This window comes from Micromonospora sp. NPDC050980 (genome assembly GCF_040653835.1).
Classification (GTDB): Bacteria; Actinomycetota; Actinomycetes; order Mycobacteriales; family Micromonosporaceae; genus Micromonospora.
Genome location: NZ_JBFAGS010000002.1, coordinates 566295 through 607968 on the forward strand (window position 1 = coordinate 566295; position 41674 = coordinate 607968).

Annotated in this window: 25 protein-coding genes and 3 pseudogenes (1 of these 28 running past the window's edge); 18 read left to right on the forward strand and 10 right to left on the reverse strand. The window is 72.2% G+C overall.

The features are described from left to right. Positions 1-1901, forward strand: the 3' portion of a protein-coding gene (locus AB0H28_RS06310; protein ID WP_358035061.1) for a carbohydrate-binding module family 20 domain-containing protein. It extends 277 nt beyond the left edge of the window; the window shows 1901 of its 2178 coding nt (coding positions 278-2178); its start codon lies off the left edge, out of view; it ends in the stop codon at positions 1899-1901. A gap of 56 nt (positions 1902-1957) precedes the next feature. Here AB0H28_RS06310 and AB0H28_RS06315 read toward each other — a convergent pair. The 6 genes and pseudogenes from AB0H28_RS06315 to AB0H28_RS06340 all read right to left on the reverse strand — a co-directional run. Further along, a pseudogene (locus AB0H28_RS06315) lies at positions 1958-3181 on the reverse strand (MFS transporter); the annotation flags it as partial. 77 nt (positions 3182-3258) lie between these two features. Beyond that, the gene (locus AB0H28_RS06320; protein WP_358035064.1) at positions 3259-3738 is read right to left on the reverse strand and encodes a hypothetical protein; all 480 of its coding nucleotides are present in this window, start codon (positions 3736-3738) and stop codon (positions 3259-3261) included. A gap of 22 nt (positions 3739-3760) precedes the next feature. Next, the gene (locus AB0H28_RS06325; protein ID WP_358035066.1) at positions 3761-4555 is read right to left on the reverse strand and encodes a hypothetical protein; all 795 of its coding nucleotides are present in this window, start codon (positions 4553-4555) and stop codon (positions 3761-3763) included. Positions 4556-4806: 251 nt separating this feature from the next. Continuing rightward, positions 4807-6111 carry an enolase C-terminal domain-like protein gene (locus AB0H28_RS06330; RefSeq protein ID WP_358035069.1) on the reverse strand — a complete coding sequence of 435 codons (1305 nt, stop codon included), beginning with the start codon at positions 6109-6111 and terminating at the stop codon, positions 4807-4809. Positions 6112-6295: 184 nt separating this feature from the next. Continuing rightward, on the reverse strand, positions 6296-6595 hold the full coding sequence (locus tag AB0H28_RS06335; protein WP_358035072.1) for an STAS domain-containing protein: 300 nt from the start codon (positions 6593-6595) through the stop codon (positions 6296-6298). Then, complete coding sequence (locus AB0H28_RS06340) at positions 6592-10749, reverse strand: SpoIIE family protein phosphatase (protein ID WP_358035075.1); 4158 nt, start codon at positions 10747-10749, stop codon at positions 6592-6594. The genes AB0H28_RS06335 and AB0H28_RS06340 overlap by 4 nt, the downstream gene beginning before the upstream one ends. A 364-nt stretch (positions 10750-11113) precedes the next feature. Between AB0H28_RS06340 and rph the strand changes: the two genes are divergently transcribed. Beyond that, positions 11114-13711, forward strand: a complete 2598-nt coding sequence (gene rph / locus AB0H28_RS06345) for a rifamycin-inactivating phosphotransferase (RefSeq protein WP_358035077.1) — start codon at positions 11114-11116, stop codon at positions 13709-13711. 49 nt (positions 13712-13760) lie between these two features. Here the strand turns inward: rph and AB0H28_RS06350 are convergent. After that, a pseudogene (locus AB0H28_RS06350) lies at positions 13761-13934 on the reverse strand (arabinofuranosidase catalytic domain-containing protein); the annotation flags it as partial. A gap of 99 nt (positions 13935-14033) precedes the next feature. On the opposite strand from AB0H28_RS06350, the gene AB0H28_RS06355 reads away from it, so the two are divergent. From AB0H28_RS06355 to mmsB, 7 genes are all read left to right on the forward strand, one after another. Beyond that, positions 14034-14417, forward strand: coding sequence for a MerR family transcriptional regulator (locus AB0H28_RS06355; RefSeq protein WP_358035079.1), 384 nt, complete (start codon positions 14034-14036; stop codon positions 14415-14417). A 28-nt stretch (positions 14418-14445) separates the two neighbouring features. Continuing rightward, a complete protein-coding gene (locus AB0H28_RS06360; protein WP_358035081.1) occupies positions 14446-15540 on the forward strand; it encodes a 12-oxophytodienoate reductase in 1095 nt (364 codons plus the stop codon). Between the two features lie 128 nt (positions 15541-15668). Next, positions 15669-17045 (forward strand): endo-1,4-beta-xylanase, encoded by a 1377-nt coding sequence (locus AB0H28_RS06365; protein ID WP_358035084.1) that lies wholly within the window; start codon positions 15669-15671, stop codon positions 17043-17045. A gap of 78 nt (positions 17046-17123) precedes the next feature. Beyond that, the gene (locus AB0H28_RS06370) at positions 17124-18467 is read left to right on the forward strand and encodes a PHB depolymerase family esterase (RefSeq protein ID WP_358035086.1); all 1344 of its coding nucleotides are present in this window, start codon (positions 17124-17126) and stop codon (positions 18465-18467) included. Positions 18468-18665: 198 nt separating this feature from the next. Then, positions 18666-19805: a multiple monosaccharide ABC transporter substrate-binding protein gene (gene chvE, locus AB0H28_RS06375; protein WP_358035089.1), complete on the forward strand. Its 1140-nt coding sequence runs from the start codon at positions 18666-18668 to the stop codon at positions 19803-19805. Positions 19806-19886: 81 nt separating this feature from the next. Continuing rightward, positions 19887-21425, forward strand: coding sequence for a multiple monosaccharide ABC transporter ATP-binding protein (gene mmsA, locus AB0H28_RS06380; RefSeq protein ID WP_358035092.1), 1539 nt, complete (start codon positions 19887-19889; stop codon positions 21423-21425). Continuing rightward, positions 21422-22672: a multiple monosaccharide ABC transporter permease gene (gene mmsB, locus AB0H28_RS06385; protein WP_358035094.1), complete on the forward strand. Its 1251-nt coding sequence runs from the start codon at positions 21422-21424 to the stop codon at positions 22670-22672. Before mmsA ends, mmsB begins: the two co-directional genes overlap by 4 nt. Before the next feature lie 60 nt (positions 22673-22732). On the opposite strand, the gene AB0H28_RS06390 is transcribed toward mmsB, so the two are convergent. After that, positions 22733-24388, reverse strand: coding sequence for a ricin-type beta-trefoil lectin domain protein (locus tag AB0H28_RS06390; protein ID WP_358035096.1), 1656 nt, complete (start codon positions 24386-24388; stop codon positions 22733-22735). Positions 24389-25029: 641 nt separating this feature from the next. Here AB0H28_RS06390 and araB point away from each other — a divergent pair. The 9 genes from araB (at position 25030) to AB0H28_RS06435 (ending at position 37258) form a co-directional block, all read left to right on the forward strand. After that, positions 25030-26709, forward strand: a complete 1680-nt coding sequence (araB, locus tag AB0H28_RS06395) for a ribulokinase (RefSeq protein ID WP_358035099.1) — start codon at positions 25030-25032, stop codon at positions 26707-26709. Continuing rightward, positions 26706-27374: an L-ribulose-5-phosphate 4-epimerase gene (locus tag AB0H28_RS06400; RefSeq protein ID WP_358035101.1), complete on the forward strand. Its 669-nt coding sequence runs from the start codon at positions 26706-26708 to the stop codon at positions 27372-27374. Before araB ends, AB0H28_RS06400 begins: the two co-directional genes overlap by 4 nt. 89 nt (positions 27375-27463) lie before the next feature. Continuing rightward, positions 27464-28456 (forward strand): ABC transporter substrate-binding protein, encoded by a 993-nt coding sequence (locus tag AB0H28_RS06405; protein WP_358035104.1) that lies wholly within the window; start codon positions 27464-27466, stop codon positions 28454-28456. A gap of 72 nt (positions 28457-28528) precedes the next feature. After that, positions 28529-30070: a sugar ABC transporter ATP-binding protein gene (locus AB0H28_RS06410; protein WP_358035106.1), complete on the forward strand. Its 1542-nt coding sequence runs from the start codon at positions 28529-28531 to the stop codon at positions 30068-30070. Continuing rightward, positions 30067-31137 (forward strand): ABC transporter permease, encoded by a 1071-nt coding sequence (locus AB0H28_RS06415; protein ID WP_358035109.1) that lies wholly within the window; start codon positions 30067-30069, stop codon positions 31135-31137. Before AB0H28_RS06410 ends, AB0H28_RS06415 begins: the two co-directional genes overlap by 4 nt. Next, positions 31134-32126, forward strand: coding sequence for a galactofuranose ABC transporter, permease protein YjfF (gene yjfF / locus AB0H28_RS06420; RefSeq protein WP_358035112.1), 993 nt, complete (start codon positions 31134-31136; stop codon positions 32124-32126). Before AB0H28_RS06415 ends, yjfF begins: the two co-directional genes overlap by 4 nt. A gap of 26 nt (positions 32127-32152) precedes the next feature. Next, positions 32153-33655: an L-arabinose isomerase gene (gene araA, locus AB0H28_RS06425; protein WP_358035114.1), complete on the forward strand. Its 1503-nt coding sequence runs from the start codon at positions 32153-32155 to the stop codon at positions 33653-33655. Between the two features lie 238 nt (positions 33656-33893). After that, on the forward strand, positions 33894-35960 hold the full coding sequence (locus AB0H28_RS06430) for an RICIN domain-containing protein (protein ID WP_358035116.1): 2067 nt from the start codon (positions 33894-33896) through the stop codon (positions 35958-35960). 308 nt (positions 35961-36268) lie between these two features. Beyond that, positions 36269-37258 (forward strand): LacI family DNA-binding transcriptional regulator, encoded by a 990-nt coding sequence (locus AB0H28_RS06435; RefSeq protein WP_358035119.1) that lies wholly within the window; start codon positions 36269-36271, stop codon positions 37256-37258. Positions 37259-37883: 625 nt separating this feature from the next. On the opposite strand, the gene AB0H28_RS06440 is transcribed toward AB0H28_RS06435, so the two are convergent. Next, positions 37884-40640: a beta-L-arabinofuranosidase domain-containing protein gene (locus AB0H28_RS06440; RefSeq protein ID WP_358035122.1), complete on the reverse strand. Its 2757-nt coding sequence runs from the start codon at positions 40638-40640 to the stop codon at positions 37884-37886. 70 nt (positions 40641-40710) lie between these two features. After that, positions 40711-41553: pseudogene (locus AB0H28_RS06445) on the reverse strand (arabinofuranosidase catalytic domain-containing protein); the annotation flags it as partial. Positions 41554-41674: the final 121 nt, after the last annotated feature.

Genomic DNA, 41674 nt, shown 5'->3' on the forward strand with positions numbered 1-41674 from the left:
CCGACGGCGTGCACCCCTGGTTCGAGGTGTACCAGCCGGTGTCGTACAAGCTAGACAGCCGGTTCGGTTCCCGGCAGCAGTTCGCCGCCATGGTCACCGCGTGCCACGCCGCCGGCGTGCGGGTCTACGTCGACGCGGTGGTCAACCACATGACCGGCACCAACAACCCGGCCGGCACCCGCGGGTACGCCGGCACCGAGTTCTCCGGCTACAGCTACCCGGCGGTGCCCTACGGCAGCGGGGACTTCCACCGACCGGGTGACAACTGCCCGACCGGCGGCGGCATCTCCGACTGGAACAACGAGGCCCAGGTGACCAGCTGTGAGCTGCTGTCCCTGGCCGACCTCTACACCGAGAAGGAGTCCGTCCGCACCAAGATCGCCGGCTACCTGAACGACCTGATCGGCCTCGGGGTCGACGGCTTCCGGGTGGACGCGGTCAAGCACGTGCGCAAGGACGACTTCGCGGCGATCCTCGGCAAGCTGAACGACACCGTCGCCGAGGGCCGGCGTCCGTACGTCGCCCAGGAGATCTTCGACGGCTCCAGCAACCCGGCGTTGCAGGCCCGGGCGTACGTCGGCAACGGAGACGTGCTCGACTTCGGGTACGCCAAGGGCATCCGCTCGGCGTTCCTCGGCTCCATCTCCACGCTGTCCAACGTGCCGAACTGGAACCTCGACGCGCCGAGCGCCAACGTCTTCGCCATGGTCACCAACCACGACCTGGAGCGCGACGGGGTGGTGCTGTCCTACCAGAACGGCAGCGACTACGTGCTCGCCAACTACTTCGCGCTGGCCTACCCGCACGGCAAGCCGTCGGTCTACGACAGCTTCACCTGGTCGAACCGCAACCAGTCGCCGCCGAGCGACGGCACCGGGCGGGTCACCGACACGGTCTGCGGCGCCGCCTGGAACTGCCTGACCCGCAGCGCCGGCATCAAGGGCATGGTCGGCTGGGCCAACACCGCCCGGCCGGTGAAGACGGTATCGGACTTCACCACCGTGAACAGCAACGTGATCGGCTTCCACCGCGGCGACCGGGCCTGGATCGGCATCAACGACTCCGGCTCCGCCGCCACCGCCACCTTCGTCACCGGCCTGGCGGACGGCCAATACTGCGACGTCATCTCCGGCAACGCCACCGCCGGTGGCTGCACCGGCGGCACGATCACCGTCTCCGGTGGCCGGGCCACCGTGACCATCCCGGCCGACAACGCCGTCGCGATCCACGTCAACGCCCGGCCCGGCACCGGTCCGACGCCGACCGCGTCGCCGACCGCCGGCCCGACCGGCAACCCCACCGACCGGGTCGCCACCACCTTCACCGTGAACGCCACCCCGACCGCCGGCCAGGACGTCTACGTCGTCGGCAACGTCCCCGAGCTGGGCTCGTGGACGCCGGCCAACGGCGTCAAGCTCGCCGCGCAGGGCGGCGGCGCCTACCGCGCCACCGTCGACCTGCCCCGGTCGACAACGGTGGAGTACAAGCTCGTCAAGCTGACCGGGGCCGGGGCGGTCACCTGGGAGTCCGGCGCGAACCGGAGCCTCACCACGCCGGCCGCCGGGACGTACGCGGTGACCGGGACGTTCCGCGGCGACACCGTCTCGACGGCGGTGGCCGCCTCGTTCGCGGTCACCGCGACCACGCTCTACGGCCAGAACGTGTTCGTGGTCGGCAACATCGCGGCGCTGGGCGGGTGGAACCCGGCCGACGGGGTCGCGCTCTCCCCGGCCGCCTACCCGGTGTGGCGGGCCACCGTCGACCTGCCGCCGAGCACAGCGGTCGAGTACAAGTACGTGAAGAAGAACCCGGACGGCTCGGTGACCTGGGAGTCCGGCGCGAACCGGAGCTTCACCACGCCGGCCGGCGGCACCCGCGCCGTCACCGACACCTGGCGCTGACCGATCCTCGCGCGGCCCGTTCCGAAGCGGGGACGGGCCGCCGGGCCGGCGTGCAGGGGTGGGCGCGACGCAGCCGGGCCGGCGTCCGACCCGGGCCGAGGGCGCCGGCCGGTCGTGGCGACCGCGGCCAGCGCGGCGGCCAGGCACGCCGCGGCGGCGGCGACGAGCGGTGGCCGGCCGCCCGCCTGCACGGCCACCGAGCCGAGCGGGATGGCCAGCGTTATCGGCCCGAACATCGCGGTGTTCGCGGTGCCGGACACCCGTCCGAGCAGCGCCGGCGGCGTGTGCGTCTGCACCGCGGTGAGGGCGGCGACGAGCGTCCACGGCAGTCCCACGCCGATCACCGCCGAGGCGGCCACCGTGGCCGGCCACCAGGGCAGGCAGCGGCCCAGGCAGCCGGTGGCGAACAGCAGCGCCCCGGCGACGCCGACGGCGGTCGCGCCCCGGCGGCCGACCAGCCGGCCGACGACCAGCCCGGCGAACACCGAGCCGGCGCCCTGCGCGCTGGCCAGCACGCCGAGGAACGTCGACGGCAGGGCCAGTTCCTCGACCACGACGGCGTAGAGCGCGGCGGTGGTGAAGCCGGACATCGCGATCGACACCGCCGCGAGCGTGACCGGCACGCGTACCGCGCGCCGACGCAGGAGCACCGCGAGCCCGGCCCGCAGGCCGGACGGGCGCGCCGCGGCCGGTCCGGCCTCCGCCGGCCGGTCGGCCGGCGTCGCGTCGGTGGTCCGCAGCCGCAGCGCGCCGTATCCGGCGGCGACGAGCACCGGCACGACGGCGCTGAGCACGACCACCGGATGCCCGCCCCGCCACGCGTAGAGACCCGCCCCGGCCAGCGGCGCCACCAGCTTCATGCCCTCCTGCGCGCTGGAGCGCCAGCCGTTGACGTCGGCGAGCCGCGCCGGGGGCAGCGCCGCCGGCAGCAGCGCCGTCTCACCGGCGTCGATCAGCACGTAGCCGACGCCGTAGGCGAGCGAGGCCGCGAGAATCAGCCACGCCTGGTCCGGCCCGCGCACCGCGAGCAGGGTGAGCAGGACGGCGGCCAGCGCCAGGTTGACGCCGACCACCAGGGGCCGCCGCGGCACCCGGTCCAGCAGCCCGCCCAGCCAGGGGCCGGCCAGCACCGGGGCGTAGACGCACAGCCCGGCGAGCGCGGCCAGCCCGGTGGAACCGGTGAGGTCGAGCACCCAGATGCCGGCGACCAGCCCCATGGCGCTGCCGCCCAGCCCGGACAGCAGCGAGATGGCCACGAACAGCACGGTGTTGCGGCGCATGAGCCCTCCGAAGGTGAGCGGGGAAGACTCACATCCTCGATCTCTGAGCCGGATCGGCGCAATGCTGACGGATTGTGTCAATGCCTTGTTGACAGCGCGACCGCGATCCGCCGCGCGGCCTCCCGGGCCGGCGCCGGCAGTCGCGGTCCGACCTCGGCCAGGTCGCCGACGAGGTACGCGGCCAGCGCGAACAGCGCCCCCGGCGCGGCGTCGAGGGCCGACGCGGACGTGCTGCGCACCAGCGCCGCCCGGCGGAACCGGCTGTCCCACGCCCGGTCCGTGCCGATCCAGCGATCGAGGTCGGCGACGGCCGCCCGCAGCGCCACGACCTCCGCCGCGCAGGCCCGGTCGAGGCGCCCCAACCGCGCGCGGCGGGCCGCCACCAGTCGTTGCCGGCGTTGCTCGGCGGCCTGCCGGCTGCCCAGCCCCAGGGTGTCGGCGATCTGCGCCCAACTCGCGCCGTCCTGCCGGGCCCGGTCGATCAGCTCCAGCTCCCGGTCGTCCAGGCGGGCCCGGGCGGCGCCGATCTCGGACAGGCACGCCGGTTCCGAGGTCACCTGTCAACGCTACATTGACAGATCAGCGCGGAGGCGTGACGTACAGGCCGGTCTTGCATCCGGTCTCGCCCGGCTCCAGCCATTCCCGGTCGTACCCGGGCGTCTCGATCCGCCCGGCCGGCGTGCGCACCAGCAGCAGGCAGTCCCGTTCCGCCGGCACACCGACGGCGGCGACCAGCGCGCCCTCGTGGGTCACCGTGTCGACGGTGATCCACTCCTGCGGAAACGCCGCCCGCACCGCGCCCGCCAGCGTCTGCGGCGTGGCCGTACGCAGCACCGCGGTGAGCCGCTGGCGACCGTCGTCCGGCAGCTTCGGCACCGGGGAGGCCGTGGGCGGCGGGGGAGCGGCCCCGGACGGGCAGTCGATCTCCCGATAGTCGGTGTACCGGTAGAGCCTCAGCTCATAGCGGTAGCAGCGCGCGGCTGTGCCGGCGGTGTGGCCACTGTCGCCGAACCCGGCCGCCGACCGTTTCGGCACGGAGACGACGAACCGGACGTCGATCGTCGCGCGCTCGTCGCCGAAGACGCGGCCCGACCAGGCCAGCGCCTCCCGCCGTACGGTCGTGTCGTCCTGCGCCGCGGGCGTGTCGGCGTCCCGCAGAACCTCGTCGGCGGCGATCGACGCGGCGTCCCGGGGCCGGGCGCGATGTCCGAGCGCCTCGTTGAGGCGCTTCGCCTCCACCGTTGCCGCCTGCGCCGCCAGCACCTCGCCGCGATGCTCGCCGCAACCGGTCAGCGCCGCGGCCACCAGCACCGCCGCGCCGCCGACGGCCCACCCCCGGCCCCGGCCGGACCGCGACACCCGTCGCTGCGTCATCCGTAGCCCCCGTCCACTCGCGACACGGTAGCGTCGCACGGCCACCGGTAGGGGCCGGTGTGCGGCGGCATCGGGAGGGCTCCCCGCCGGGGCGTCCCCCGTCGCCGGGGCATCGCCGCCTCCCGGGCGAGCCGAACGCCGCCGCCGGTGGGCCGGGACGCCGTCGAGGGCGTGGTCGCCGGTCCCGACGTGACGCGGCCGGCGGGCTCAGCGCGCCGGCCGGCCGCCGTCGACCGGGAGCGCGTCCACGATCATGCCCGGCCCGCGCCGACCGTCGTCCAGCGCGTGCCGTCCGGGAACCGGTAGGCGGCCCGTGAGGCGGCGACGATCTCCGCGCTCATCCCCGGGGCGCTCGGCGCGCGGTAGCGGCCGTCGCGGACGACCACCGGGTCGACGAAGTGCTCGTGCAGGTGGTCGACGTACTCGATGGCCCGGTCCTCGGTGCTGCCGCTGAGCGCGACGAAGTCGAACATGGCCAGGTGCTGCACCAGCTCGCACAGCCCCACCCCGCCGCCGTGTGGGCAGACCGGCACCCCGAACTTCGCCGCGAGCAGCAGGATCGCCAGGTTCTCGTTGACGCCGGCGACCCGGCACGCGTCGATCTGCACCACGTCCACCGCGTCGGCCTGCAACAACTGCTTGAACATGACCGCGTTGTGCACGTGCTCGCCGGTGGCGACCTTCACCGGCGCCAGCGCCGCGCGTACCGCGGCGTGCCCCAGCACGTCGTCCGGGGAGGTCGGCTCCTCGATCCAGTAGGGGTCGAAGGGCGCCAGCGCCCGCATCCACCGGATCGCCTCGGGCACGCCCCACACCTGGTTGGCGTCGACCGCGATGCGCACGTCCGGCCCGACCGCCTGCCGGGCGACGCTTAGCCGGCGGACGTCCTCGCCCAGGTCCACGCCGACCTTGAGCGTGATCAGGCGGAAACCCACGTCGACCGCCTCGGTGCAGAGCCGGGCCAACGTGTCGTCGTCGTAGCCCAGCCAGCCCGGCGCGGTGGTGTAGGCCGGGTAGCCCTGCGACAGCAGGCGGCGCTCCCGGCCGGCACGCCCGCCCCGGGCGTCGCGGAGCAGCCCCACCGCCTCGTCCTCGGTGAGGACGTCACGCAGGTAGCGGAAGTCGACCTGGGCCACGAGTTGCTCCGGGGAGAGGCCGGCGAGCAGCCGCCACAGCGGCTGCCCGGCCCGGCGCGCGGCGAGGTCCCACACCGCGTTGACCAGCCCGCCGGCGGCCATGTGCACCACACCCCGCTCCGGGCCCTGCCAACGGAGCTGGCTGTCGCCGACGAGCCGGCGGGCGAGCGCGCCGGGGTCGTCGACCAGCCGGTCGACCGGCTCGCCGAGCACCATGGGCGCCAGCGAGCGCAGCGCCGCGACCTGGAGTTCGGCGTCCCGCCCGACGGCGAACACCAGACCGTGCCCCTCGGCGCCGGCCGACGTGCGCAGGACCACGTACGCGGCGGCGTAGGCGGGGAACGGGTCCACCGGGTCCGACCCGTCGCGGTGCGGGAACCGTACGTCGAGGGCTTCTACGGACGTGATGCGTTCGCTCACCGGGTCTCCTCGGGATCGGACGATCTCAGGTCTGTGCCGTGCCGCCGGTGACGTGGGAGACCACCAGGGCCCCCAGGAGGCCGGTGGGCGCGCCGACGCCGCCCCCGCCTGGACGTCAGACGTTAGGTCGCTCGATCGTGCGACGTCTATGTTTTCCCGTGCGGTCCTGCGCGGGGAGGCCCGCTCAGCCGCTGCGCACCGTGGTCAGCTCGGCCAGCCCGGAGATGGTGAGCAGCGGTTCCAGCAGCGGGCTGGCGACCAGCGCGATGCGTTCGGCGTGCGGGAACAGCACGGCCAGACCGGCGCTGTCCAGATATTCCACCTTGGTCAGGTCCACCACGAGCGGCTCGCCGTCGGGGCGTACCGCCTCGTCCAGCGCGGCGCCGAAGGTGGCCGCGTTGCTCATGTCGATCTCGCCGACCACGGTCAGCACCCGGCTGCCGTCGGGGTCGCCGCTGGTGGTGAGCGTCAGGGCCGTGCTCATCGGATGATCCTTGCCTGCATGTCGACGGTGGTGCCGGTGGCGCCCGGCGTCACGGTGATGCTGTCCATGAGAGCACGCATCAACGCCAGCCCTCGACCCCGGCTCGGGTCCGCCGGGCGGTTCTGGTCCCGCCAGCGCCCGCTGTCGGTGACGCTCACCCGCAGCGCGTCGGCGGTGGCGGCGGCGCGCAGCCGGATCCGGCCGCCGGGCGTGTCCCGATGGCCGTGCTCGATGGCGTTGGCGCACGCCTCACCGGCGGCCACCAGGACGTTGTAGGAGTAGGCCGGGGCCAGGCCGCACCGGTCCAGCCAGCCGCGCAACGCGGTGCGGACCTCGGCCAGGCGCGACGACTCGGCGGGAAAGTCCAGCTCCAGCGGCCCCGGGTGGCGGTAGAGGAGCAGGGCCACGTCGTCGTCGTAGCCGCCGTCGGGCGTGAGCCGGTCCATCACGTCGCTGGCCAGGGCGTCGACCGGGACGGACCGGCCCTCCTGGAGCGTTGCGGTGGCCCGGCCGATGCCGGCGGTCAGCGGCTGACGGCGGCGCTCGACGAGGCCGTCGGTGTAGAGCATGAGCGTGGCTCGGGCCGGCACGGTGGCCTCGGCCTCCGGGCGCGGCCGGCCGGCGTGGACCGCGAGCGGCCGGGAGCGGCCCTGGTCGAGGAGCGTGGGCGTGCCGTCGGGGTGCACCACGATGGCCGGCGGGTGCCCGGCGCTGGCGTAACGCAACCGGCCGGTGGCCGGGTCGAGCACGCCGCAGAAGACGGTGGCGCACGGCGCGCCCGGAAGCAGCGCCGCGAACCGGTCCAGGGCCATCAGCGTCTGCGCCGGGCTGGCGTCCTGGAGCAGCAGCGCCCGGCAGGCGCTGCGCAGTTGTCCCATCACGGTGGCGGCCCGCAGGCCGTGGCCGACACAGTCGCCGACCACGATGCCGATCCGTCCGTCGGGCAACCCCACGGTGTCGTACCAGTCGCCGCCGACCTTCAGCGGAAGCGTTGCGGGGGCGTAGCGCACGGCGAAACCGGCGGGCAGCCGGGCCGGGCCGAGGATGGCCCGTTGCAGGGCCAGGGCGGTCTCGCGCTGCTGGTCGATCTGGTGCACCCGGTGCAGCCCCTGACCGACGTGCCCGGCGAGCAACGCCAGCAGGGTCTGGTCCTGCTCCGTGAAGGGCCGCTTCTCGCCCAGGTCGATCCAGAGGGCCATGGTGCCGTGCGGGTGCTCCACCGTGATGCCGGCGCCGTGCGACCGGGTCGCCACCGGCGTCAGCGGCGGCGTGTCCCGCAGCGCGACCAGCGCCTGACGGCGCTCGTCGGGCAGCGAGTCCCAGCGCAGCAGGGGATCGGTCCCGGTGACGTCGGGGGTGGGGGAGTCACCGAAGACGGCGGTGAGCACGCCGGTGGCCCGCCACAGCCGGCGCATCTCGTCCAGCACCCCGTGCAGCGCGTCGGTGAGGTCGTCGGCCCGGGACAGGCGCACGCTGAGCCCGGCCAAGGCGCTCTCGCGCTGCACCGCGTAATGCTCGGCGGTCACGTCGCGGAACGTGCCGACGAGCATCCGACGGCCCGTGTCCGGGTCGTCGACCTGGTTGAACGCCGCCGCGATCCAGAGCCGGTGCCCGTTGCGGTGGGTCACCGGCACGGTGAAGGCACCCCGGGCCTGGCCGAGCAGCACGGAGAACGCGGCCGACACCTGCCGGCGCGCGTCGGGTTCGGCCTCCGGGTCCGGCCACCACGGCTGCTGCGTCGACCGGTAGGGAAGACCCTCGGGCCCGTAGCCGAGGATGTCGGTGAACGCCGCGTTGATCTCGACGACCGCGCCGTCGGAGTCGCAGACGAAGAACGCCTCCTGCAACGAGTCGATGAGCGCGGTGCGCCAGCGGGCATGGTGGTTGCGCAGCCGGGCCAGCTCCACGTTCGCCCGCACCCGGGCCAGCAGCTCGGCGGCCGGGAACGGCTTGACCAGGTAGTCGTCGGCGCCGGCCTCCAGCCCCTCGATCGAGGCGTCCTGCCCGGCCCGGGCGGACAACAGCAGCACCGGCGTGCCGGCGGTACGCGGGTCCGCGCGCAGCGCCGCCACCAGTTGCAGCCCGTCGAGCCGCGGCATCATCACGTCGCTGACCACCAGGTCGGGCGGGAGCGCGCGGGCGGCCTCCAGCGCCGCCTGCCCGTCCGCGACGGTCTGCACCCGGTGCCCGGCGGAGCGCAGCAGGCGGGCCAGGTATTCGCGCATGTCCGCGTTGTCGTCGGCCACCAGCACCCGGGCCGCGACCTGCCCCGGCCGGGTCGGCGCCGGGACGTCGACCGGCGCGGGGTCGTCCGGGACCGGCTCGGCGTCCGGATCGGTCGGCAGCCAGCGCAGCGCCTCCTGCACGAACGGCTCGGCGGAGACCGGGGCGCGGTCCGACCCGGCCGGGGCGAGGGCGTCGGCCGGCAGGTGGGCGGCGCCGAACGGCAGCCGAACCGTGAACTCGGTGCCCCGACCGGGCGTGCTGGCCGCGCCGATGGTGCCGCCGTGCAGCCCGACCAGCTCCTTGACCAGCGCCAGGCCGATCCCGCTGCCCTCGTCGGAGCGGGCCCGGGCGTTCTCGATCCGGTGGAACCGCTCGAACAGCCGGGGCATCTCGTCCTCGGTGACGCCGATGCCGGTGTCGACCACCCGCAGCACGGCCTGCCCGCCCTCGGCGCGCAGCGTCACCGAGACGGTGCCGTCGAAGGTGAACTTCAACGCGTTGCTGAGCAGGTTGAGCACCACCTTCTCCCACATGGCCGGGTCGACGTGCACCGGTCGCGGCAGGGGCCGGCAGTCGACCTCGAAGGCCAGGCCGGCGCGTTCGATCGCGGAGCGGAAGACGCTGGCCAGGTCGGCGGTGACCGCGGCCAGGTCCACCGGCTGGTAGCGGGCCTGCATCCGGCCGGCCTCGATGCGGGAGAAGTCGAGCAGGCTGTTGACCAGCTTGCCCAGACGCAGCCCGTTGCGGCGGATGACCTCGAGCTCCTCGCGGATCTGCTCGTCGGCGTCCCGCAGCCGGCCGCGTAGCTCGTCCACCGGCCCCACGATCAGCGTCAGCGGGGTGCGGAACTCGTGACTGATGTTGGAGAAGAACGCGGTCTTTGCCCGGTCCAACTCGGCCAGCTCCTCGGCCCGCCGCTGCTGGGCCTGGTAGCTGCGGGCGCTGGCGATCCCGGTCGCCACGTGCCCGGCGGTGAGCTCCACGAACCCCCGATAGCCGTCGTCGAACTCGCGGTAGCGGTTGAGCCCGGCGACCAGGAAACCGTACGGCACGCCGCCCTGCTGGCGCAGCGGCACCACCAGCGCCTGCGTCGGCGGGTCCGGCCAGCCACCCGCCGGCAGGCCGGCGACGTCGTCGCCGTCGAGCGGCACCAGGAGCGACTCGCCCTCGGCCAGTGCCCGCACCGGCCAGCGGGCGCCGGCGTCGTCGGGCGACAGCGTCGCCGGGGCCGCCGGGTGGCCGGCGGCGACGCCTGTCGCCTCCGCCAGTCGCGCCACACCGTCGTCGCCGAACAGGTACGTCAGCGTGAACGGCAGGTCCCAGGGGTTGCGGCCGAGCTGGCGGCCGGCGAACGCGAGCGTCTCCTGCTCGGTGCGGATCACGCTCGGGTCCGAGCCGAGGTCGCGCAGCGTGGCCATCCGTCGTTCGCCGATGACCCGATCGGTCTCCTCGCTGACCACGCAGAGCATCCCGACCAGCGCGCCGTCGTCGTCGCGCAGGGGGCTGTAGGAGAACGTGTGGTAAGTCTCCTCCCGGTAGTCGGAGCGCTCCAGGAACAGCAGCAGCCCCTCGTCCCAGGTCGCCTCGCCGGTGCGCAGCACGGTGCCGATGCGGGGGCCGATGTCGTCCCAGATCTCCGTCCACACCTCGTGCGCCGGCCGGCCGAGCGCCCACGGGTACTTGCGACCCAGGGTGTCGCGCCGATAGGCGGCGTTGCAGAAGAAGGTCAACTCCGGGCCCCAGGCCAACCACATCGGGAAGCGGGAGGAGAGCAGGATGCGCACCGCGGTCCGCAGGCTCTGCGGCCAGCCGTCGGGCGGGCCGAGCGGATGGGCGGACCAGTCGATCCGGGCCAGATCCGGGCCGATCTCACCGTCGACGGCGAACACGTCGGCACGTGTCCACGGGTCGGTGCCAGCGCCGGTCATCGCCCGAGTCTCCCTCACCGCTACGGGTCCCGCTCATCCAGGTCGGCGGCGCCACCCTCGGGACGGCAGGGGCGGACACGAGCGGCTCTCCGCTGCCCGAACCGGCCCTCCCCGCGTGGCTCCGGGTTGGTCTTGCCCCCGATGCGTCCCGGCCATGCCTCGGGCCGGGGTAGGGAGCGCCACAATCTTCGCCGGGCGGCGGCCACGGGGCGCGCCGGTTGCCGGCCGTGGCAACAGAAATGGCGGGGAGAAATTCCCGCCACTTCTAACGTATATCGCACCCGGGGCCTTGCGGCAAGACCCGGGCGGTGCCGCAGAATCGTCGGCCGGATGGGGTTCGAGCTGGGAAAACGGGGAGCACGCGATGGCCGGACGGTACGTGGTGGGGTTCGCCGAGGCCGACGAGCGGCAGGTCGCGGTCGTCGGCGGCAAGGGCGCCCACCTGGGGGCGCTGTCGCGCACCGACGGGATACGCGTGCCGGCCGGCTTCTGCGTGACCACCGATGCCTTCCGGCAGGCCGTCGCCGGCGTGCCCAGGCTCGACGGGCTACTCGACCGGCTCGCCGGCCTGCGGCCCGACGACCGGGGGGCGATCCGGGCGGTCAGCGCGGAGATCCGGGAGGCCGTCGAGCGGACGGGCGTGCCCGGCGACGTCGCGGCGGCGATCACCCGCGCGCTGGCCGGCCTGGGCGACCACGGCGCCTACGCCGTGCGCTCCAGCGCCACCGCCGAGGACCTGCCGACGGCCTCGTTCGCCGGCCAGCAGGACACCTACCTCAACGTGGTGGGCCCGGACGCGATCCTCGGCCACCTCCGCCGGTGCTGGGCGTCGCTGTTCACCGAGCGCGCGGTGACCTACCGCATCCGCAACGGCGTCGACCATCGTGCCGTGCGGATGGCCGTGGTGGTGCAGCGGATGGTGTTCCCGGACGCGGCCGGGATCCTGTTCACCGCCGACCCGGTCACCGGCAACCGGCGGGTCGCCTCGGTGGACGCCGGCTTCGGGCTCGGTGAGGCGCTGGTCGCCGGCCTGGTGAACCCCGATGTGTTCACGGTGCGCGACGACGAGGTCGTCACCCGGGCCATCGCGGACAAGCGGGCGGCGGTGCTCGCCGTGCCGGGCGGTGGGACGCGGGTGGTGCAAATCGATCCGGCCCGCCGGGAGCGGCCGACGCTGACGGACGCGCAGGTGCTGCGGCTGGTCCGGCTCGGCCGGCGGATCGAGGCCCGGTTCGGGCACCCGCAGGACGTCGAGTGGGCGCTTGTCGACGGCAACTTCCAGGTCCTCCAGAGCCGGCCGATCACCACGCTGTTCCCGGTCCCGGTGGTCGACGACGGGGCGAAGCACGTCTATCTCTCCGTCGGTCACCAGCAGATGATGACCGACGCGATGAAGCCGCTCGGGTTGTCGATGTGGCGGCGGACCGCGATGGCGCCGATGCACGCCGCCGGCGGCCGGCTCTTCGTCGACGCCACTCGGCACCTGGCCACGGCAGCCGGTCGCGCCGCCTTCCTGGACCTGATGGCGAGGTCCGACCCGCTGACCCGGGACGCGCTGCAGACCGTGCTGGACCGCGGTGACGTCGTGCCCGCGCCGCCGGACCCGGGCCCCGCCGGTCCACCGACCGGACTGCCGCCGGCGTCGATCGCGACGGACCCGGCCGTGGTCACGGCGCTCGTCGAGCGCAGCCGGGCCAGCATCGCCGCGCTGCGACGCGGCATCCGCGGCCGGTCCGGGCCGGCGCTGTTCGACTTCCTGACGGAGGCGTTCGAGGAGCACAAGCGGGTCCTCGCCGACCCGGTGGGCATCCAGGCGGTCATGGCGGGGATGGAGGCCACCTGGTGGCTCAACGACAGGCTGGGCGAGTGGTTGGGCGAGCCGAACGCCGCCGACACGCTCACCCTGTCCGCCCCCGGCAACGTCACCTCGGAGATGGGGCTGGCGCTGCTCGACGTCGCCGACGTGATCCGTGGGCATCCGGAGGTGGTGGCGTTCCTGCGCGACGCCGGGGACGGCGACGTCCTCGACGAGCTGCCGAAGCTTCCCGGCGGGAGCGAGGCGCGCGCGGCCGTCGAGGGCTACCTCGACCGGTACGGCATGCGGTGCGTCGGCGAGATCGACATCACCAGGCCACGGTGGAGCGAGCGGCCGGCCACCCTGGTGCCGCTGATCCTCGACCACGTCCGCACCTTCGCCCCGGGCGAGGCCCGGCGGCGGTTCGAGCAGGGTCGGCAGGCGGCGCAGCGCAAGGCCGAGGAGGTGCTGGCCCGCCTGCGGGCGCTGCCGGACGGGGACCGCAGGGCCGACGAGACCCGGCGCATGATCGACCGGGTGCGGACCTTCATCGGCTACCGCGAGTACCCGAAGTACGACATCGTCAGCCGCTACTTCGTCTACAAGCAGGCGTTGACGGCGGAGGTCGACGAGCTCGTCCGTGACGGCGTGCTCGCCGACCGGGAGGACGCCGACTTCCTGACGTTCGACGAGCTGCGTGAGGCGGTGCGTACCCGCCGGGTGGACGGGCGGCTCGTCCGCGAACGCCGGGACGCGTTCCGGTGGCACCGGACGTTGACGCCACCGCGCGTGCTCACCTCCGACGGCGAGGCGCTCGCCGGGGCGTACCGGCGCGACGACGTGCCGAGCGGCGCCCTGGTCGGGCTGCCGGTCTCGAACGGGACCGTCGAGGGGCGGGCCCGGGTCGTGCGGGACCTGGCCCGGGCCGACCTGGAACCGGGCGACATCCTCGTCACCGCGCACACGGATCCGAGCTGGACGCCGCTGTTCGTGGCCGCCGCCGCCCTGGTGACGGAGGTGGGCGGCCAGATGACCCACGGCGCGGTGATCGCCCGGGAGTACGGCCTGCCGGCCGTGGTGAACGTGCCCGGGGCCACCCGGCTGATCCGGGACGGGCAGCGGATCCGGGTCCACGGCTCGGGCGGGTACGTCGAGCTGCTGCGCTGACGGTGCGCAGGCGCCCTGGCCGACCCGTGTCGCCTCCGCGTGCGGCACGACCGACCGTGATCGCCTCACGGTTCGCCACGGCGGGTTGGGCCGCGCCCCCGATGCCGCCGGCTCCCTGGTAGCCGAGGTTGTTGCCCCGGGTGGTCTGGTCGTAGATCCAGGTGATGACGCAGGTGGTGTCGGCGCAGAAGGAGTCCTGCGTGGCGGCGTTCGCGGCGCCACCGAACCGGACCCCGCCGGCCCGGCCCGCCTGGCATGCTGGACGACGGACGACGGACGACGGACGACGGACGACGGACGACGGATCCGGCCGGGAGGGGCGATGCGGATCGGCGAGTTGTCGGCGCGGACCGGGGTGAGCGCCCGGTCGATCCGCTACTACGAGCAGCAGGGCCTGCTCGCGGCCGTGCGCACGGCCAGCGGCCAGCGGGTGTTCACCGAGTCGGCGGTCGAGCGGGTGCGGCTCATCCAGCGCCTGTTCTCCGCCGGCCTGAGCAGCCGGCGGATGGTCGAGCTGCTGCCCTGCGTGACCAACCCCGAGATCCGCACCCGGTGGCTCACCGACCGGCTGCGCGAGGAGCGGCGGCGGATGACGGCCGAGATGGCGCAGCTCGCCCACGCCGTCGCGGTGCTCGACGCGGTCGTCGACGACATGACCGTCGCCGACGATGCCCCACGGTCGCGGCCGGAACGGGCTTGCCCCTGACACCGGTGTCAGCTCCTACCGTCGAGGCATGACCCGCACCCTTGCCGCCGGATCGCCGGTGGCGCCGCTGATCGAACCCGTCACCGTCGCCGGGATGCCGTTGCGTACCCGCTTCGTCATGGCGCCGATGACCCGCAACCGCGCGCCCGGCGGCGTGCCGACGCCGGAGGTCGCCGACTACTACCGGCGGCGTGCCGAGCAGGGCGTCGGGCTGGTCGTCACCGAGGGCGTCCTGGTGGACCACCCTAGCGCCGGGCACGAGGACACCGTGCCACGGCTGACGCCGGGGCCGGCCGAGGCGGGCTGGCGGCGGGTGGTCGAGGCGGTGCATGGTGCGGGCGGCCGGATCGCCGTGCAGCTGTGGCACCTGGGCAGCCGGCGCGAGCCGGTCGACGGCCGTCCGGCGTGGACGCCGTCCGGGGTGGCGGAGCCGGGGCGGTCGGCCGGGCACGCGATGACGCTGGCCGAGACCGACGAGCTGTTGGCGTCGTACGCCGCCGCGGCACGGGTGGCGGGTCGGGTCGGGTTCGACGCGGTGGAGATCCACGCCGCGCACGGGTACCTGCTGGACGAGTTCCTCTGGCCGCACACGAACCGCCGCCACGACGCGTTCGGCGGCTCCCCGGCGCGGCGGGCGGCGTTCCCGGCCGAGGTGGTCCGGGTGGTCCGCGCGAACCTGCCGGTGGGCCGCCCGGTGGTCGTCCGTTTCTCGCAGTTCAAGGAGCGCGCGTTCGACGCGCGCATCGCGAACACCCCGGCCGAGCTGGCCGTGATCCTCACCGCGTTCGCCGAGGCCGGTGCGGAGGTGCTGCACGCGTCGCAGCGCCGCTTCTGGCAGCCGGCGTTCGCCGGTTCGCCGCTCAACCTGGCCGGCTGGGCCAAACACCTCACCGGGCTGCCGTCGATCACCGTGGGTTCGGTCGGCCTGACCCGCGAGTTCCTGCGCCCGGGCGGGCCGGAGTCGGTGGCCGGGCTGACCCGCCGGCTGGCCGACGGGGAGTTCGACCTGGTCGCGTTGGGCCGCGCCCTGCTCGGCAATCCGGCCTGGGTGACGCACGCGGCGAACGGCCGGGTGGCGGAGCTGGTGGACTACCGCAAGGCGCACGAAGACCTGTACCGCTAGCCGGCGCCGAACTTGACGTGCGGGCATGTTATCGCTCACAGTCGATGTCAGGGCATCCGCAGCACCGGCTCTCCGGGCGAGCCGCGCTGGTCGCATCACCACCGCTGCAACCCGGAAGAGGATTCCGCATGAAACGCACGAGAGCCTTGCTGTCCACCGGCCTGTTGGCCGGGGCGCTCGCCGCCGGCATGGCGGTGGCATTGGCGCCCACCGCCAGCGCCGGCACCACCCTGCGCGCCTCCGCGGCCGAGAAGGGCCGCTACTTCGGCGCCGCCGTCGCCACCAACAAGCTGTCCGACAACACGTACGTGACGGTGCTGAACCGCGAGTTCAACTCGGTGGTGGCCGAGAACGAGATGAAGTGGGACGCCACCGAGCCCCAGCAGGGGCGGTTCAACTACTCCGGCGGCGACCGGCTGGTCAGCCACGCCCGGGCCAACGGGATGAGCGTGCGCGGTCACGCCCTGCTCTGGCACCAGCAGCAGCCGGGGTGGGCGCAGGGCCTGTCCGGCAGCGCGCTGCGCAACGCGGCGATCAACCACGTCACCCAGGTGGCGACCCACTTCCGCGGCCAGATCTACGCCTGGGACGTGGTGAACGAGGCGTTCGCCGACGGTGGCAGCGGCGGGCGCCGCGACTCCAACCTCCAGCGCACCGGCAACGACTGGATCGAGGCGGCCTTCCGGGCCGCGCGGGCCGCCGACCCGGGCGCGAAGCTCTGCTACAACGACTACAACACCGACGGGATCAACGCGAAGTCGACGGGCGTCTACAACATGGTGCGGGACTTCAAGTCCCGCGGCGTGCCGATCGACTGCGTCGGCTTCCAGTCGCACCTGGGCACCACGATCCCGGGTGACTACCAGGCGAACCTCCAGCGCTTCGCCGATCTCGGCGTGGAGGTGCAGATCACCGAGCTGGACGTGATGACCGGCGGCAACCAGGCCAACATCTTCGGCACGGTCACCCGGTCCTGCCTGGCGGTGTCGCGCTGCGCCGGCATCACGGTGTGGGGCGTGCGGGACTGCGACTCGTGGCGCGGCTCGGACAACGCGCTGCTCTTCGACTGCGGTGGCAACAAGAAGCCCGCCTACACCTCGGTGCTCAACGCGCTGAACGCCGGCGGGACCAGCACCCCGCCGCCGAGCCCGACGACTCCGCCGCCGACTCCGACGACGCCGCCGCCGAGCCCGACGACGCCGCCGCCCGGGCCGGGTGGTTGTTCGGCGTCGGTGTCGGTGAACTCGTGGCCCGGTGGTTTCGTGGTCAACGTGAAGGTGACCGCGGGCTCCGGCGGCGCCCAGGGTTGGACGGTCGGCCTGACGCTGCCCGGTGGGGCGAGTGTCACCAACACCTGGAGCGCGACGGCCAGCGGCAGCACCGGCACGGTGCGGTTCGCCAACGTGGACTACAACGGCCGGCTCTCCGCCGGTCAGAGCGCCGAGTTCGGGTTCCAGGGCACCGGCAGCGCGTCCGGCCTGACGCCCACCTGCTCCGCCAGCTAGGTTCCGCGCCGGTCCGGCCCGCGTGGTCGTGGGCCGGACCGGCGGCCTCCGTTCGTACCCCTCGTGGAGGAACCGTCGATGAGAGCGAAAGTCGCGCTGCTCGCGGCCGTGCTGGCGACGGCGGTGACGACGGCGACCGCCGTCGTCACCGCCGCCGGCCCGGCGTCCGCCGCCGCGCTCACCCAGGTGACCAACTTCGGCGCCAACCCGAGCAACCTGCAGATGCACCTGTACGTGCCGGACCGGTTGCCGTCCCGGCCGGCCCTGCTGCTGGCCCTGCATTACTGCACCGGCAGCGGCCCGGCGATGCACACCGGCTCCGGGTTCAGCGCCCAGGCCGACCGCTACGGCTTCATCGTGATCTACCCGTCGGTGACCCGCAGCAGCAAGTGCTGGGACGTCTCGTCGCCGCAGGCGCTGCGGCGCGGCGGGGGCAGTGACCCGGTCGGCCTCAAGTCGATGATCGACTATGTGACGGGCCGCTATCCGGTCGACCCGGATCGCATCGGGGTCGCCGGCTTCTCGTCCGGGGCCATGATGACGAACGTGATGGCCGGGGTCTACCCGGACGTGTTCCACGCCGGGGTCAGTTCGTCGGGCGTGCCGTTCGGCTGCTTCGCCACCACCAACGGCTCGGAGTGGAACAGCGACTGCTCCGGCGGGCGGATCACCAGGACCCCGCAGCAGTGGGGTGACCTGGTCCGCAACGCCTACCCGGGCTACACCGGCCGGCGTCCCCGGATGCAGATCTGGCACGGCACCACCGACACCACGCTGAGCTACGTCAACTTCGGCGAGCAGATCAAGCAGTGGACGAACGTGCTGGGCGTCTCGCAGACCCCGAGCATGACCGACTACCCGCAGGCCAGCGCCACCCGCACCCGCTACGGCGGCACCGGTGGCATGCCGCCGGTGGAGGCGATCAGCTTCCAGGGCTACGGTCACTCGATCCCGTTCGACGCCGCCCAGGCGGTGCGGTTCCTCGGCTTCGACGGCACCGGCGCGACCACGCCGCCGCCGAGTCCGACGACTCCGCCGCCGACTCCGACGACTCCGCCGCCGAGCCCGACGACTCCGCCGCCGACTCCGACGACGCCGCCGCCGAGCCCGACGACGCCGCCGCCCGGGCCGGGTGGTTGTTCGGCGTCGGTGTCGGTGAACTCGTGGCCCGGTGGTTTCGTGGTCAACGTGAAGGTGACCGCGGGCTCCGGCGGCGCCCAGGGTTGGACGGTCGGCCTGACGCTGCCCGGTGGGGCGAGTGTCACCAACACCTGGAGCGCGACGGCCAGCGGCAGCACCGGCACGGTGCGGTTCGCCAACGTGGACTACAACGGCCGGCTCTCCGCCGGTCAGAGCGCCGAGTTCGGGTTCCAGGGCACCGGCAGCGCGTCCGGCCTGACGCCCACCTGCGCGGCCTCCTGAGCCGGGTCACCGACGGGTGGCGCGACGGTCCGCCGTCGCGCCGCCCCGAGTCCTTCCGTCCCCTTCGACCGACGCTCCTGTTACGAGACCGAGACATGCGCGTTTCGCCCGATCGGTTGACGGTGCAACTTGTGAGCGTTAACACTCCCGAGAGGATTACCGGTGCGATTCCAACGGACGTAGGGGAGAGGAAGGCTCGTGCGCAGACGATTTCTGGCCGCGCTCGGCGGCGTCGCGATCGCCGTCAGCCTGGCCGCGTGCAGCGGTGAGGGTGCGGGAGGCGGTGGCGACACCGGCTCGGCCAAGCCCGGCGACCTGACGATCGGCGTCTCGATGCCGACCCAGACCTCGGAGCGATGGATCGCCGACGGCAACTCGGTGAAGGAGAAGCTGCAGGCCAAGGGCTACCAGGTCGACCTGCAGTACGCCGGGGACGAGATCCCCACCCAGTCCCAGCAGATCGACCAGATGATCACCCAGGGCGCGGACGTGCTGGTGATCGCCCCGATCGACGGCACCGCGCTCAGCGGCCAGCTGCAGGCCGCCGCGGCGGCGAAGATCCCGGTCATCTCCTACGACCGGCTCATCCGCAACAGCCCGAACGTCGACTTCTACGTCAGCTTCGACAACTACAAGGTGGGCGTGGCGCAGGCCAACGCGCTGCTGGTCGGCCTCGGGTTGCAGAACAAGGACGGCTCGAAGGGCAGCGCCACCGGTCCGTTCAACGTGGAGTTGTTCGCCGGCTCACTTGACGACAACAACGCCCACTTCTTCTTCAGCGGCGCGATGGACACGCTCAAGCCGTACTTCGACGCCGGCACGCTGAAGGTGAAGTCGGGCCAGACGAAGATCGAGCAGGTGGCCATCCTGCGCTGGCAGCAGGAGACCGCGCAGAAGCGGATGGAGGATCTGCTGACCTCCAGCTACCACGACGGCAGCACGGTCGACGGCGTGTTGTCGCCGTTCGACGGCCTGTCCCGGGGCATCATCACCGCCGTGCAGAACGCCGGCTACCGCGGCGGGGCCAAGAAGATGCCGGTGATCACCGGCCAGGACGCCGAGGTCGCCTCGGTCAAGCTGATCAACGACGGCGTGCAGAGCTCGACCGTCTTCAAGGACACCCGCCTGCTGGCCGAGCAGGCCGTGGTCGCCGCCGAGGCGTTCCTGCGCGAGGAGCAGCCGAAGGCGAACGACACCAAGGCGTACGACAACGGCGTCAAGGTCGTGCCCGCGTTCCTGCTGCCCGTGCAGACCGTCTACAAGGACGACATCAAGTCGGTGCTGATCGACTCCGGCTACCTGACCGCCGAGGAGGTCGCGGCCGGACGGGCCGGCTGAGCGCGCGGCGGACCCGGGGGCGTACCGCGCCGCCGGGTCCGCCGGCGTCCGGAGGCGACGGCCACGAGCAGGACGGTTTCCATGAGCGATCACATCCTCGAAATGCGGAACATCACCAAGACCTTTCCCGGAGTGGCCGCGCTCCAGGACGTCTCGCTAGTCGTGCGGCGAGGCGAGATCCACGCGATCTGCGGCGAGAACGGCGCGGGCAAGTCGACCCTGATGAAGGTGCTCTCCGGGGTCTACCCGACCGGCAGCTACGACGGGCAGATCGTGCTCGACGGCGGGCCGGTCGGGTTCCGGGGCATCCGCGACAGCGAGTCCCGGGGCGTCGTCATCATCCACCAGGAGTTGGCGCTGGTGCCGTACCTGTCGATCGCGGAGAACATCTTCCTCGGCAACGAGCGCCGCGGGCGCAGCGGGCTGATCGACTGGCACCGGACCAACGCGGAGGCCGCGGCGCTGCTGCGCTCGGTCGGGCTGGACGAGAACCCGCTGACCCCGGTCATCCAGCTCGGCGTGGGCAAGCAGCAGTTGGTGGAGATCGCCAAGGCGCTGTCCAAGAAGGTGCGGCTGCTGATCCTGGACGAGCCGACCGCGGCGCTGAACGAGGTCGACTCGGCGCACCTGCTGGACCTGCTGCGCCGGCTGCGGGACCAGGGCATCACCTGCATCATGATCTCCCACAAGCTCGGTGAGATCACCGCGGTCGCGGACTCGACCACGGTGATCCGGGACGGCCGGACGGTCGAGACGCTCGACATGAGCGACGGCACGGCGACCCAGGAGCGGATCATCCGGGGCATGGTCGGCCGCGACCTCGCCGCGTTCTACCCGACCCGCGCGTCGACGCCCGGCGCCGAGGTGCTGCGGATCGAGGACTGGACCGTGCGCCACCCGACCCAGGACCGGCTGGTGGTCGACCGGGCCTCGCTGCGGGTGCGCGCCGGCGAGGTCGTCGGCATCGCCGGGCTGATGGGCGCCGGCCGCACCGAGCTGGCGATGAGCGTGTTCGGGCGGGCCTACGGGCGCGACGTCTCCGGCCGGGTCTTCGTCAACGGGCGCCAGGTGCGGACCCGGACCGTGGCCGAGGCGATCGCCAACGGCATCGCGTACGCCACGGAGGACCGCAAGCACTACGGTCTCAACCTGATCGACGACGTGCGGGGCAACATCTCGGCCGCCGCGCTCGGCAAGCTCGCTCGGCACGGCTGGATCGACGGCAACGAGGAGATCAAGGTCGCCGAGCGGGGCCGGCGCGACATGAACATCAAGGCGCCGACGGTCATGTCGGTGGTGGGCAAGCTCTCCGGCGGCAACCAGCAGAAGGTCGTGCTGGCGAAGTGGCTGTTCACCGATCCGGATGTGCTGATCCTCGACGAGCCGACGCGGGGCATCGACGTCGGGGCCAAGTTCGAGATCTACACGATCGTCAACCGCCTGGTGGCGGACGGCAAGGCCGTCGTCATCATCTCGTCCGAGCTGCCCGAGCTGCTCGGCATGTGCGACCGCATCTACACCCTGGCCGCCGGCCGGATCACCGGGGAGCTGCCGGTGGGCGAGGCCACCCAGGAGAACCTGATGGAACTCATGACCAAGGACAGGGATCTCGTCCGATGACCAGCACGAAACCCGCCACCGCACCGAAGGCCGCCGCCCCCGACACCGGCGCGGGCGCCGCCCGGCACACCGGCACCAGCGACCCGCGGACGCTGATCCTCGGCAACCTGCGGCAGAGCGGCATCTACATCGCCCTGGTGGTGATCGTGGCGCTGTTCGCGGTCCTCACCGACGGCGTGTCGCTCAGCCCGGGCAACATCACCAACATCGTGCTCCAGTACTCCTACATCCTGGTGCTCGCGATCGGCATGGTCATCGTGATCATCGGCGGGCACATCGACCTGTCCGTGGGGTCGGTGGTGGCGCTGACCGGCGCGGTCTCCGCGGTGCTCGTCATCCGGGAAGGGATGCCCTGGTGGGTAGGTATCCTGGCCGCGCTCGCCGTGGGCGTCGCGGTGGGCGCCTGGCACGGGCTCTGGGTCGCCTACGCCGGGATACCGGCGTTCATCGTCACCCTGGCCGGGATGCTGCTGTTCCGTGGCCTGACCCTGCGGGTGCTGGACAACATCTCGCTGTCGCCGTTCCCGGCCGAGTACCAGCGGGTCGCGGCCGGTTTCCTCAACGGGCTCCTCGGTGGGCAGGGCTTCGACGCCTTCACGGTGTTCATCGGCGTCTTCGCGGTCCTCGGGTACGCCGCGAGCGTCTACCGGACCCGGCTGGCCCGGGTCCGCCACGAGCAGCCGGTGGAGTCGTTCCCACTGTTCGTGCTGCGGGTGGTGGTGGTCGGCGCCGTCGTCATGTGGTTCGCCTGGCAGCTCGCCCACGCACGCGGCCTGCCGATCGTCCTGATCGTGCTGGCCGTGCTGGTGCTCGTCTACGGCCTGCTCACCCGCCGTACCGTCTTCGGCCGTCAGGTCTACGCGATCGGCGGCAACCTGCCGGCGGCGACGCTGTCCGGCGTCCGGGTGAAGACCGTCAACTTCTGGGTCTTCGTCAACATGGGCTTCCTCTCCGCGGTGGCCGGGGTGATCTACTCCTCCCGGTCCAACGGCGCCCAGCCGGCGGCGGGCAACATGTTCGAGCTGGACGCCATCGCGGCGGCCTTCATCGGCGGCGCGGCGGTCACCGGCGGTGTCGGCACCGTCGTCGGCGCGATGGTGGGCGGCCTGATCATGGCGGTGATGAGCAACGGCATGCAGCTCATGGGCATCGATCAGTCCATCCAGTCGGTGGTGAAGGGGCTGGTGCTCCTCGCCGCGGTGGCGTTCGACATCTGGAACAAGCGTCGGGCAGCGGGCAGCCGGTGAGGGCCGGCCGGACGGCGGGTGCGCCGTCCGGCCGGCCGCACGCTCAGCGGTCGCCGACGGTCACACCCGGCTCCACCGCTGGTTGCTGTTGCCGTGGCAGGTCCAGAGGATCACCCGGGTGCCGTTGGCGGTGGCGGCGCCGTCGACGTCCAAACACAGCGACGGGAAGCGGCCGTTGCTCACCGTGCCGTTGCCGTTGAACGTCCACTGCTGGTTGGTGCCGCCGTTGCAGTCCCAGATCTGCACCCGGGTGCCGGCGGTCGCGTTGGTCGGCACGTCCAGGCACTTGCCCAGCACCCGCAGCGTCTGGCCGTCGACGCTGAACTGCTGGTTGGGGTTGCCGTGACAGTCCCAGATCAACGTGCCGGTGCCGTTGGCCGTGCCGCCGTTGCCGACGTCGAGGCAGCGCCCGGCCGACTCGCTGCGCAGCCGGAACGTGGTCGGGGTGGGCGGCGGGGTGGTGGTGCCGCCCCCGCTGACCCGGTAGACCACCGTGCCGTGCCCGGGCACGCTGGCGGAGATCGTCCCGGTGCTGGTCGAGGTGGCGTCGGTCCACGCCTCGCGCAGCGTGAACGAGGTGCCGCTCTTGCCCACCGCCGCCGCGGTGGTGGAGATCGTCGTGGTGGCGCTGCCCTGGTTGAACAGGGCGACCGCCACGTCGCCGTTGGCCAACGGCTTTGCCAGCACCCGGCGGGTGCCGTCGAAGGACACCTGAGCCGCCTGCCGGGCGAGCGGATCCTGGCTGATGCCGATGAGGTTGGCGTTCTTCAGGATCGTCTGCGTGGCCGCGTTCATGTTGCGCAGGTCGTTGCCGGCGATGAGCGGCGAAGCCAGGACCGCCCACAGCGCGAAGTGGCTGCGCATCTCGGTGTCGGTCATGCCGCCGCGGCCGACCTCCAACATGTCCATGTCGTTGAACGCGCCGGGCTTCGCTCGACCGGCCAGCGGCACGGTGACGTCGACGATGTTCTGGATGCCCATCGGGTAGCCGTTGGTCTGCCCGCTGTTCCAGGTGTTGGTGATGTCCTCGGTGGTGCGCCACATGTTCGCCACGTCGCCCCAGTCGCGCTGCGGGCCGGTCTTGGAGTGGACGCTGTTCGAGTTGATGCTGTAGACGATCGGTCGACCGGTGGCGGCGAGCGCGTCGCGCATGATGTTGAAGACGCGCACCTGCTCGTCGATCGAACCGCTGGGCGAGCACCAGTCGTACTTCAGGTAGTCCACGCCCCAGGCCGCGAACTGGCGGGCGTCCTGCGCCTCGTGGCCCTGCGCCCCGGTCGCGCCGGGGTAGCTGTTGAAGTACTGGGCACACGTCTCGGTCAGCGGACCCTGGTAGATGCCGAACTTCAGCCCCCGGGCGTGGATGTAGTCACCGAGCGCCTTCATGCCCGACGGGAAGCGGCTCGGGTCGCCCTGCAGGTTTCCCGCGGAGTCGCGGTTCGGGTTCATCCAGCAGTCGTCGACGACGACGTACTGGTAGCCGGCGTCCCGCATGCCGGAGCTGACCATCGCGTCGGTCATCTGCCGGATGAGCGTCTCGTTGATGTTGCAGCCGAACGTGTTCCAACTGTTCCAGCCCATCGGCGGCGTGCGGGCCGCGCCGTTGTCGAGTGCCCGCGCCGGCTGCGGGGCGGCGGCCCCGCCGATGACGGTGGCGGTCAGCGCGACCGCCGCGGCACCCATGGCGGCCAGCAGCCGTCGTGTTCTTCTACGCACAGGTCCTCCTCGGTTGACGGGCGCCGAGGCGCCCGGCGGGAGCGGTCGTTCGCGGCGGCCCGGACCACGCCGACCGGTGGATCGCCGGGAAGGTCGTGGCGTCGAGGGAACCGGTGGGTCGGCCGCTCTCAGGTGGTGGGTCGGCGATGGCCGGGGACGCCGCCGGCCGTCGCCTCGCTGCCGCGCCGGATGCGTCCGCCCGGGGACTGCACAGCCGACACAACGATGCCGCGGATGTTATCGCTGACATCAGAAGGTGTAAATAGTTTGTCACCTCGCTCGGAGGCCCGCACGGTGCCCGCGAGGCGACCTCGCCGAGCGAGAACAAGCCGTTGAGAGGCCATCTGGCGGCCTCGCGCCGGCCAGCCCGGGCTTCCGTCAGGGCTGTCCGGGGCGGGACGGAGGCGGATCTCGATACCACATCGATTGTTGTCGTTAACATGGCGTCGTCGGAGCTGATCGGGCCGGCCGGTGTCCGCCGCGCGAGGACCTTCGGCGGCGGGCGGTCGGGCCGGTCCCGGCGTCGACGCCGACGGTGGCCGCGCCGGCCCGGCTCTCGTTACGCAGCCGTTGCGAACAGGTGTCTTGACGGATGTATATGTGAGCGCTAACACTAACTCGGTGACACGGGAGAGGTGCAAATGAGCGAGGTGGACGGGCCCGACCGCTACGTGGTCGGGGTCGATTTCGGCACGTTGTCCGGGCGCGCGCTCGTGGTGCGGGTCCGCGACGGCGCCGAGGTCGGCACCGCGGTGCACGAGTACCGGCACGGGGTGATCGAGGCGGCGCTGCCCGACGGCGGTCCGTCGCTGCCCCCGGACTGGGCGTTGCAGGACCCCGACGACTACCGCGACGTGCTGCGCGAGGCGGTGCCCGCCGCGCTCGCCGCGGCCGGGGTGGACCCGGCCCGGGTGATCGGGATCGGCACCGACTTCACCGCCTGCACCGTGCTGCCCACGCTCGCCGACGGCACCCCGCTGTGCGAGATCCCGGACCTGCGTCACCGGCCGCACGCCTGGGTCAAGCTGTGGAAGCACCACGCCGCCCAGCCCCAGGCCGACCGGATCAACGCACTGGCGCACGAGCGCGGCGAACCGTGGATCGGCCGCTACGGCGGCAAGATATCCGCCGAGTGGCAGTTCGCCAAGGGGCTGCAGATGCTCACCGAGGACCCCGAGGTCTACCGGCGGGCCGAGCGCTTCGTCGAGGCCGCCGACTGGATCGTCTGGGAGCTGTGCGGCGCCGAGACGCGCAACGCCTGCACCGCGGGCTACAAGGGCATCCGGCAGGACGGCCGCTATCCGTCGGCCGACTACCTGGCCGCGCTCGACCCCGGCTTCACCGACTTCGTGACCAAGCTGGACGGCCCGCTGCTGCCGCTGGGCGCCCGGGCCGGCACGCTCAGCGCCCGCGCCGCGGCCTGGACCGGGTTGCCCGAGGGCATCGCGGTCGCGGTCGGCAACGTCGACGCGCACGTCACCGCGGCCTCCGCCCAGGCGCTGCGCCCGGGTCGGCTGGTGGCGATCATGGGCACCTCCACCTGCCACGTGCTCAACGGCACCCACCCCGCCGAGGTGCCCGGCATGTGCGGCGTGGTCGACGGCGGCATCAGTCCCGGCGCCTGGGGTTACGAGGCCGGGCAGAGCGGCGTCGGGGACATCTTCGGCTGGTTCGTCCGGCACGCCGCGCCGGCCGGCGTCGACTCGCACGAGCGGCTCACCGAGCTGGCCGCCGCCCAGCCGGTCGGCGCGCACGGCCTGGTGGCGCTGGACTGGTGGAACGGCAACCGGTCCCTGCTGGTCAACCACGACCTCAGCGGACTCGTGGTCGGGCTGACGCTGGCCACCCGGCCGGCGGACGTCTACCGCGCGCTGCTGGAGGCCACCGCGTACGGCACCCGGATGATCGTCGAGGCGTTCGCCGAGGCGGGCGTGCCGGTCGACGACCTGGTGGTGGCCGGCGGGCTCACCTCCAACCGGCTGCTGATGCAGATCTACGCCGACGTCACCAACCGCCCGCTGGGCATCATCGGCTCGGCGCAGGGCCCGGCGCTCGGCTCCGCCATCCACGCGGCGGTCGCCGCCGGGTCCTACCCGACGGTCCACGAGGCGTCGGCGGCCATGGGCCGGGTGGACGAGGGCGTCTACCGGCCGATCCCGGAGAACGTGCGCGCCTACGACGCGCTCTACGCGGAATACCGCGCGCTGCACGACCACTTCGGTCGCGGCGCGAACGACGTCATGCTCCGCCTGCGGGCGATCCGCAACGCGGCGGTCGAACCCGCGGCGCAGCCCGACCCGGCCCTGGAGGTTGTCGGATGAACCCCGAGATCGCCGCGCTGCGCGAGACCGTCGCCGGCCTGCACCGCGAGTTGACCCGCAACAACCTGGTGGCCTGGACCGCCGGCAACGTCTCGGCGCGGGTCCCGGGGCAGGACCTCATGGTCATCAAGCCCAGCGGCGTCGACTACGACGACCTGACCGCCGACACCATGGTGGTCTGCGACCTCGACGGCACGGTCGTCGACGGCGGTTCCCCGTCCAGCGACACCGCCGCGCACGCCTACGTCTACCGCGCGATGCCCGAGGTCGGCGGCGTGGTGCACACGCACAGCGGCTACGCCACCGCCTGGGCGGCCCGGGGCGAGGCGATCCCGTGCTGGCTGACCGCCCAGGCCGACGAGTTCGGCGGGGAGATCCCGATCGGGCCGTTCGCCCTGATCGGCGGCGACGACATCGGCAAGGGCATCGTCGGCACGCTGTCCGGGCACCGCTCGCCGGCGGTGCTCATGCGCAACCACGGCGTGTTCACCATCGGCCGCACCGCCCGCGCGGCGGTCAAGGCCGCGGTGATGTGCGAGGACGTCGCGCGCACCGCGCACCTGGCCCGCGCGCTCGGGCCACCGCTGCCGATCGCGCCGGCCGACATCGACGCGCTGCACGACCGCTACCAGAACGTGTACGGCCAGCGCCCGTCGAGCGGCTGACCCAGACCAGCACCACCTCATCCCACCACAACCGGTCGCCCCGGCCCCACCGGCCGCGCGTCCGGATCACCCCACCCCGAGGAGATTCGATGAGAACCAGGAGCACGGCACGTACGGTCATCGCGGCCCTGGCCGGTGTGCTGCTCGCCGGCAGCATGGCCGCGTGCGGCAACAGCGACACCGGCGGCGGTTCCGGCGGCGACGACAAGCTCGTCCTGGGCTTCTCCCAGGTCGGTGCGGAGAGCGGCTGGCGGACCGCCAACACCACCTCGATCAAGGAGGCGGCGAGCGAGGCGGGCATCGAGCTCAAGTTCGACGACGCGCAGCAGAAGCAGGAGAACCAGATCAAGGCGATCCGGAACTTCATCCAGCAGAAGGTCGACGTGATCGCCTTCTCGCCGGTGGTGGAGTCCGGCTGGGACACCGTGCTCAAGGAGGCCAAGGACGCCAAGATCCCGGTGATCCTGACCGACCGGGCGGTCGACTCGGCCGACAAGTCGCTCTACAAGACGTTCCTCGGCTCGGACTTCAAGAAGGAGGGCCGGCTCGCCGGCGAGTGGCTGGTGGAGCAGAAGAAGGGCGCCACCGGCCCGGTGAACATCGTCGAGCTGCAGGGCACGACCGGCTCGGCGCCGGCGAACGACCGCAAGGCGGGCTTCGCCGAGGCGATCGCGGCCGACCCCAACCTGAAGATCATCGCGTCGCAGTCCGGTGACTTCACCCGCGCCGGCGGCAAGCAGGTGATGGAGCAGTTCCTGAAGGCCAACCCGAAGATCGACGTGCTGTTCGCGCACAACGACGACATGGGTCTGGGCGCGCTCGAGGCGATCACCGCGGCCGGCAAGGTGCCGGGCAAGGACATCACCATCATCACCGTCGACGCGGTGAAGGACGGCATGCAGGCCCTCGCGGACGGCAAGTTCAACTTCATCGCGGAGTGCAGCCCGCTGCTCGGCCCGCAGCTGATGGAACTCGCGAAGAAGGTCGACGCGGGCGAGGAGGTGCCGGCCCGGATCGAGACCGAGGAGACCACCTTCACGCAGGAGTCGGCCAAGGAGGCACTGCCCAACCGCAAGTACTGACCCACACCGGGGGTCGCCGTCGCGCCGACGGCGGCCCCCGTGCCACCACCGCTCAAGAAGAGGTCCGATGGGATGACGGGTGACCGTCCGGTCCTGACCATGACCGGAATCAGCAAGACCTTCCCCGGGGTCCGCGCGCTGCACGACGTCGACTTCCGGTTGTTCCCGGGCGAGGTCCACGCCCTGATGGGCGAGAACGGCGCCGGCAAGTCGACGCTGATCAAGGTGTTGACCGGCGTCTACGGCACCGACGCCGGCACCGTCACGCTCGACGGCGACCAGGTGTCCTTCACCGGGCCGATGCAGGCCGCCGCGGCCGGCGTGAGCACCGTCTACCAGGAGGTCAACCTCTGCACCAACCTGTCGGTGGCGGAGAACATCTTCATCGGCCGGGAGCCGCGCCGCCTGGGCGCGGTGCGCTGGGGCGAGATGCGCCGGCGGGCGCGCGGGCTGCTGGCCCGGCTCGACCTCGACCTCGACGTGAGCGCACAGCTCGGCACCTACTCGCTGGCCGTGCAGCAGATGGTCGCGATCGCCCGGGCCATCGACGTGCGGGCCCGGGTGCTCATCCTGGACGAGCCGACGTCCAGCCTGGACGCGGGCGAGGTGGCCCAGCTCTTCCGGATCATGCGCCAGTTGCGCGACGAGGGCATCGCGATCCTGTTCGTCACCCACTTCCTCGACCAGGTCTACGGCATCGCCGACCGCATCACGGTGTTGCGCAACGGCACCCTGGTGGGGGAGTACCGCACCGAGGAGTTGCCCCAGTTCAGCCTCGTGGAGAAGATGATCGGCCAGGAGCTGGACGTGCTGGGCCGGCTGGACGGGCCGCAGGGACGGGACGCCGTCGCCCGCGACGGGCAGGCCCCGCTGGTGGATGCCGACCAGGTGGGCCGTCGGGGCGCGGTCGCCCCGTTCAGCCTGCGCATCCACGCCGGGGAGGTGGTCGGCCTGGCCGGCCTGCTCGGCTCCGGCCGCACCGAGGTGGCCCGGCTGATCTTCGGCGCCGACCGCGCCGACCACGGTCAGGTCCGGATCGACGGCGCCCGCTCGCCGCTGCGTACCCCGATCCAGGCCATCGACCACGGCATCGGCTTCTGCTCGGAGAACCGGCGGGCGGAGGGCATCGTCGGTGAGCTGTCGGTCCGGGAGAACATGATCCTGGCGATGCAGGCCGCGCGCGGCTGGCTGCGCCCGATCCCGCGCCGGCGCCAGGACGAGCTGGTGCAGAAGTACGTCGAGGCGCTGAGCATCCGGCCGGCGAACCCGGAACTTCCGGTGCGCAACCTCTCCGGCGGCAACCAGCAGAAGGTGCTGCTGGCCCGCTGGCTGATCACCGAGCCGCGCCTGCTCATCCTCGACGAGCCCACCCGCGGCATCGACGTCGGCGCCAAGGCCGAGATCCAGAAGCTGGTGGTGCAGCTCTCCGACGGCGGCATGGCGGTGCTGTTCATCTCCGCCGAGCTGGAGGAGGTGCTGCGGCTGAGCCACCGGGTGGCGGTCATGCGCGACCGCGAGATGGTCGCCCAGCTCGACAACGACGACACGCTCGACGCCGACCGCGTCATGCGCACCATCGCCAGCGGAACCCCCCGGGAGGAGGTGAACCGATGAACACCGTCGCCGACCGCCTCCGCCCGCTGACCGGGCACCGGCTGTTCTGGCCGGCCCTGGTGCTCGTGGTGATGCTCGCCGCGAACACCGTCTACCGTCCGGGCTTCCTCGCCGTCGAGGTCAAGAACGGCCACCTGTACGGCACGCCTGTCGACATCCTCCGGTTGAGCGCGCCGCTGATCCTCGTCGCCCTCGGCATGACCCTGGTCATCGCCACCGGCGGCATCGACCTGTCCGTCGGCTCGCTCTGCGCCATCAGCGGCGCGATCGCCTGCCTGCACATCAGCGGCGCGGCCGACCAGAACAGCCCGTCCACCGTGTTCACCGCGCTGGCCCTGGCCTTCGGAACCGCGCTCGTGCTCGGCGCGTGGAACGGGGTGCTGGTCGCCGTCATCGGCATCCAGCCCATCATCGCCACGCTGATCCTCATGGTGGCCGGCCGGGGGATCGCCCAGCTGGTGACCGAGGGGCAGATCATCACGATCAACTCCGGACCGTACCGGGCGATCGGGCTCGGGCACTTCCTGACCCTGCCGCTGGCCATCCTCATCGCGCTGGCCGCGGCGCTGCTGGTGGCCGCGTTCACCCGGCGCACCGCGCTCGGCCTGATCGTCGAGTCGGTCGGCGGCAACGCCGAGGCCAGCCGGCTCGCCGGCATCCGGTCGCGTCGCGTCGTCCTGCTCGTCTACGTGGTCAGCGCCGCCTGCGCCGCGGTGGCCGGCTTCATGGTCACCGCGAACGTGTCCAGCGCGGACGGCAACGCCGCCGGACTGTGGATCGAACTCGACGCGATCCTCGCGGTGGTGATCGGCGGCACCTCGCTGGCCGGCGGCCGGTTCTCCCTCGGCGGCACCGTGCTGGGCGCGTTGATCATCCAGACCCTGACCACCACGGTGTACGCCATGAACATCTCGCCACAGACGTCGCTGCTGTTCAAGGCCGTCGTCGTCATCGCCGTCTGCCTGATCCAGGCCCCGGCGTTCCGGGCCCGCCTCCGACGTCGCCGGCGCGACGTGGAACCCGGTCCGACGGCGCCGCAGCGGGAGAAGGAGCAGGTCCCGGCATGAGCAGCACGTCGTTGTCCGCCGTCCGGTCCTGGCGGCCCAGCCTGCCCCGGCGGCACGTCCCGGTCCTGGCGACGCTCGCCCTGCTGCTGGTCATGTACGGCATCGGGGTGTCGCAGTACCGCGCGTTCTCCAACGTCCAGGTCGTCTTCAACGTCTTCATCGACAACGGCTTCCTGCTCGTGGTCGCGGTCGGCATGACGTTCGTGATCCTCACCGGCGGCATCGACCTCTCCGTCGGCTCGGTGGTCGCGATGACCGCGATGGTGTCGGCGGCCCTGCTCCGCGACGGCCTGCCGGCGGCCCTGGTGCTCGTCGTCGCGCTGCTGATCGGCCCGACGCTCGGGTTCCTGATGGGCTGCGCGATCCACTTCTTCGAGATCCAGCCGTTCATCGTCACACTCGCCGGGATGTTCTTCGCGCGCGGCATGTGCACGTTCATCAGCGACGCCTCGATCTCCATCACGGACGGCTTCTGGACCGGCATGTCCCAGGCGCGCATCGGGAACCCGGCGGGCAACTTCGTGTCGATAAGCGTGCTGATCGCGTTCGCGGTGGTCGTCGTCGCCGCGTACGTGCTGGCGTACACCCGGTTCGGCCGCAACGTGTACGCGGTCGGCGGCAACGCGCAGTCGGCGCTGCTGATGGGCCTGCCGGTGGGTCGCACCCGGATCGCCGTCTACACGATCAGCGGGTTGTGCTCGGCCGTCGGCGGCATCCTGCTGTCGTTCTACACGCTGTCCGGCGCGCCGCTGATCGCCGTCGGAATGGAACTGGACGTGATCGCCGCGGTGGTCATCGGCGGCACGGTGCTCACCGGCGGGTCGGGCTACGTCTTCGGCACCGTGCTCGGCGTGCTGGTGCTGGGCGTGATCCAGACCCTGATCACGTTCGACGGCAGCCTCAACTCCTGGTGGACCAAGATCGTGATCGGCGGGCTGCTGTTCGCGTTCATCCTCCTCCAGCGCCTCATCGGCATCCGGTTCAAGTGACGGCTCCTAGCGCGGAAGGCAACAACATGGCTACTCACGCCCAGCCCGAGGTCTGGTTCCTCACCGGGAGCCAGGGCCTCTACGGCGAGGACACCCTGCGGCAGGTCGCCGACCAGTCCCGGCAGATCGCCGCCCGGCTGGACGAGTCGTCGGACATCCCCGTACGGGTGGTCTGGAAGCCGGTCCTGACCTCCAGCACGGACATCCTGGCGGTCTGCCGGGACGCGGCCGTGCAGGGCGCGGTCGGGGTGATCGCCTGGATGCACACGTTCTCACCGGCGAAGATGTGGATCGCCGGGCTGGACGCCCTGCAGACGCCGTTGCTGCACCTGCACACCCAGGCGAACGTGGCGTTGCCGTGGGACATCATCGACATGGACTTCATGAACCTGAACCAGGCCGCGCACGGCGACCGCGAGTTCGGGTACATCCAGACCCGCCTGGGGGTGGCCCGCAAGACCGTCGCCGGCCACGTCACCGACCCGCGGGTGGTCTCCCGGGTGGCGGCCTGGGCCCGCGCGGCGATCGGCTGGTCGTCGGTGCGGACGCTGCGGCTGGCCCGCTTCGGCGACAACATGCGCGACGTCGCCGTCACCGAGGGGGACAAGGTCGAGGCGGAGCTGCGCTTCGGCGTCTCGGTCAACACCTACGGCGTGAACGACCTGGTCGCGGTCGTCGACCAGGTCGCCGAGGCGCAGGTGGACGACCTGGTGAAGGAGTACGACGACACCTACCGGCTGGACGCCGCGCTGCGCGCCGGTGGCGACCGGCACGACTCGCTGCGCTACGCCGCGCGGCAGGAGTTGGGTCTGCGCGCGTTCCTGGACGACGGTGGCTTCCGCGCGTTCACCACCAACTTCGAGGATCTGGGCGGGCTGCGCCAGTTGCCCGGCATCGCGGTGCAGCGGCTGATGGCCGACGGGTACGGCTTCGGCGGCGAGGGGGACTGGAAGACCTCGGTCCTGGTGCGGACGCTGAAGGCGATGGCGGCCGGCGTCGAGGGCGGCACGTCCTTCATGGAGGACTACACCTACGACCTGACGTTCGGGCGTGAGCTGGTCCTCGGCGCGCACATGCTGGAGGTGTGCCCGAGCATCACCGCGGACGTGCCGACGGCGGAGGTGCACCCGCTGGGCATCGGCGGGCGGGAGGATCCGGTCCGGCTGGTCTTCGACGCGGCGCCGGGGCCGGCGGTGGTGCTGGGCATGTCGGACCTGGGGGAGCGGTTCCGGCTGGTGGCCAACGTGGTCGACGTGGTGCCGCCGCCGCAGCCGCTGCGCCGGCTGCCGGTGGCCCGCGCGGTCTGGCGGCCCCGACCCGACCTCGCCGCCTCTGCCGAGGCGTGGATCACCGCGGGCGCCCCGCACCACACCGTGCTGTCCCAGGCCGTCGGCGTGGAGGAGCTGCGTGACCTGGCCGCGATGACGCGCACCGAGCTGGCGGTCATCGACGGCGACACCGTGCCGCACCGGTTCGCCGACGAGCTGCGGTGGAACCAGGCGTACCACCGGCTCGCGCGCGGGTTCTGACCGGGCGGGCACACCCGCCACGGGTGGCGTACCCCCGGGTCCGCGTCGGGGGCGCGCCACCCGCCGGTGTCCGCGGTGTTACGCCTTGACGAACGTCTTGTTATCGCTCACAGTCGATGTGTCGGATCGCCGGCAGCCTGCGTGGGCCGCTCCGGGCCGGGCCCCACACCGGGGCTGCCGCTCGGCATCCGATTCCCCTTGGGCAGAGACGACTGTTAACGATCACATGAGGAGGGTCATGGTGGCGACAGCTCGGCTGTCCCGGCTCCTGGCGGGGTTGGTGGCGATGGTGGTCGGCGGCGTGCTGGTGGGGTTGGCCCCGACGCCGGCCTCGGCGGCGACGGTGGACACCAACGCCTGGTACGTGCTGCTGAACCGCAACAGCGGCAAGGCGTTGGACGTCTACAACCTGGCCACGAACGACGGGGCGCGGATCACCCAGTGGGCGCGCAACAACGGGGCCTGGCAGCAGTGGCAGTTCGTGGACTCCGGCGGCGGCTACTACCGGGTGCGCTCGCGGCGCTCCGGCAAGGTGCTGGACGTGACCGGCGCGTCCACCGCCAACGGCACTGCCGTGGTGCAGTGGAGCGACCACGGCGGGACCAACCAACAGTTCCGGCTGGCGGACTCGGACGGCGGCTACGTCCGGCTGATCAACCGCAACTCCAACAAGGTGATGGAGGTGCAGAACGCCTCCACCGCCGACGGCGGCAACATCGTGCAGTACGACGACTGGAACGGCGCGAACCAGCAGTGGCAGCTCGTCCGCGTCGACGGCGGCGGCACCCCGACCGACCCGCCGCCCGGCGGCACCTTCACCAACCCGGCGGTCTGGCAGGACTTCGCCGACGTCGACATCATCCGCGTCGGCGACATCTACTACATGTCCGCCTCGACCATGCACTACTCGCCCGGCGCGCCGGTGCTGCGCTCCTGGGACCTGGTGAACTGGGAGTTCGCCGGGCACTCGGTGCCCCGGCTGGACTTTGGCACCAAGTACGACCTGCCCCCGGGCAGCCAGGCGTACGTGGACGGCATCTGGGCCTCGACGTTGAACTACCGGCCGAGCAACAAGACCTACTACTGGGCCGGGTGCGTCGACTTCGCCCAGACCCACATCTACACCGCCTCGGCCGTCGACAGCACGTGGAGCCGGCTCACCACGATCCCCAACTGCTACTACGACGCCGGCATGCTGATCGACGACAACGACACCATGTACGTCGCGTACGGCAACGGCACGATCAGCGTGGCTCAACTGTCCGCGGACGGGCGCAGCCAGGTGCGGGCCCAGCAGGTCTACCAGACGCCGTCGAGCATCGGCACGCTGGAGGGGGCGCGCTTCTACAAGCGCAACGGCGCCTACTACATCTGGCTGACCCGGCCGGCGAACGGCCAGTACGTGCTCAAGTCCACAAACGGCCCGTTCGGCCCGTACGAGCAGCGCCAGGTGCTGTTGAACCTGCCCGGCCCGATCTCCGGCGGCGGCGTGCCGCACCAGGGCGGCCTGGTGCAGACGCAGAACGGCTCCTGGTACTACATGGCCTTCACCGACGCGTACCCGGGCGGGCGGATGCCGACGCTGGCGCCGATCACCTGGACCGCCGACGGCTGGCCGCAGGTGCAGACCGTGAACGGGACGTGGGGCGCCAGCTATCCCAACCCGCTGCCGCTGCACCCGGTGAAGCCGCTCACCGGCACCGACACGTTCGCCGGCACCACGCTCGGCCCGCAGTACGAGTGGAACCACAACCCGGACAACAGCCGGTGGTCGGTGAACAACGGCCTGCGCCTGCAGACCGCCAGTGTGACCAACGATCTGTACCAGGCCCGTAACACGCTGACCCACCGGATCCAGGGTCCGACCTCCACCGCCACCGTCGAGCTGGACTACTCGGCCATGCGCGACGGGGACCGGTCCGGGCTGGCCATGCTGCGTGACAGCTCGGCCTGGATCGGCGTGCGGCGGGACAACGGCGCGACCCGGGTGGTCATGACCAACGGTCTGACCATGGCCAGCGGCGCCTGGAACACCACCTCCATCGGGAGTGAGGTCGCCAGTGCGGCGGTCTCCGGCGGGCGGATCTGGTTGCGGGTCAACGCCGACATCCGGCCCGGCTCGGGTCGGCAGGCGCGCTTCTCCTACAGCACCGACGGGGTCACCTTCGTCCCGCTGGGCAACGCGCTGACGCTCAACAACGCGTGGCAGTTCTTCATGGGATATCGGTTCGCCATCTTCAACTACGCCACCCAATCGCTGGGCGGGGCGGTGACGGCACGCCAGTTCTCGGTGACAACGCCGTGACGCGGGTCACCATTTCTGGTGCTTGACGAGCTCGGAAATTGCCCGGGGTGGGGGTCCGACAACCGTCGGGAATGCCCTGCCCCGGGCAGCCGGAGCTGCCACTTCGTCCCATTGGTGCGCGAAAGGAATGGATGCTGTCGGCCTTTCTCCGACAATCCGCCACGACACTCGATTCGTTGATCGGCCGGGCCCGTGACCGGTGGGAGAACTGGCGTAGACTGTCGCCACCCCGGCCGGTCCGGTCGACGTCGACATGGTGCGGCCACGTGGGCATGTGCGAAAGTGAGGTGGCCGTGCGCGGTCCTGCGATGACGGACGTGGCCCGCCTCGCCGGTGTCTCCCACCAGACGGTCTCCCGGGTCCTCAACGGGCACCCCAACGTGCGCGAGCAGACCCGGCTGCGGGTCCAGGCGGCCATCACCGAACTCGGCTACCGGCCCAACCGCGCGGCCCGCGCGCTGGTCACCGGCCGGTCCCAGGTGATCGGTGTGGTCGCGCAGAACACCACCCTCTACGGTCCGGCCTCCCTGCTGGCCGCGCTGGAGCAGACCGCCGCCGAGGCCGGCTTCGCGGTCAGCGTCGGCAGCGTCAGCGACCTCGACCACCGGTCCATCTCGGCGGCGGTGGAGCGGCACCTGGCGCACCGGGTGGCCGGCATCGTGGTGATCGCGCCGGTCGAGTCGGCCGGGGCGGCGCTGGAACGGCTGCCGCACGACGTGCCGCTGGTGACCGTGGACGGCGACCCGCGCCGGCCGATCCCGCTGGTGACGGTCGACCAGGTCGCCGGCGCCCGGGCCGCCACCCAGCACCTCCTGGACGCCGGGCACCGGACGGTCTGGCACGTCTCCGGCCCGTCCGACTGGTTCGACAGCGCCGGTCGGATCGAGGGTTGGCGCGAGGCGCTGCGGCTGGCCGGGGCCGAGATCCCGCCGCTGGTGCCGGCGGACTGGTCCTCGGCGGCGGGCTACCGGTGCGGGCAGATGCTGGCCCGGATGCCCGAGGTCACCGCCGTCTTCACCGCCAACGACCACCTGGCGCTGGGTGTGCTGCGGGCGTTGCACGAGCACGGCCGGCGGGTGCCGGACGACATCAGCGTGGTCGGGTTCGACGACGTGCCCGAGGCGGCCTACTTCATCCCGCCGCTGACCACCGTCCGGCCCGACTTCGCGGCGGTGGCCCGGGCCAGTCTCGGGCTGCTGCTGGCGCAGATCGAGTCCACCGGGGTCGGGCCGCTGCGTCAGACCATCGCGCCGACACTCGTTCCCCGCCGCAGCGTCGGCCCGCCGCCCCAGCGCTGACCCGCCGCGCGGCCCTCACCCGCCGCCGCGCTGTGCGGCGGTCCTACCGTCCGTCCGAGGTTCGCGGCACCCCGTCACGGCGCTCAGTTTTCCGGCGGTGCCGAGTCCCCGGCCGGCCCCCCGGGCGCCCATGCGGTTCTGATGTCCCGACGGCCCCCGGGGCGCCCACGCGGCACTGGATGTCCGGACGCTGCTGGGTGCCCGCCCGTGCCGGCGTCGCCCACCGCGGTTCGCTCGCGGAGGCGGATCGCGCTGCCGTTGGCAGAGCGCGGCCCGTTCTCCGCCGGTGCCTTTGGAGCTGATAGCAGGAACGACTCAGACCCTCGTCACCCCCCCCCCGGCGGGCGCGGCTCGCGGAGGACCGGTGAGGTCACCGGCGGGTCGCCCCCATGACCGCGTTCGTCACGGGCGGGCGGGTCGGCGCCGTCTGAGTCGTTCGTGACGTCAGCTCCAAAGGCGACCCGAGCACTGTTGCTCCGGCAGCGGCCACGCGCGTCGGGGCCGACCCGTCCGGGCGTGCTGATCGAATCGCCGCGGCGCTGAGCCGCCGCCGTCGGGTCGCCCGGCCCGACGGCGGCGGCGTCACCGGGGGTATGCGGACCGAACGGCCCGCGCACCCCACGCCTCAGACGAACCGCCAGCGCTGATGCGCCGCGCCGGTGTCGTCGCCGAGGACGGCCTGCGCGCCCTGGCTGCCGGAGCCGCCGCTGAGGCCCAGCACCCTTCCGCCGTTGGCGCACTGGAGCCGGAAGTAGCCGTTGCCGCTGTGGCGCAGCCGCCACCGGTGGTCGACGGTGCCATTGTCGGTCCACTGGACGATCCGGGCGCCGGCGGCGGAGGAGCCGCCCTCGACGCCCAGCACCTTGCCGCTGTGCGAGGCGCGCAGCCGCAGGTAGCCACCGGTGTCGACGAGCGCGGTCCACAGGTGGTCGGCGGTGCCGTTGTCGCCCCACTGGATGACGAGCCCGCCGTCCGCGGTGGACATGTTCTGCACGCCGAGCACGAGCCCGCTGCCCAGGTTCTGCAACCGGCGGGCCCCGTTCGGCAGGAACCGCCACTGGTTGTCCGGGCTGCCGTTGTCCGGGTCCTGCACGGCCATCGCACCCTGCCCGGTCGAGCCACCGGAGATGCCGAGCAGCTTGCCGGTGTGCGAGTTGCGCAGCTTGTGGGTGCCGTCGCCGACGTCGACCACGGTCCACAGGTGGTCGGCGGTGCCGTTGTCGGCCCACTGGAGGATCCGGGCGTTGTCCGCCGTGGACATGTTCTCCACACCGAGCACCTTGCCGCTGTTGACGTTGCGCAGCTTCAGCGCCGAACCGTCGACCACGAGCTGCCAGTCGTGGTCGGCGGTGCCGGAATCGCCCCACTGAAGGGCGAGCCCGCCGTCGGCGGTGGACATGTTCTGGATCCCGAGCACGAGGCCGCTGGCCGCGTTGGCCAGCCGGAAGCTCGCCTCGCCGCCACCGCCGCCGCCCGTGCCGGCACGCCAGTAGACCGTGTAGTTGAACCCGTGCGCGTCGTAGAAGGGGCCGAGGTTGACGGTGGCGCCGTTGGCCGTGGCGGTGAACGCCAGCGAGCCGCTCCCGGTCCGGGTGACCGACGCGACGTCCAGCGTCGGCAGGGCGCTCAACGTGCTGTTGCCGTAGTTGCCGGAGAGCACCACCGGCCCGTACGTGACCGCCTGGACCGCCGCGTCGTCGTTGGCGGCGACGGTGGCCACCCGCATCGGCAGCCGGACCGTGACCACGTCCCCGGAGGCCCAGTCACGGGTCAGCACGGCGTAGCTGCCCGGCGTGGTGGTGATGCCCTGCGCCGTGCCGTTGACGCTGACCGTCGCCCCGCTCGTCCACGACGGGATCCGGATCCGCATCGTCCACGACCCACCCACCGAGCCGGTGACGGTCAGGGTCGTGGTGTCGGAGACCGGGTACGAGGTGCTCTGGGTGACCGTGATGCCGCGCTGGCTCCAGGTGAGCACCGAGGGCAGGAACTGGTTCACGGTCAGCGTGGTGCCGTTGTGGTAGTAGATGCCGTCGGCCAGGTTGGTGTTCGTCTCCAGCCCGGTGCCCTGGCAGCACCAGAAGGAGTTGTAGTCGGTGCTCCAGGTGCCGCCGCCCCACGCCGGGCCGACGCCGCGCCGTCCGCCCGGGTTGAGCGGGGTGAAGTAGGTGACGTGGCCATGGCTGTCGGCCGGGTTCTGCTGGCCGATCATGTGGTTGAGCAGCGCCCGCTCGTAGAAGTCGACGTACGCGACCCGGTCGGGGTCGAGCTGCCACAGCTCCCGGGTCAGCTTGAGCATGTTGTAGGTGTTGCACGCCTCGCAGGTGTCGTTGCGCAGGTAGCCGGCGATCGCGTTGGGCGCGCGGAAGTGCTCGGCCTGGCTGTTGCCGCCGATGGCGTACGTGTGCGCGCCGACCGTGATGTTCCAGGCGTTGGTGGCGATGTCGCGGTAGCGGGTGGTGCCGGTGGCCTTGTACTCCCGGGCCGCGCCGATCCACTTGGGCACCTGGGTGTTGGCGTGCAGCCCGTTGAGCTGGTCGGAGTTCGACGCGAGCGGGTTGAACACGGCCGCGTGGTCGAAGCGCTGGGCGGTGGTCAGCCACCGGGCGTCGCCGGTCTGCTGGTAGATGTCGGTCAGCACCGCGTTCATGCCGCCGAACTCGGTGCCCAGCATGGCCTGCATCTGTGCCGAGCTGAGCCGGCCGGTGCGCCAGTCGACCCAGCCGGCGAGCGCCAGCAGCACGTCGCGCGCCTGGGTGCTGCCGATCAGGCGCCACACGTCGAGCAGACCGGCGAGCGTCTTGTGCACGCAGTAGTAGGGCACGTTGCCGTTGCTCAGCGTCCGGGCCTCCAGCGCGCTGAAGTCGGACTCCGGGAACCCGGAGAGGTAACCGGCGTTGAAGCCGGCCGCGCCGTTGTTGGCCTGGCACTTCGCCAGTTCGGCGACCATGGTCAGCGCCTTGTCCCGGCAGGTGGTGTCGCCGGCCACCGCCCAGGCCTGCGCCCAGGCGGTCAGGAAGTGGCCCTGCATGTGGGTGCGGAACGGGAAGTTCGGCGCGTCCCAGCCGCCGTTGGCGGCGGCCCCGGCGGTGGAGAGCCGGTGATTGGCCCGGAAGTTGTAGAGCAGCCGGTTGACGTCGACGAAACGGAGGTAGTTCAGCGTCCGGTTCTGGTTGTCCAACCAGCGACTGGCGGTCAGCCGCACCTGGCCGGGGTCGAACGCGTAGGCGGAGACGCCGATGTCGGGGCGGGCCGGGGCCAGGGCGGCGTCGGCCACGCCGCCTGCGGCGAGGGAGCCGACGGCGGCGCCGGCCGCGGTCGCGACGGCGGTCGCGCCGGTGGCGCGCAGGAGCATCCGGCGGTTCATTCCAGGAGCGGGCATGAGCGGCCTTTCGGGGGCGGACGGGTGGGCCGGGCGGCCGGGCGGACCGCGGTCCGCCCGGCCCGTGGGGTCAGTTGCGCAGGCTCCACTGCTGATTGGCCTGGCCGTTGCAGGTCCAGAGGATGAGTTTGGTGCCGTTGGCGGTGCCGGCGCCGTTGGCGTCGAGGCAGAGCCCGGACTGCTGGCCGGTGATGGTGCCGTTGGCGTTGACGTTCCACTGCTGGTTGGCCTGGCCGTTGCAGTCCCAGATGATCACGGTGGTGCCCGGGCTGGTGCCCTGGCCGTTGGCGTCCAGGCACTTGTTGCCGTACACCTGGAGCTGGCGGGCCGCGGTCTGCGTCCAGCGCTGCATGGTGCCGCCCCAGCAGTCCCAGAGCTGCGTCTGGGTGCCGTTGGTGGTGCTCCCGTCCGGCACGTCGACGCAGCGCCCGGACTGGCCGCCCACGATCTCGACGTTCTGCCGGGTGCCACCGGTGCTCGCCGCGTAGCCGGCGGCGGTGATGTTGGCCTGGACGGCGTCCTCGGTGGCGTTCGACGGGTAGCCGGAGGTCATCACGCCCTCGTAGAAGGTGCCGGCGGAGCCGTGGCTGTTGTCGCCGCCGATGCCGAGGATGATCGCGCCTTCCTTCTTCATCGGGTTGTAGCCGGAGGCGTTCGGCCGCTTGCCGTCGTAGAAGGTGGACAGGCCGCCGGACTGGGCGTTGCCGCCGCGGATGGCCCAGTGGTTGGGCTCGCCCTTGACGATGGCGGTCAGGAACCGGTGGCTGACCGACGGGTCGTTGGCGTTGTAGCCCGGGTTGACGCCGGAGAACAGGCCGTTCTCCAGGTCGGCCATGATCCAGGGGCCGTTGCCGGTGCCGTAGCCCCAGACCTTGATGTTGCCGAAGTAGATGGCCTCCATGGTGCCGTTGCCGTTGTCCCGGCTGTCAAGCCCCGGGTTTGGTGGAGAGTTGGTTAGCTGGTTTTCAGGGGTGCGGTGACCGGGTGGGTCATCGCGTGTAGGGCCTCGTGTTCGGCGGGCGGGACGTGCCCGA

What these genes read in the sequence shown, in the direction of transcription:
- AB0H28_RS06325 (WP_358035066.1), bottom strand. Translation starts at nt 4,555, where the DNA reads ATGACGCAGCGACGGGTGTCGCGGTCCGGCCGGGGCCGGGGGTGGGCC.
- AB0H28_RS06335 (WP_358035072.1), bottom strand. Translation starts at nt 6,595, where the DNA reads ATGAGCACGGCCCTGACGCTCACCACCAGCGGCGACCCCGACGGCAGC.
- AB0H28_RS06340 (WP_358035075.1), bottom strand. Translation starts at nt 10,749, where the DNA reads ATGACCGGCGCTGGCACCGACCCGTGGACACGTGCCGACGTGTTCGCC.
- rph (WP_358035077.1), top strand. Translation starts at nt 11,114, where the DNA reads ATGGCCGGACGGTACGTGGTGGGGTTCGCCGAGGCCGACGAGCGGCAG.
- AB0H28_RS06355 (WP_358035079.1), top strand. Translation starts at nt 14,034, where the DNA reads ATGCGGATCGGCGAGTTGTCGGCGCGGACCGGGGTGAGCGCCCGGTCG.
- AB0H28_RS06360 (WP_358035081.1), top strand. Translation starts at nt 14,446, where the DNA reads ATGACCCGCACCCTTGCCGCCGGATCGCCGGTGGCGCCGCTGATCGAA.
- AB0H28_RS06365 (WP_358035084.1), top strand. Translation starts at nt 15,669, where the DNA reads ATGAAACGCACGAGAGCCTTGCTGTCCACCGGCCTGTTGGCCGGGGCG.
- AB0H28_RS06370 (WP_358035086.1), top strand. Translation starts at nt 17,124, where the DNA reads ATGAGAGCGAAAGTCGCGCTGCTCGCGGCCGTGCTGGCGACGGCGGTG.
- mmsA (WP_358035092.1), top strand. Translation starts at nt 19,887, where the DNA reads ATGAGCGATCACATCCTCGAAATGCGGAACATCACCAAGACCTTTCCC.
- mmsB (WP_358035094.1), top strand. Translation starts at nt 21,422, where the DNA reads ATGACCAGCACGAAACCCGCCACCGCACCGAAGGCCGCCGCCCCCGAC.
- araB (WP_358035099.1), top strand. Translation starts at nt 25,030, where the DNA reads ATGAGCGAGGTGGACGGGCCCGACCGCTACGTGGTCGGGGTCGATTTC.
- AB0H28_RS06400 (WP_358035101.1), top strand. Translation starts at nt 26,706, where the DNA reads ATGAACCCCGAGATCGCCGCGCTGCGCGAGACCGTCGCCGGCCTGCAC.
- AB0H28_RS06405 (WP_358035104.1), top strand. Translation starts at nt 27,464, where the DNA reads ATGAGAACCAGGAGCACGGCACGTACGGTCATCGCGGCCCTGGCCGGT.
- AB0H28_RS06410 (WP_358035106.1), top strand. Translation starts at nt 28,529, where the DNA reads ATGACGGGTGACCGTCCGGTCCTGACCATGACCGGAATCAGCAAGACC.
- AB0H28_RS06415 (WP_358035109.1), top strand. Translation starts at nt 30,067, where the DNA reads ATGAACACCGTCGCCGACCGCCTCCGCCCGCTGACCGGGCACCGGCTG.
- yjfF (WP_358035112.1), top strand. Translation starts at nt 31,134, where the DNA reads ATGAGCAGCACGTCGTTGTCCGCCGTCCGGTCCTGGCGGCCCAGCCTG.
- araA (WP_358035114.1), top strand. Translation starts at nt 32,153, where the DNA reads ATGGCTACTCACGCCCAGCCCGAGGTCTGGTTCCTCACCGGGAGCCAG.
- AB0H28_RS06430 (WP_358035116.1), top strand. Translation starts at nt 33,894, where the DNA reads ATGGTGGCGACAGCTCGGCTGTCCCGGCTCCTGGCGGGGTTGGTGGCG.
- AB0H28_RS06435 (WP_358035119.1), top strand. Translation starts at nt 36,269, where the DNA reads ATGACGGACGTGGCCCGCCTCGCCGGTGTCTCCCACCAGACGGTCTCC.
- AB0H28_RS06440 (WP_358035122.1), bottom strand. Translation starts at nt 40,640, where the DNA reads ATGCCCGCTCCTGGAATGAACCGCCGGATGCTCCTGCGCGCCACCGGC.